Source organism: Methylococcus mesophilus, from assembly GCF_026247885.1.
GTDB classification, from domain to species: domain Bacteria; phylum Pseudomonadota; class Gammaproteobacteria; order Methylococcales; family Methylococcaceae; genus Methylococcus; species Methylococcus mesophilus.
The window spans coordinates 2050850-2108520 of the sequence record NZ_CP110921.1; the positions used below are offsets into that span (position 1 = coordinate 2050850).

The window sequence follows — 57671 nt, forward strand, 5'->3', positions numbered from 1 at the left end:
GGACGCCTCGCCCGGTGGCTACCGATGCGCGCCGCCATTTCGGCATCGCCCGCCACGGCGGTCGCGACATACACGACCTCCAGCCCCGACAGCAGGGCGCGCTGCTCGGCGTGGCGGCTTTTTCCCGAGCGCGCGCCCCCCAGTATCAATTCCTTCATCCCAAATGCGGCCCCCAAAGCGATCAAACCCTCATCCCGGCCCTTTCATGCCGGGCTATCCTGCCCGGCACCCTTCGGGTCAATGCAAATCTGCTCCCGGCAGATTTGTCCCAGAGGGAGAAGGGAGGAAATCCCCTTGATTGTAAGCGCTCCGCCAGACCGGGACCGCGGAAAACAACTCAGCCGTATCCGGAATCTTCGAACCAGTGCGCGAAATCCTCCGCAGTAAGCGGCTCCGACAGCCGGAAGCCCTGGTATTCGCTGCAGCCGCAGCGCTTGATGCACTCCAGTTCCTCCGAGGTTTCCACGCCTTCGGCGATGACGTCCAGGCCCAGGCTCCCGCCCAACGCGACGATCGCCTTGACGATGAGTTCGTTGGCGGGAATCCGGTCGATCCCGCTGACGAAGGAACGGTCGATCTTAAGGCGATCCAGCGGAAACGTCCTGAGATAGCTCAGGCTCGAATAGCCGGTGCCGAAATCGTCGATGGCGAGGCGAATGCCGAAATCGCGCAACTCCCGGAGGATGCCGACCGAGTTTTCCGCGTCCGCCATCACCGCGCTCTCGGTCAGCTCCAGTTCCAGGTGCTCCGGGCGGATGCCGGTCTTTTGCACGATGGCCCGGACCTGGTCGCAGAAATCCCGGTTCCTGAACTGCAACGCCGAGATGTTGACGGCTACACGCAAGGGCGGCAATCCCTGAGAAAGCCACCGGACCTGCTGCGCACAGGCGGTCTCGAGCGCCCACAGGCCGAGGGGGAGAATCAGACCGGTCTCCTCCGCCACCGGAATGAATTTCAGCGGTGGCACCCTCCCCAGCGCGGGATTGATCCAGCGCAGCAGCGCCTCGACCCCGACGATACGGTTGTCCTCCGTCGCTATCTGGGGCTGGAAATGGCAGTGGAACTCCCCCTTTTCCAGCGCCGCATTCAGGGCTGACTCGAGCGTGACGCGCTCGACCACGGTCGAATTCATTTCCTCCGTGAACAGCGCAAGCCGGTTACGCCCTTCGCGCTTGGCGTGGTACATGGCTGCGTCGGCCTTGCGCATCAAGCCTTCGACCGTCGTATCGTGTTCGGGGAACAGGACGACGCCGATGCTGGCGGAGGTCGTAAGCTTCTGGTTCTGGATAGAGAACGGCCGGTCCAGGCTCTGCACCAGCCTGGATGCCGCCGCCAGCGCTTCGTCCCTCCCCTGCACCGGCTCCAGCAACACCGTGAATTCGTCTCCGCCGAGGCGCGCCACGGTATCCACTTTGCGCACGCAGGCGGCGAAACGGCCGGCCACGCCCTGCAGCAACTGGTCGCCCGCCGCATGCCCCAGCGTGTCGTTGACCAGCTTGAAACGGTCGAGGTCGATGAACAGCAGCGCGATCCGGTACCCCCCGCGCTGGCCCCGCAGACAGGCGCGCTTGAGCCGGTCGTTCAGCAACAGGCGGTTGGGCAGGCTGGTGAGCTGGTCGTAATGCGCCAGATAGTGCAGATGGTTCTGCTTGCGGTTGGCGACCTCCTCGAACAGGTCGTGCCCGCTGCCGATGCCCAGATAGACGCCGCCCTCGGTCACGATGAAACCGCTGACCATGTGCCGCATGCCGGCGTCGATGATGATGCGCGAAAGGTCGTCGATGCTGGAGTCGGCGTCGACGATGACCGGCCCGGGATCCATGAACGCGGCGATGGAACACTTGTGGTAGAGGTCCCGGCTGTACGGGTGGAGGAACTGCTCCACCAGCGAGTAGCGGTCGATCAGGCCCACGGGCCGCATGTCGTTGTCGACCACCGCGGCGGCGGCCAGCGAGGGATCGTGCAGAAAGCGGTCGAGGATGGCCAGGCAGGGAGAATCGCGATGATAGGGCGGGAAGCGCCGGGCAAGCACCCGGACCCGGGCGTCGACGGGGAACCGCCCGGCATCGAGATCGGGATGGCCGTGGCCCGTTCCCGCCTCGATGGCACTGGAATCCGACATGGCTGGGACGCTCCCTGCTTCGATTCACTCGGGAGTCCCAACATAGCGGCCGACCGTTACCGCAATGTGAAAGGCCGGGCCATGCCCGGCGAGATGGCTAGGCGCGTTCGGTATGGCCGGCGTTCAGTTCGACGAACTTCCGGTACAGGGTATCGTGGTCTTCCCGGTGATCGGGATCGGAGTGGATGCACTCCACCGGACACACCTCCACGCATTGGGGCCGCTCGAAGTGGCCCACGCATTCGGTGCAGCGGGCGGGGTCGATCACATAGATGTCTTCCCCTTGCGAGATGGCCCCGTTGGGGCATTCCGGCTCGCAGACGTCGCAGTTGATACATTCGTCGGTGATGATCAGCGCCATTTCGCTTCCAAAGTCGGTGACAGCGGTGCTCAGCCTTTTCGGTAGAGCGTACGGATTTCGGGTTTGCCGCACTCCGCGGCATGCCGGTTGAGGTGCTCGGCGATCTGTATGAGATGGGCGTTCAGGGCGATGATATCTTCCAGCAGCATGCGCGCGGTCTCGTGATCGAACAGCGTCAGGACGTCATGGTTCCGTTCCATGCTGTGGCTGAGCATCCGGCACAGATCGCCGGACAGGCGATGGCGCTTGGACGAGAGTTCGTTGAACGTCTCCAGGCTCGCGTAATAGCGGCCAAGCGCTTCATAATCCGGTTCCATCAACATACCCTCCACGCTTCGGGTAAGGTGATTTTATGGCCGGAGGCACGGCGGATGTCAACGTACGCCGCACTTGCCGACGCGGGAAACCGGGTGCATAGTGCGGTTTCCGGGCGTTGCGTACTGTTACGGCATGAGACGGTCACATCCGGATTGTAACGTCGTTCCAGAGCTTCGCCCGACAGGCATCCCATTACCGCAATCAGGAACCCCTCCTGACGATCATGGCGACCAGCCGCCCTGGATGATGCAAGCGACTGTCCGCGATGATCGTTACCCTCCCCCGGCCCGGCTATGGCGGGGCTATCCTGCCCGGCGCCCTTCGGGCCGCTCCGGGTCGATGCAAATCCGCTCCTGGCGGATTTGTCACACAGGGAGAGGGGGAGCAAGGTTGCTGCGACTTTCACGTTAAGAAGAAGGAATACCATGCGCACGATCGCAAGCAATACCGGCATCGGCCGGCTGAAGCACATCGCGTTGTTCACCTTTCTCGCAATTGCCTCGGCCGGCAACGCGGCGCCGCGCCCTCTGCCCTGCTCGGATGAAATCGCCAGGTACTGCAAGAATCTCGGCCTCGGCGGCGGCCGCATACAGAACTGTCTCAAAGAGCACGACGCACAGCTCTCGCCGGCATGCCGCTCCGGCTTGGAATCCGCTCTCGCCCGGCACCGGGAGATACAGGCCGCCTGCGGGGCCGACGTCGAGCGCCTGTGCAAGGAGGTCCGGCCGGGCAAGGGCCGGGTGGCCAACTGCCTGAGAGAGCATCACCGCCAGGTTTCCTCCGCCTGCAAGGAGACCCTGGCTGCCGCCCGCAAAGCCGGAAACCGGACGAAACCCAACCCCTGAATTTAAGGAATCCACGCATGAACGCGGAGTTTTCGACACAATCGCACCTTGCCGGCATCGCAAGGTTTCTGTTTCGCCTGAGCCTGGCATCCCTGCTCGCGCTGAGCGCCGCGTCCACCGCTCAGGCCTGGGAAGAATGGGAAGACGAAGCGGACAACCCCATCCAGGCGCAGTGCTACCGGGTGGAGCGCTGGGGCGACGGCTACAACCTCGAGCAGGTCGGGAACGTCACCGTGCACAGCAATCAGCAGGCTGCGCTCATCTGCAACAATATGGAATACGCCTGCCGGGGACGCTGCATCGCCTGCGCTCACGATTACGACTACTACGAAGACATCTGTGTAGACTTGTCCGGGCAGCAGTTCGTCAAGCCGTGATTCCTTACGGCATCGACATGAAACCCGTCGTGGCCGCCTTCTCCGAATCGAACGGATGCGGAACGGCTGATCAGTCCCCCATCGCAACGCGCCGCGTTCCTGCTCGCCGGCACGGAGGCTGAAACCGTGCTGGCCGACTGTTTCGCCCGTCCGCGGTTCGTATCGGCGTTCGCCATCGCCATCTTCCTGCTGCTTGCAACGTTCGGCGAGTATGTCGTCAGGATCGAGGCGGAACGGCTGCGGGTCATCGCTCAAAGTCAGGTGCTCGCCGAGGCTTCGGCGATACGCGCGCGGCTGGAAGGAGAACTGTACTCAACGCTCTACCTCGCCAACGGCCTGAGCGGCTACGTGTCGGCCCACAAGACCCTCGATCCTGCGTCGGTCAAGGTCATCCTGAGCACCGTCTTCGGCTACGGGCGGCATTTGCGAAACATCGTGCTGGCGCCTGGAAACGAGGTGCGTTTTACCTATCCGCTCAAGGGTAACGAAAAAGTGATCGGCTTCCGCTACCAGGACAACGCCGAGCAATGGGCAGCGGTCAAGCGGGCCATGGAAACCCGCACCACCGTGCTCAGCGGCCCCGTGGACCTGATCCAGGGGGGACGCGGCCTCATCAGCCGAACCCCGGTTTATCTGCTGAACGGCGATTATTGGGGAATCGTCGCCCTGGTGATCAATTTCGACTCGCTGTTCGCCACGATCAACAAGGACCGCCAGCCGGCCAAGATCGCCTGGGCCTTGCGCAGCAAGGACGAGGTCGGGGAGAAGGGCCGGATCATCTTCGGCAACGCCTGGCTTTTCGACCACGACCATGTGGATTTGTCGATCGCCGTCCCCGGTGGATCCTGGGAGCTCGCCGCGACTCCCGCCGAGGGCTGGCAGACCAAAGGGAAACGCCTGATCATTCTGCGCATCGCCACTTTGCTGCTGTCGGGCCTGATCGCCGCGCTGGTGTTCCTGGTGCTTTTCGAGCGCATCCGCATCCAGCACCTGGCGCTGCACGACTCCCTCACCGACCTGCCGAACCGGCGCCTGCTCGACGACCGGCTCGAACGTGCCATCGCCCAGGCCCGGCGCCACCGTGACGGCTTCTCGCTGCTTTATATCGATCTCGACGACTTCAAGCCCATCAACGACCGCCTCGGCCACCGGGCCGGCGATCAAGTGCTCGTGGAAATCGCCAGGCGGCTGCGCGGTGCGCTGCGTAGCAACGATACCGTCGCCCGTGTCGGCGGCGATGAATTCATGCTGATTCTTCCCGGCGCCCGTGGCAGCCATGGAGCGATCACCGTCGCGGAAAAGCTCGCCGGCATCGTCTGCCAACCGATCGGCTATAAAGGGCAGCGCCTCAACGTCAGCGCATCGATCGGCGTCTCCACCTACCCCGAAAACGGCGTGACAGCGGACGCATTGATCAGCCATGCCGACAACTCGATGTACAGGTTCAAGCAAAACCGGAAATCGCCGGCCGAAGCGAACGGCGTTCAGCAATCCGGCACGGCCTAGTCCGGAGCTTTTTGAAATCAGCCTCTGATAACCATACTAACGCCATTATTTTTTACAGGACTGAAACTTTCCGGTCATTTTTCCGGACGACAATCCGTAGAGGTATTTCCTCCCGGAATCGCATTCTCTATGGCAAGACTCAAAATTCACAAGTCCCGCCGCCTGGCCGCCGGCATGGGACTTGGAATCCTCATGTCCGCGGGACAAGCGCACGCGGACCCGGAAAATCCCTACGAAAGTTTCGAGGACTTCCTGGCGCAGACCCGCTTCCACGGCAATCTCCGCAGCTATTTTTTCGCCCGGGACTATTCGCACGACGAGGTCGTGGACCAGCACTCGTTTTCCCTGGGTGGCTATGCCGGCCTCCTGACCGCACCGGTCTACAACGTTCAGGCCGGCCTGACCCTGGGGGCGGCCAACAGCCTAGGACTCAACCCCGTAAATACCAGCCAGGTCGACACCACCCTGCCGGGCAACACCGTCTATGTGCTGACCGAAGCCTTCGTCCAATACAAGCACAAATACTTTACCGTCCGCGGCCCGGACCAGATTCTCGACACTCCCTGGATAAGCCCGTCCGATTCGCGCATGAAACCGTCCGGATACCGCGCTGTCTATGGAGAACTCACCCCGTTCGCCGATTACGCCCCGCTGAAGGATTTGACATTCGTCGGGCTCCGGCTGTTCGAGTTCAACGGCCGGGCGGAAGGAACGTTCAACACGACCAACCTTTATTTTCCCGACCACGCCGGAGGCAGCCCGGTTTCGGAGTTGGCCAACAAAAGCGCACCGGGCGCTCTGGCGTTCGCGCTGAAATACGGCGGCACGCCCGGCAATCCTTTGACCGCACAATTGTGGTACAACAAATTCTATAATTTCTCCCAGCTTTTATGGTTTGACAGCAACTATATCCATAAAACCGGCACCGGCTTCGACCCCCTCATCGGATTCCAATTCGGAGGCCAGTGGAGCGACGGCGACAATCTGCTGGAGCAGGTGGGGAAAGGCGCGGCCGGAAACACTCAGGCCTACGGCGTCATAGCGGGCATCGACACCCCCTATGTACGCCTGACCGCCGCATACAACGGCATCACCAAGCAAAACGGCGCCTTCGCCAACGGCGACCTGCTCTCGCCCTACAGCACCGGCTACTCGACCGATCCGCTTTACACGACGCAGATGATCGGCGGCATGATCGAAAAGCAGTCGCCGGGCAGCGCATTCAGGGTCGCGGCGACCTCGTACTTCATGGATAAACAGGTCAAGGCACTGGTGTCTTACGGCAGCTATCACATCACGCCCACCAGCGCCTATACCTCCAATCCGTACGAAACCAATATCGACCTAACCTACAGTTTCCCCAAATCATCGAACTTCGACGGCCTGTCCATCCGAAATCGATTCGGCTGGATGGCAGGCAATATCAAGGATGGCGATTTCTACTATGAGCGCTTTCAGGTCCAATACCAGTTCTAGCCAATATGGTCGCGACCTTTCTTTCAGGGCCTTTGTTGTGAAACACCACATTCTCCGAACCATTCTTCTGATCGGCAGCGTGGCCCTCGCCGGCTGTGCCGAGTCCCCACGAAAAGCGGCCCCGGACGCACGCCCGGCGCCTCTGCCCGCCGAAGCGCAGACCGGCAACGGCACCGCCGGGGCGCATCCCGCCGGCCCCGAGACAACGGCCACTCAGCCGGTCCAGACCCAGATGAGCGCCTTCGAGGGAACGGTCAAGGCGATTCACCACAGCAGCCGCAGGGTCACCTTCCTCCTCGCCGACGGGAAGCGGGCCACCGTCAAGGTTGCGGCCCAGGCCGGCAATCTCGGCGATCTGCATGTCGGCGACCTCGCCAGATTCGAGCTCGCCGAGACGGTGGAAATCGTGAGAAACCATTTCCATCCGGAAAGCGGAATGATCGTCATGGAACATATTGCGGGAAGCACCAAGGAACGGGAGGGATACAACGCCTACTATGACCGGGATGTGCACGCCAGCGGCAAACATAACGAACTTTCCTGGAGCGAAACCATCGAAATCCCGGCTCGCGTGGTGTCTTTTGACCCGGGGTCGCGCACGATAACCCTCAAGAGCCTCGAAGGCAGGGTATTCAGCGTACATATGGCCGAGGAAGCCCGCAACCTGGGCGAATACAAGCCCGGAGAAACCGTCATGGCTCGCTTCAAGGAAGTCGACGACATTACCGTGATCAATCCACACTGATATCGGGCTCGTCGCCCCCATCAGAACATGAACCCATACAGGCCCGCCATGAAACCGCTACAAATTCTCTTTTTCCTGCTCGGTTTATCCGCTTGTGCGAGGGATACCTTCACGACGACGGTGCCGGCTGAAGAACTGGAAAAAGTCAGCGAAGAAAAGCCCGCAAGCCACGCCGAAAATATCGATGGCATCGACATATGGACGACGGGTGTACCCGGCAGGAAATACAAGATATTGGGGATGATCCACGATGTCCGCCGGAACATCCCCTGGCGAACCCAAACCTATCTCAGCGACGTAGCCCAGGCCACGAAAAAAGCCGGCGGGAATGCCGCCATCGTCATCATCGCCGACAGCAAGCCGGTCTACAAAATGGGGATGGGGTGCGACACGTCGGTGGAAGCCACCGAAAAATGCAAACACGCCCAGGGAGCATCGCTCAGCGGTGCAGCTCCCGGCGAGGAGGCCACCATCTACAGCGAGAATATCGAATCGACGTCGGTCCCCCTCGAGTACAAGGACTCGAGAGTCCTGGTAATCAAATATCTCGACACAAAATAGGCTTGGGGAAAAGCCACCGCATCCTGAGACCTCACGAACCTTCGAGTTTTCCCCAAATGCCGGATGGCGGCTTCCGGCCCGTGCGCGAACGGCCGAATTTCGGCCGGTACGACTTCGGCCCGGCGGCGACCTCCGCAACGACGAAACCCTGCTTCTCCAGCGCATCCAGTTGGCTTCCCGCCTCCTCCTCCGGCACTTCGAACCGCTCGGCGGCTTCGCGGACGGAACCCGAGCCGCGGCGCATCAGCCATTGGAGAAGGCGGCGCTCGGGGGGCGACAGCGCGAGCAGGTCGCTGGCCCTGAAACCGGCGGATGAAGGACCCTCCGACACCATCTCGGATACCTCTCTGCGAAACCGGCAGCGGCTGATCAGGCGGCGTCGATCTGCTGCGCCGCCGCCTCCAACACGGAAGTCACGGGGTGTTCGGGATTCGCCAGGGCGAAGATGCCACCGCTGCCCAGAATGGCGACGTCGCCCGAGAGGGGCAGGACCCCGAGCACGGGCACATGGTAAGTCGACTCGACCCGCTGCTTCAACGCGCCGAAATCCTGTGGATTGATCGCCTTGTTGACCAGCATGAACATCTGCTCCACCTCGAGCTGGCGCGCCAGTTCGACCGTGATCGCCGTGCCCTGGTAGTCCTGCTGGTCGGGACGCAGGATCAGCAGCAGGATGTCGGAAATGGCGATCGACAGCAGGGTTTCCTCGTTGACGCCGGGATGGGTGTCGATCAGCAGATGGGTGAGTTCCAGCCGCTCCATCAGCTCCTGGAATCCGCTGTTGAGGAGGCCGACGTCGTAGCCGTCGCGCAGGATCCGGGTGATCTCCCCTGTGCGCATGCTGCCCGGTATCAGGTGCAGGGAACCGGCATCCTTCAGCCGATGTCCTTCCAGCACACCGCTGACGTCATAGGCGGCGTCTTCGATCCGGCATTTTCCCCACAGGTAGTCGTTCAGCGCGTAGCGGAACCGCTCCGGCGAGAGGTTGAACAGGACATGGATGCCCGGTGACTGGATGTCCGTGTCGACGATGCCGACCCGTTTGCCGCGGCGGGCCAGCAGGGCGGCGAGGTTCGCCGTCACGTTGGACTTGCCGGTGCCGCCGCGAAAGGAATGTACGGATATGATTTTTCCCACGACTCGAGTCCTCGAAGGTACAAACTGTTTGCGGCGGCCCGTTGCCGCCACCGTCAAATGTCAAGGTTCATGCTCGGCGAAAGCCCGCGCCGAAGGTTCCGCGGCGCGCTTCCGCTCGTCCCGGATGCGCCTGGCCTTGGCTTTCAGATCGGCAAAGAATTCGCTGTCGGCGATCTGCCTGATCTTGGCCTGCGTGTCGGTCTCGTCGATGTTGACCCGAAGCTGCTCCAACTGGGCCTCGAGCAAATCGTGACGAGCCCGCACTTCCTGGACCATGCGCAGGAAGATGCGGGCCAGTTCGCCGAATTCGTTGCGCCGGCAGGTGTCGCGCTCGAGCTGACGGATGTCGAGGTGCCGTGCGTCGAGTTCGTCTTTTTCCAGGGCGGCCGCCACCTTACCCAAGGTGAGGATGGGACGGATCATCCAGGCTCCGGTCCGCAGGCCCACGGCTATGGCCAGCACCAGCAGGCCCAGCGACAGCCAGGCGGCCGAGTGGATGCCGGTGATGAGATTTTCGATCAAGTCGCCTTCGGCGATCACCACCGCCAGTCGCCAGTCCAGGCCCAGGCCGGCGAACTGCCGGTCCGTCAGGAGATGGTCGGTATACACATAATTGTGCTGCTCGCCGCGCACGAATTTGAATGACTCGGCGTCTGGAACATCGAGAAAGCCATAGCGGTCGCCGATGTATCCGGCCGTGCTGCGAATGGCCGGATCCGTGCTTTCGGCCGCAAGCAGCAGCCGCCCTGGCGTCGGGCCCGAGGACGAGCCGCGCGAAGCTGCGATCAGGTGGCCTTCTGCGTCGAAGAGAAAAGCAATGGAGGAATTCGGCAGATGGAGGTTCTGCAGATAACGGCTGATGCCGGCCAGATAGATGTCGGACGAGACCACCGCCCTGGGCCTGCCGTCCGCCGCATAGACCGGCTCGGCCACCGTCACGACCGGCGCCGATCCCTGCAGAACCGGGCTGAAGTGGATCGGCGAGATCACCAGGCCGCCCTTGGCCAGCGCTTCCTGGTAGTACGCCTCGGTACGGGGATCGTAGGCAGCCTCCTGTACCTCCAGCGGCGTACCACCCTTCCCGTAATTCTCCAGCAAACGCCATTCGACCGTGCCGCCCCGCCGGATGTCGGACACCTTGACCACTTTCTTGCCGTACTCCCTGCGATCGAACCTGAGGTTCTGCCCGGCGGGATTGGCGATACTGAGATTCGCCCAGCGCGTCATCTGGGCCTGGGTCCAGACGCCGTTCGAGAGCCTCTTCACCAGCCTGGGCTCCAGCAGATCGTCGAGCCGAAGATCCGGCTGGCTTCTGAGGCCATCCGCGTAAACCTGGGTCAGATCAATGGGCTGGGACAGAAAACGGTAGAGCTGGTCGTCGATCGTATTCCCGATCAATTCGAGGATTTCCTTGGCGGTGTCCTGCGCCTCCCTCATGTGGCTGACGTAAGCGATGGCCCCCGTCAGTCCCACGGCGACGAATATCTGCAGAGCAAAAATAAAGGGGAATACGACCCTGATCGATATCATTCACGCTCTTCCTGCAGCCACCGACGGCTGGCGGGACATTGTGCCCTTGCCTGCCGCCGGCGGCTAGGCCGGCTCGGCGTGTCCCGAATGGCCGCCGAGAATGTCATCGACGCCGGCGCGGCCGCGCTTGCGCCAGGGGATACCCAGCAGGCCTTCATCGTCCCGAAGCGTGGTCCGCTCTATCTCCGGATCCCTGCGCTCGCCCGAATAAAGCGGCCGCATGCCGTTGAGGCAAGCCAGAAGCGCCGCCCCGTTGTTGACGACGACCGCGCTCACCGTCCCCAGGTTGAAGAAAACCCCGCCGGCCACTACGGCGATGTTCGCGGCCGTGACCGCCGCGACGTTCTGATGCACCAGCCGCATCGCCTCGCGGGCGGTCTCGATGCCATAGCACAGCCCCTGGAGGCCGTCGTCGAGCAGCACCACATCCGCAGTTTCCCGGGCGAGATCGGTCGCCTGCTGGAAGGAGACCGCTACGTCGGCGTGGCTCATGGCGGGTGCGTCGTTGATACCGTCGCCCACATAGGCAACCGCGTTGTGCTTCCGGCGCAATCTGCGCAGCACTTCCACCTTGTGCTCGGGAGACGCTTCCGCGAAAGTGCAGCCCGGCTTGATGCCGAGCTTGTATGCCACCGCGTTCGCGGACTTGCTGGTGTCCCCCGTCAGCAGGTAACACGTAATACCCATCCGCCTCAAAGTCTCGATGGTGACCGCGCTTTCCCGCCGAAGGGCGTTGCTGAAGAAAATCGCGCCCAGGACCTCGCGGTCGCGGACGACGTAGCGGATCGAGCGGTTGAGGATGACGCCGTCGTGCCGGCGGTGATACTCGGCGTCCACCGGAATGCCGTGCGACTCCAGAAACTGGAACGTCCCGACGATGATTTCGCGCCCATCCACGTAGGACACGACGCCGGAATCGGAGTAATCCAGCGGGTCGCTGACCGTCAGCGCCACGCCTCTGGCTTCGGCATACGCGACCAGGGCGGCGCTGAACGGCCGCAGCACGTAGCGGTTCGCCGATCCCGCCCAGTACAGCAGTTCGTCTTCGGACGCCGAAGACAGTGAGGTCTCCACCGAACCGACCTCCACACCACGCTCGGTCAGTGTTCCTGTCTTGTCGAACACCACGGCGTCCACCTTCGCCAACTGCTCCAGCGCATGTCCACTGCGGACGAGAATCCGGTTCTGCGCGGCATGATGGAGCGAAGCCAGCACCGGGACCGGCGCGCTGACGCCGATGCCCTGGGCGAAATCCAACTGCAGCGGCGCGACGGCCCTGGGGAGGCTGGCGGTGACTGCGAATACCAGCGCGCTGGCCCCGATCGCCGGCATCACCGCCTGGTTGCCGATCTCTTCCATGTAGTTGCTGATCCGGGTTTCCTTCCAGGGCCGCTCCTTGACCGTTTCCGCCATCTGCGCCATCCGCGTTTCCGCCCCCAGCCCGCGCATCTCCACCACCAGGCGCCCCTGGGTCAGGAGAGACGCCGCATAGACTTCATCGAGGACCGTGCGCGGCACCAGCTTGGCCCCTCCCAGCAGATCGTGCTCGTCGATCAGCCCGTCACCGCCCACCACGACACCATCGCCCGGCACCCGGTCGCCGGGTCCCAGGAAGACGTGATCGTCCCTGAGCAGGTCCTTCGCCAGGACCAGCCGCCTTCTGCCCTTGCGCTCGATCCAGTACTGCCGGTTGGGAACCATGTCGGGCTTGCGCCGCTCGCCGGCAATGGCAGTCAGATCCCTGAGCACGCGGGCGGTCTCGGTGAGGCAGATGGCCAGGGCGGGTGCGAACATTTCGCCCGTCGCGCCGTGAACCAGGACCCAGAGCGAATCGAGAAGGTCGGCGTTGGGACGTCCGGTCTTCTTCAGGTTGGCGAGCGTGCGCCTCCACAACGGAAAAGCGGCGCGCGCGAGGACGATACCGACGACGGCAGGTGCGAACGGCAATTCCAGAGGCGCGGCGACCACCGAAGCGCCGAGCGCCAGGGCGGGATATTTGAACCGTTCGCCATAGTCGATCCTGTGCTGTGCCGTCGCCGTCCCGCCCCAAGCAGCGGACGTCCTGCCCTGGCGCCGAGGAAGCACGCTCAGTCGCCTGCCAGCAGATCCGCCTTGTCCGTCCGCTCCCAGGGCAGCGCCGTGAACGACGCCCCGAAATGGCCGTAGCCCGGCAACATGCGGTAGAAGCTGCCCCGGTACTCGGCGGGCAGCCGCCGCAGATTGAAGTCACGGACGATGGCGCCGAGCCGGAAATCGAAACGCTTCTCCAGCCTCTGCTTGATGATGTCCTCGCCGATGCTGCCGGTCCCGAAAGTCGACACCTGCACACTGACCGGGCGGGCCTGGCCGATGGTATAGCTGAGCTGGACCTCGCACTCCTCGGCCAGCCCCGCCGCGACCACGTTTTTCGCCGCATGGCGGGCGGCGTAGGCGGCCACCCGGTCGATCCGCAACGGCCCCTTGCCGCTCAGGGCCGACCCGGCATGGCGGGCATAGCCACCGTAGGTGTCGCTCGCGCTCTTGCGTCCGGTCATTCCGGAATGCGCCGCGGGTCCGCTGCGGTGCAGCATGCCGCGCGGGTTGACGAAGATTTCGGTCTTCTTGTCGGGCCGCACCGCCTCGCCTTCGAACGCCGGCGCAATTACCCATTTGTCGAGGTCGCCGCGCAGTTCCTCCAGACTCAGGTCCGGCACGCCGTGGGTGCCGGCGATCAGGGCGATGCTGTGGATGCGCGCCGGCTTGCCCTTGTCGAATTCGACACCGACCTGGGTCGTGCAATCCGGGGAAAGATAGGGTACCTCACCGCGACGCCGCGCCCCGGTCAACTGCCGGGCCAGACGGCGGGCCAGCACGATGGGCAGCGGCAGCAGCTCGGGCGTCTGGCTGCAGGCGAAGCCGAACTGGGTCACCTGGTTCTTGACCGTGAGCTTATCCAGCTCCTTGTCGGTCATTTCCGCTTCGTCGCGCTCGGCACGGCCTTCCAGCGACTGCACGATGAAGCTGGTCACCACGGTGGACTCGGGCGCGGAGAATTCTTCCGGATGGTAGCCGATGTCCTCGATGGTGCGCCGTGCCAGCTCGGGGATGTCCACCACCGCGGTCGAAGCGAAGCGCGCCGCCAGAAAAATGACGCTCTTCGACAAGGCGCACTCGGTCACCACCCGGGCGTAAGGGTCCTGCTGCAGGAACCGGTCGACCACCGCATCGCTGATGATGTCGCACACGCAATCGGGATGACCTTCGGTCACGGCCTCGGAAGTGAACAGGAATGTCTTTTTCATGCACGGTTCTCGCTTTCGGGTTCCTTGGAAGGGAGCAGTTTGATGGCTTCATTGGCCACGAACGGGAGTACCGAGCCGGCTGCGATCACCGCCCAGTCCGCCGGGCTGATCGGCGTCAACCGCAGCAAGCCCCGCAACGGCGGGAACACCGCCGCGAAGGCCTGCAGCGCCACGGTCGCGGCGACGCCGGACACCAGCACCGGGTTGCCGGCCCGCGCATCCAGCACCGTCGTCCGCTCGGAACGGCAACTGATCGCGTGGAACATCTGGCCTACGGTCAGCGTCATGAATGCGTTGGTGGAGGACGCAGGCCCCAACCCGTAGCGCGCCAGGCTGTAGCCGTAGACGCCGAGGGTACCGGCCGAGACCACCAGGGACTGGCGGAGCAGCCGGAGCAGGTCTTCGCGCCGGAAGATCTTTTCCTTCGGATCGCGCGGCTTCTCCTTGAGCACGTCGCTTTCCGGCGGCTCCAGGGACAGGCCGACGGCCGGCAGGATGTCGGTGACGAGATTGATCCACAAGAGCTGCATCGGATTCAGCGCTTCACCTGCTCCGATCGCGGTCGCGATCAGCATGATCTCGATCTCGGCGAGATTGCCGCTCAGCAGATACGCCAGGCTCTTGCGGATGTTGCGGTAGATCGTCCGGCCCTGCTGCACCGCCGTGATCATGGTGTGCAGGTTGTCATCCTCCAGCACCACGTCGGCCACGGAGCGCGCCACGTCGCTGCCGTTGCCGAGCGCGACGCCGACGTCCGACGCCTTCAGCGCCGGGCCGTCATTGATGCCGTCGCCGGTCATGGCGACCACCCGCCCGTTGGCCTGCAAGGCCTGGACGATGCGCAGCTTCTGCGCCGGCGCCACCCGCGCGAACACCGTGGTGTCGCGCACGATGCCCTTCAGCACATCCGGATCGAGTTCGTCCAGGTTGGTCGAATCGACGATTTCCAGCGGCTTCTTATCGTTGAGATTGAGCCGCGAGCCGAAGGCGAAGGCGGTGGCGCTCTGATCACCGGTGATCATCACGGTATCGATGCCGGCATCGTGGAACTGGGCCATCAGTTCGGCCATGCCCGGCCGCATGGTGTCCTCCATGCCCACCACACCCAGCCAGATGAGCTTGTCGGAAATCGCCGCAGTCGAGGTGTCCTTGGAGTACCCGTAGGCCATGCCCAGCACCCGGAGCGCCTGCCCGGCCATGAGTTCGTTCTGCTCCACGATGGCCGCCCGCTGGTCCTCGTCCAGGACCACCAGTTCGCTTCCTTCCATGCGCCGGTCGCACAGCGCCAAGACATGAGTGGGGCTGCCCTTGATGGCGATAAGATGTTCCTCGCCGCCGGTGTCGTGGACGGTCAGCATGTACGGCCGCCCCTCGGCCCGATGCACGGTCTTGACCAGCGGCAGGCTTTGACGCAGCACCGCGACGTCCTCGCCGGCATGCATCGCCATTTCCACCAGCGCCATTTCGGTCGGCGAGCCGTCCAGACCCGGCCGGCCGCCATCGCCGTTCAGCTGCACCTCGCTGCACAGGGCCACGACCTGCATCAGGCGCCGTAAATCTTCCGCCTCGGCCGGCTGGACCGTCTGCCCGTTAGACCGGAATTCGCCCGAAGCGGACAGGGTGATGTCCTGCGCCAGTGTCTTGAGGCTGACGACCCGCATGCAGTTCTCGGTCAGCGTGCCGGTCTTGTCCAGACACAGCGTCTGTACCGAGCCCAAGCTCTCCACGGAAGGCAACTGGCGGATCAGTACGTGGCGCTTCTTCATCTCCCGGATGCCGAGCGCCAACGTGGAGGTCGCCACCGTGGGCAAGCCCTCGGGCACGGCGGCCACCGCCAGCGAAATCGCGGTCTTCAGCATCTGCAGGGCGGGCGCTCCCCGCAGCACGCCCAGCCCGAACACGAACACGCAGATGCCGCTGGAGGCCAGCGCCAGCTGCTTGCCCATTTCGTCGAGCTGGCGCTGCAAGGGTGTTTCCGGCGTTTTCACCTCGCCGACCAGGGACTGGATCAGACCGATCTCGGTGTGGCGGCCGGTTGCCACCACGATCGCCTGGCCGCTGCCGCCGGTCACGATGGTGCCCATGTGCAGCATGTTCTTGCGGTCGCCCAGGGGCGTGTCCTTGGTGCCGACGAAGGCGTGGCGTTTGCTCACCGGCAGACTCTCGCCGGTCAGCGCCGATTCGTCGACGGTGAGCTGGTTGCTGCTCAGCAGGCGCGCGTCCGCCGCGATGTAGGAGCCCGGAGAGAGCACCAGGATATCGCCCGGCACCACGTCTTCCAGGGCGACCGAAAGCTTGACGCCGTCGCGCATGACGAGGGCCTGGGTCGGTCCGATCTTGCCGAGGGCGTCGATCGTCTTCTGCGCCTGAGCTTCGGTGACATAGCCGATCACGGCATTGATCAATACCACGCCAACGATCACCACGGCGTCGGCCATGCCGCCGGTAGCAATGGAGACGGCCGCCGAAAGCCCCAGCAGGGCCACCGGAGGACTGGCGAACTGTTCCAGGAACATCGCCACCGACGAACGCTGCTTGATCTCGGTCAGCACGTTGTGCCCGTGCTGCGCCAGCCTGTCCACGGCGACGGTGGAGCTCAGGCCGTCCCGGTTCGCCGAGAGGCGGGACAGCACGTCTTCGGGGTCCAGGGTGTGCCAGCTCTCCTTGGCTCTCGCGGTGTCCGCGACGACGGGGGAAAGCTGCGGACGCGGGGCGGCCCCGGGGCGCTTGCCCCGCCCACGTTTAGGTTCCGCCGCGCCACGGCTCGATACCGGCCTGGAAGCGGGAACGGGAAAAGGCGCCCCATGAATCAAGGCGCATCGCTCCAGTTCCGAAAGCACTGCGGCCAACGGGCATTGCGGATCGAAGACGATCAGGGCATTGCCGGTGACCGGATTGGCGCTCACCATACGCAGCGCCTGCGCTTCGGCCGGCAAGGCTTCGAGCGCCCGCTGCAGGTCGTCGCAGCGGTACAGGCCCGCCACCTTGACGCGCAGCCGGCCGGGAGCGGGCATCCGCAGCACGCTGACCCGGGTCCCGCCGGAAGGCAGGGAGCTCACGATCGTATCGGCCGCATAGAGGTTCTTTTCCATTGTGTTCATTTCCACACCAAAGTCCTGGCGGTCATCGCTAATGCTGGCCGGGGGAAGCAGATTGTTCGACTAGCGGAAGGAGGGAGTCATCCGGAAGCATCCATCTGCTCGGAAGATTAAAGGGGGCTCATTACACTTTCGTGAATCGCCGGCGATCGCGACCGGCAAAGCGGAAGCGTCCATTGCCCGGACATACTTTGCCAAAGCACAATGCCGTTCCACAAGGTTTCGCCGCCCGGAGCATGCCGTGAATTCCCACATCATCGTACGGACATTGGCAGCCTCCGCCCTGTCCGGCCTCTCCGTCATTCATGCCGCCCGTCTCAACGCGGCGCCTGGTCCCGCGGTTGCATCAGGCGGCGAACAAACCATTGCAGTCAAGGTCATCGCGATCAACGACTTCCACGGCAATCTGCGGCCGCCCGGAAACCTGGTGCTGAACAATACCACCGTGGCCGCCGGCGGTGTCGCTCATCTCGCGGGGTACATCCGCAAACTCAGGGCCGCCAATCCGGACCACGTCCTGGTTTCCGCCGGCGATCTGATCGGCGCCAGCCCGCTGGTTTCCGCCAACTTCCAGGACGAGCCCACTATCGAGGCGATGAATCTGCTCGGCCTGGACTTCAACGCGGTGGGAAACCACGAATTCGACGAAGGCCGCGACGAGCTTCTGCGCATGCAGCGCGGCGGGTGCCATCCCGAACTGGAACGGGCGGACCGGTCCTGCCGGGAACAGGAACTCAGCCCGATGATCCGCTCGAAAGTCGGCCAGACTTTCAAGGGTGCCGAGTTCCGCTTCCTGGCCGCCAACGTCTTCGACCGAAAGAGCGGCGGAACGCTGTTCCCGGCGTACGGCATCAAGCAGTTCCACGGCCGGAAAATCGGCTTCATCGGCCTGACCCTGAAAGCCACGCCAAACCTGGTCAAGCCGAGCGGCGTCAAGGACCTCGAATTTCGCGACGAAGCGGAAACCGTCAATGCCCTGGTTCCCGTCCTGCGCTCCCAGGGGATCGAAGCCATCATCGTGCTGATCCATGAAGGCGGACATCCCGGCGGCGGCCCGGACGGCTGCAGCGGCATCTCCGGACCGATCCTTGACATCGTGCACCGGCTCGATCCGGAAGTCGACCTGGTCGTCAGTGGCCATACCCATGAGACCTACGCCTGCCGCCTGCCCAACGCCGCCGGCGAACCGGTGCTCGTCACCAGCGCCCACGACTACGGCCGCCTGGTCAGCGACATCGACCTGGTGCTGGATGCGAACACCGGCGAGGTCACTTCGGCGGCGGCACGCAATCTGGTGGTGAGCCGCGACGTCCAACCGGAGCCGCTGCTCGCCCGGCTGGTCGAGGATTACGGCCGGCTTTCCCGCCCGATCGAGGAGCGGATCGTCGGCCGCATCACCGCGACCTTCAGCCGGACGCCCAACGATGCCGGCGAGTCCACCCTGGGGGACCTCATCGCCGACGCCCAGTTGGAAGCGACGCGCAGCCGCAAACACGGTGCCGCCGCCATCGCCTTCATGAACAGCGGCGGCATGCGGGCGGATTTCTCCTATGCCCCCGCGAGGAAAGGACGGGTAAGCTACCGCGAGGCATTCGACGTCCAGCCGTTCGGTGGAACGCTGGTCACGATGACTCTGACGGGCGCTCAGATCGAGCAGCTCCTGGAGCAGCAGTTTCCGGGCTGCCCGAACGGCCAGCCGGCCAACCGGATTCTGCAGGTCTCCGCCGGCTTCGAATATGCGTGGAACGCCGGCGGGAAAGCCTGCGACAAGGTCGATCCGGCCTCCATCAGGCTCGGCGGCAAACCGGTCGCCGCCGGAACGACCTACCGGATCGCCACCAACAATTTCCTGGCCGACGGCGGCGACGGCTTCACGCTGTTCACCGAGGGCACGAAACGCATGGCCGCCGTGCCGGAGCTGTCGGCACTGGAGCGCTATTTCGTCCGGCACTCGCCGCTGACGCCGGGAGCGCCCCGCCGGATCACGCGCCTTCCCTGAGCTGGCGGCCGCGAATCATTCTATGCCGTATTTCTGAATACGGTAGTTGAGCTGGTCGCGGGTGAGGCCGAGCAGCTTGGCGGCGCGGGTCCGGTTGCCGCTGGTCCGCTGCAGCGCCTGACGGATGAAATCGATCTCCATCCGCTCCAGCTCGAATCCTTCGTCCGGAAGCATGAACAAGGGCATGGCCCGCGGCACGGAGCGGAGGGCTTCTTCCGGGAGGTCCCGCTCTTCGATCACCCGTCCGGGCATCAGGATGGCCAGGCGTTCGCAGAAATTCCGCAACTCCCGGATGTTTCCCGGCCAGGGGTAACCGTTCAGACGCCGCACCGCCTCCCGACCGAACACCGCCGGGGGGATAGCATAGGTCTGCGCGAAATGGCACATGAAGTGGTGCAGAAGCAGTCCGACATCGCCACCGCGCTCGCGCAAGGGAGGGATTTCGAGCGGAACCACGCTCAGCCGATAGTAGAGGTCGCGGCGGAAGTCGCCGGCCTCGATCTTGCCCGCCAGGTTCGCATTGGTCGCCGCGATGATGCGGACGTCCACCCGCTGCGGCGCACGCGCGCCGACCGGCTGGATTTCCCCGGAATCCAGGAACCTCAGGAGCTTGGCCTGCACCGGCAGAGGCAGCGAATTGATCTCGTCCAGGAACAGGGTACCGCCGTCCGCGGTCTCGAGCCGGCCGGGGAAATCCGACACCGCACCCGTGAAAGCCCCGCGGCGATGGCCGAACAGCTCCGACTCGGCGACCGATGCCGGAATCGCGGCGCAGTTGAGCGTAACGAATGGTCTTTCGGCGCGCAGGCTTTGGCTTTGCAGCGCCTGGGCCAAGAGCTCCTTGCCAGTACCGGTTTCGCCCACGATGAGGACGGTCACGTCGGTCGCCGCCACCAGCCGGGCGCTACGGACGAGCGCCTCGAAACCGGGGGACTGGCCGATGAGCACTTCGAACATGGACACTTTTCCTTTTTCTTTTCCCGCCAGCGATCAAGCCCGTCTCGACCGCGCGCGCCGCGCACTCCGAAGCATCAGTTGTGCCATAAGGGGAAATCCGTGCTTCCGTCTTCGATGTCTCGTAGTCTCGCCCCCTCCGCCCCGGCCCGGCGGTCGTGCCCTCCGGTGCCCGGACTGAACTGAGTGATTCGCCGCACTGATTGAGTTATTTCACACAGGATTAAGCAGCCCTGCCCGCAGAAGTCCGGAATTCCGACACCCGGCCCTTGGCCTGCATATTGCGTACGTCAGAACTGGATAATATTTTCCCGATCACTCTCGTCATGAGGACACGATGACCTACCGCAAGCTGCTGACTTCGATGACGGTCGCCGCCGGCATCGCCGGCAATGCCCTGGCCGGCGACATCTACCCGAGCTATGGCATCCAATACGCCGCCAAGCTGGTTTTCGACAAAAAGGACACCAAGACCGGCGCGGCCGCCGCCTCCCTTCATTCCGGGCAGACCTTCAACACGCCGAATGACGACGGCAACGCGACGATGATTCCGCAAACCAAGTCGATGGCATACTGCGATCCGGCCGTGACGCCCGCCGGCTACGAAACCAACGGCTGCTACGGCTGGGGCATGAACGCCAACTGGTATCTGATCGACCTGAGCAAACTCAAGGGCCAAGGCCTGGGCGCCGTGTGGGTCACCGTCAGCGTTGCACGCTATGCGGGCAGCGATCCGGCAAACAACGACATCATCCCGGCCCTAACGGTCTACCGCGGCAACCAGACGCTGGGACCGCACATGCATTGGTATCCGAGCGAACTCCAGGGGATGCCGGAATTCTGGGGCTGGCTGCTGCAGCGCGACACCTTCATCAAGGGCGATCTGTTCAGCTACGACAGCGCCTACGCAACGACCTCGCAAGACCTCGCTTCAGTCATGGGGAAATTCAAGCTCAAGGGTGCTACCCAGGACTACCTGACGGTCGCAGTGGGTGGCGACGCCAAGGATCCCAACACCAAACATAGCGTCAATTACCAGCTGACCGTCGACGTAAAACAGAAGCAGCCGGCGCAGTAACACCGCTCGCGCCGCGAACCCGGCCGTTCGATACCTTTCAAGTCCGACCCGTTTAGGATTCACGATGAAAAGAATTTTCACCGCCCTGGCCCTGGGGCTCGTCTACGCCGCGACCCCGGCGGGAGCCGTCGATATCGTCCCCGCCGAAGGCATCACCTACGCCGCAAAGTTCGTCTTTCAGAAAAGTGACACCAAGAAAGGCTCACCCGCGCTCTCGGTTTATTCCGGCCAGACCATCAGCACCCCTGGCGACGGCGGCTCGCCCGCGAGCATCCCGACCACCAAGTCCATGGCCTGGTGCGACCCTAACGTTGGCCCGCCGCCCGGGGCGATCGACGGCACCTGCTACGGCTGGGCCATGCATTCGCAGTGGTTCCTCATCGATCTCAGTGGCCTGAAGGCACAGGGCTTGACCAAGCTCAACGTCACCATCAACGCCAAGCGCTACATCGGCGCGGATGCGGCAAAAAGCGACCTGATCCCTGCGATCACCGTCTGGCGCGGCAACCAGACCCAGGGCCCGCTCATGCACTGGTATCCGAGCCAGTTCCAGGCGACCCCGCCGTTCTGGGGCTGGCTGCTCACCCCGTGGACCAGCAAAACGAACCCTGGCTACATGTCGGCTTACAAGGTCGGACCGCAGACCGTGGCCAGCGTCAGCGGCCCTCTGACACTCAAGGGCAGGAAGGAAGACTGGCTGACCGTGGCCGTGGGTGGCGATGCCAAGCACGACGATGCCAGCCAGAAACACGACGTCTATTTCCAGCTCGAGGTGGACGTCAAGCAGGCCAGCAGTAGCGGCGGCGGCGGCCAAGTGATCGATCCCAACGGCTGCATCGTCGGCAAGACCTGCTGGCATCCGCCGATGAACCATTGCATGTCGGAGGATCTGTGCAACCTGCCGCAGTATCAAGGCCAGTGCCAGTGCTACTGAGACCGTAGGTTTTCGGGATACACGGACGTATCCCGCCTTGAGATGCGGCCCGCCGCGTCCTCCAGACAGGCAGGAATAAGCCTGAACCCCACCACCCGGACCAACCGGCCCGATCCGGGCCATTCCCGGCCGCCTGCGCGCATCGAGCCCGCCGGACGGTCTGTCCGCTACCGACGGTACAACGCCATGCTTTCATCCTCTCGACACCTTGCCTCGCTCGCCGCCGCCCTGGTGCTGGCAGCGGCGCTGAACACCGCCTTTTTCGACGAACCCGTGCCGGATTCTCCGATGCTCGGCAACGGGGACGTTGCCGCCCTCCGTTCCGTCATGGACCGATGGACAACCCGGCACGAGCAGCGGGGCGACGCGGAGACACTGAAGGTTTCTCTGGTCCATTCCCCCGCGCTCTCGGCCGGCAGGACGCAGGGCCGCGGCGAACTGCGCCTCAACTTGCTGACGGGCGCCCTGGAGGTGAAGGCGCGCGGCTTGCCGACGGAGGGAAATTACGAGGTCTGGCTGGCGGACAACCGCGGCGGCACCAGCCGGGCGGTGAAGCCCGAGGAAGGCGATCGCCTGATCGGGCTCGGCACGCTGACGCGGACGGATGACGGATTGGCGGTGCTGCGCACCACTCTCGAACGGGAATCGCTCGCCGGCTTCGAGCTGGACCAGGCCATCATCGCCCGCAGCGGGGAAACGCCGGAACGCGGCGGCATCCTGTTCGGCGCGCCGAATCTCATGCAGCGCACCTATTTTTCCTCCCAGCCATGGAGCTTGACGGCGAGGGGAGAGGAGCCGGGTCGAGACTCCGGCTCCGCCCTGCCGTTCGCCTTCGTGCTGCCGAAGGCCGCGGTCGCGGAAACTTCGGCGACGGACGCGGCCGGCCTGGAACAACTCATCGCCCGCGGCCGGCAAATCTTCGTCGAGGAAACCTTCGACGGCAACGGCCGCACCTGCGCAACCTGCCACCGCCCGGAAAACAACCACACCATCGATCCGCGCTACATCGCCAAGCTGCCCCCCTCCGACCCGCTGTTCGTCGCCGAGTACAACCCGGATCTCAAGGAACTGGAGAAACCCGCCCTGCTGCGGCAGATGGGCCTGATCCTGGCCAACGTCGACGGCTTCGACAAACCGGGGGTCATGCGCAGCGTCCCCTATCTGCTGGGGCTTGCCACGTCCATGGAGGTCGAGGTCTGCGCCGAGCACGGCGGCAAGGGCGAATTCTGCGAAGACGAGGCCTACGCCCATGCCCTGGGCTGGTCCGGCGACGGCTCGCCGGGCACCGGTTCGCTGCGGGAATTCGCCCTGGGCGCCATCACCCAGCACATGCCGAAGACCCTCAACCGGGTTCCGCAGGTCGATTTCCGGCTTCCCACGGACGAGGAATTGACGGCACTCGAAGCCTACATGCTGTCCTTGGGCCGCAGCGAAGACATCGACCTTTCCAGGCTCAGCTTCAATTCCCCGCTGGTCCAGCAAGGCAAGCTGCTGTTCGACGTCAAGGAGAACCCCGTGCGGAACGGAGAAGTGATCCTGGGAGAAACCGCGAACTGCAACGGCTGCCACCAGAACGCCGGAGCCAACAGCTCTACCACCAAGGCCAACCCGACCCGGAACACGGGGGTGGAAAACATGCGCAACCCGCCCTCATTCCTGCTCGATCCGAAGCTGGCCGTCGATGGGGGCTTCGGCAAGGAAGAGCAGGTCAGTTGCGGCTTCAGCCAGGACGATACCTGTTACGGCACCGGCCGCTTCAACGTCCCGCCGCTGATCGAGGCCGCCGACACCGCACCGTTCTTCCACAACAACGGCGTGAACACGCTGGAAGAAGCGATCGCCTCCTACAACGGGGATTCCTTCAACCTCTCGCCGGGCGCGAAGACCTCGTCCGGCAAAGACCGGCGGGTCAAGCTCGAATCGTCGCAGGTGACCGCCATCGCGCTGTTCCTGCGAACCTTGAACGCCATTGAAAACATCCGCAGTTCCAACAGCCTGTCCAGGAAATCCATGGATTTGCACGGCAAGAACGCCAAGGAAACGCTGAAACTCGCCATGGCCGACACGGAGGATGCCATCGAAGTGCTCCAGGGCGGGATGCTGCTCCCCTACCCCGAAGCCCTGGCCCGGCTGGAGGAGGCGCTGGCCCTGGAAAAAAAGGCGCTCCACACCGACCTCGGCCCCATGCGGAACCTGCGCCTGCACAAGGCGATCGCCCTCAAGCTGCAGGCCAAGGCGTTGATGGTGACGGAGCAGCCTTGAGGATTAGCCCAGAGGATGAAAGTGCGGTTGGGGCACGGTCGGCATACCCTTGCATTTCAAGGGGAGCGTAGGGTGGATAAGCGAAGCGCATCCACCCTATCCCAACAACGCATAGAATCCGGCGATGCTCCCTCGTCCCCGTCATTCCAACTCCAAACCCGCAATGTGTGTCGGCTCGTCGCTGCCCCACGCCGGTTCATACCAGCCTTTTGCCACCGCCTTCTTGAAACTGGACCAGGGCCAATCGATCGGCCGTCGAACCAGACCATGTTTGACCGGGTTGTAATGGACGTAATCCATGTGCCGGCGCCAATCTTCTTCGTCACGGATGACATGTTCCCAGAATCGGCGCTGCTATACCGGGCGTTCGTTTCGGGGATTGGTGACCGGGTCTAACTGCCGCGATGCGGCTTTCTTGATCTCCCGCCAGCGTCCTGAATAGTCGTCATCTCCTGTCGGCAAGCGTCAGATGCAATGGAGGTGATCCGGCACGACGACGATGGCTTCGATCTCGAAGGGGCGGCCGGTTTTCACCTTCGAAAATGCGGCCCTCAGGATTTGGATGGCAGACTCATCGGCGAAATACGGCGTTCTGTCGTGCGTGACCACCGTGAAGAAGAAGTTTCCTCCGGTGATTTTGGCTCTTCGGTAGTTGCTCATCGGTGTTTGTTTGGTGGATGCGCTTCGCTTATCCACCCTACCTGCTGACCGGCGAGTAGTTGCAGCGGCGCTTATTCCTGAACCGTCGCCAGGGACAGCCGGTTGACTCCGGCCTTGTGGGCGGTGGCCAGCACCTTGGCCACGACGGCATAGGACACCGCCTGGTCGGCATGGACGATGTACAGGCCTTCCGGATTCTGCTGCACCGCTTCCCGGAGCTTGGCCTCCAACTGCGCCAGGTCGGCGATCTCGGTCTTGTCCAGCACGATGCGTCCCTGGGCGTCGATGCCGATCGGGGTGGACTTGTTGTCGTCCGAGGCGGCCACCGCCCCGGTCTTGGGCAGGTTGACGTTCATGCTCTGGGTCAGCAGCGGCGCCGTCACCAGGAACACGATCACCAGCACCAGCATGACGTCGACCAGCGGAGTGACGTTGATCTCGCTCATCACTTCGTCGTTGTCGCCCCCGGTTTTCATGGCCATGGCGGTCTCCTTCAGCGGTTGGCGGTTTCGGCGCTGACCAGGTGCAGGAAGTCTTCGGCGAAGATTTCCAGCGCCTGCTGCCGGCGGCGCGATTGCCGCATCAGAAAGTTGTAGGCCAGCACGGCGGGCACCGCGACGGCGATGCCGATGGCGGTGGCGATCAGCGCCTCGCCGATCGGGCCGGCCACCACTTCCAGGCTGGCCTTGCCGCTTTTGCTGATGTCCTGCAGGGCATGCATGATGCCCCAGACGGTCCCGAACAGCCCCACGAAAGGCGCCGTCGACCCGATGCTCGCCAGTACCGTGAGCCCCAGATCCGACAGGCGGGACTCGCGCTCCAGTTGCCGCTTGAGCTTCCGCTCCAGGGTCGCCACCAGATCCCCGCGGTGCTTCAGGCTGGGGGCGCCGTTCCCGTTGCCGCTGTCGAACACCTGGAAACCCGCCGTCGCCAGCCTGTGCAAGGGACAGATGCCGGCCTCCCCCATCCTCAGCCGCGCCTCATCGAGCGTGGCCGCACTCCAGAATTTCTCCTCGAACAGGCGGTTGCCTACGGCATGCCGCCAATATTGCCCCCCTTTCAGCAGGATGACGGTCCAGGTCAGGACGGAAAACGAGATCAGCACCCAAAGGGTGACGTTGATGATGAGGGTGGAAGTATCGGTGACCATGATTCCTGCCAGTGCTGTCAATGAGTCAGAGAGAATTCGAGCGGCACCACGACCCAGCTGGCCACGGCCTTGCCGCCCTTGGTCGCCGGGACGAAGCGCCAGCGGCGGACCGTTTCCATCGCGGACTCGTCGAGGATATCGTGGCCGCTGCCGGCTTGAAGTTCGACCTCCGCCGGAAGTCCCGTGGGCATGACGTGAACCTTCATCGTCACCTTCCCCTGCCAGCGCTGTTTCCTGGCGAATGCCGGGTATTCGGGCACAGGATTGTGCAGATAATTGGCGTTGAAATTCGCGGGAGTCGATGCGGGTACGGACGTACCGCTCCCGCTTGCCACGCCTTCGCCGCGCGCGGCCGACGAGGTTTCGGGAGGCGGCGAGGCCGGCTCGCTCCGTGGCGCGGCGTCCCCTAGCGTCCGCTCGGGCTGGACCGGGAGCGGCTTGGGCAGGGTTTTCGTCAACGGTTTGGGCTTGGCGACGGGCTTGGGTTTGGGCGGGGTGACCGGCTTGGGCGGCGCGGTCGGCGCCGGGGCAGGCTGGGCGGCAGGCTCCGCCGGCTTCGGCGCCGGGGCGATCATTTCCAGCGACACCTCGATGGGCTGCGACGGCCGAATCTCCGGTTCCAGCAGCTTCAACTGCCGGTAAGACCACCAGACGCCGAAATGCAGCAGGCACACGATCAGCAGAATCGCGCTGCCGGGGCGATACAGGGACTCAGCTCCGCTGCTCTTCGAGTCCGACTGGGCAAGGGGAACTGCGCCCATGGCTGCTAAAGCAAGACCCTCAATCAGAACTCCACATTCAGCGAGATGTACACCGACCTGCCGATGGCAGGGAGTCTGACCACGGCTTTCGCCTTATCGCTTTCGACGATGTCCACGCCGCCCAGCGGATGGTAGTAAAGCTTGTTCAGCAGATTGTCGGCGCCCACGTCCACCCGCAGGTGCTCGCGCTGGTAGCTGGTACGCAGGTTGAGCAGGACGTAGCCCGGCGTGGTCGGCTCCGCATAGCTCTGGGCCACTGCCGTCTTGCTGTCCACCAGGTTCACCGAAATCGCGCTGTCGACCACGGCCGAACCGGCGGGGATACTGTGCTCCAGCGACACGGTCGCGTTCAGCGGCATCATGTGATAGAGGTTGACTGAAGTCGGCGCCAGATAGCCGTTGACCGGCCAGAATTGCTGAGCGTTATTGCACAAGCTCGCCAGTGAGGTCCCCACGTAGGGGCAGCCCATCGTGCGCTGGCCGTCGTTGCCCACGCCACGCACGTAGGCCGCGACCACCTTGGCTGCGAAGCTGCCGGCCGTCGATTCCGGCAGGAAGGCGTAGCGGGCCGAAAAATCGCCTCCGTAAAGATCGGCATGGTCCAGGTTGACGAACTGCATGCCGTGGAAACCGTTGGCCTGCTGCGTGATCTGTTGGCCGTAGATGTAGTCGTTCACCCGCGTGTAATAAGGCGTCAGACTCACGTTCCAGATCTGCTGCTGTTCGTCGTGCCAGTTGGCGGTGAAAGTCGCCGTGTAGGCCGCCTCGGGATTGAGGTTCAGATTCCCCAAGTAGCCGTTGCCGTCGCCGAACCAGGTGATCATCGAGTTGGTGCCCCACCAGGCGTAGCGCTCGTACAGGTTTGGGGAGCGCTGCTTGCGCGATAGGCCCAGTTCGTAGCGGCTGTTGGCATCCGGCGTGAAGGCGGTCGTGGCGGTGGCGTCGAAGTTGTGGTCCACCCGCGAGCGGTTGGCGGCGTTGAAGGGCGTAGCCCAGATAGTGTAAGTGGGGTCGTCGCTGTAGCCCTGGACACGGCCTGTGTTCATCCACACCATGTCGTTGCGCACGCCGAGCTGGGTCAGCCATTCCTTGTTCCAGTTCGCCTCCCACTCGGCGAAAGTGCCGAGGCGGTCGCGCTGCCCGTTGTTGATGCTCAGGAAATCCTGCGGCTGAAAGACCGGCTTGCCGGGCCACCAGTCCTGCAGTCCCTGCTGGAAGTATTCGCTGCCGACCCGCACGGTATGGACGTCGTCCACCGGCAGATGCGCCCGCACCCGGTAGCCCAGGTCGGACCCGTCGGCCTTCATTGGCATGAAACCGCCGCGTTCCGGCAGCATGTCCATCAGATGCCAGGTGGAATGGTAGTAGACCCGCGCATCCAGCTTGCCCCAGTCAAACCCGTTCTCGTAGCTGAATCCGCCGAGCAGCCCGGTGTTTTCGGCCACGTCCATGCGCTGGTTCGGGAAACCCTGGTAGGGGATGTACTGACCGGTCACGTCCGCCGAGAAGAAGCCATTGTCGAGCTTGGTCGAGGCCCGCAGGTTCATGTTGGTGCTCAGGTACCGGGTCGGCAGCACCGTCGGACCGCCGTTGCCCGCCATGTAGTTGTTGCCCTTCGCCCAGGACCCGCCGTAGTCGAAAGCGAAGTCATCGCTGGAAATGGAGCCGCTGAAGTTGTTGCCGAAGGTGTCGCTGTTGCTGCGGAACATGCCGCCCAGTTTGCCGGTGTAGGCCATCTGCCCGGCCTTGGCGAAACCCGGCGCCGCCGGATCGACCGAGATGGTCCCGCCGATGGAGTCGCCGCCCTGGCTGACCGGCGTGACGCCGGCCATGATCGAGGCCTTGCCCACCGAAGCCGGCGACACATAAGACAGCGCCGGGTTCATGTGGTTGCTGCAGGCGGAGGTGATGTTCATGCCGTTGACCAGGATCTTGACCCGGTCGTCCGCCATGCCGTGGATCGCCGGCAGGCTGGAGACGCCGCCGCCGGTGTACAGGCTCACCCCCGGCACGTCCTTGAACATGCTGGCGGTGTCCATGGTCTGCGCCTTCTTTTCCTCCAGCTCTTCCTCGGGAAGATCCGTCGTTTCCGGAGAAATCTCGTCCTCTTCGCCGTAGACGGTGATCTTGTCGAGCTCCACGACGTCCTCCGCCGCCTCGACCAAACCGACCCGAAGAGCAGCGGAGCCGAACGCGAGCAGGAGCGGCGCCAGCACCCACGCATCGCGACGATGCCGGGAACGGCGAACGCCGGCTGCCGGCAAACCTGAACCTGAATGCGTATTCATGTATTTCCTGGACCTGATGACGAATCGGCTCCAATGCTTTACAAGTTCTGCGCCACCCATCCCCCAAGGCTCCCCGCGTCACCAGCGCTCGCCCGCGTACCGTCACCGATCCGCCGAGCACCCCGGTCTTCGGGACGACGAGGACGAAAGCAAATCAGCGGCTTGCGTTCCCGCCAGCCGTCGCCCCACCCTGCCGCTTGGCCTGGGCAAAACGGCGGGCGACGGCTTGCCTCGCCGCGGGCCCCGCGAAAGTGCGTGAAATAACACACGACACTGAGCCATCTCACACACTCCGCTTTCGAAAAACAGCACACCCTGACCCTAAGGGCAGCGAAGCTGAATTCGCTACGGTTTCGCCGGGGAGGGAGAGGCGGGGCGCGGGCTGGCCGACGGCACGGCCGGCATGTCGATCTTCGCCGCTGCCTTCAACGTATCGACGTGCTGCTGGAACTTTTTCACCTGCAAGCCCCGAACGATCTGGTCCTTCACCTGCTCGAACGCGGGAGGCTGTTTCTCCCGGAAATCCTCGCGCTCGACGACCTCCCAGCCGGCCGCGGTCTGCACCGGGACGGACGCCAATTCGCCGTTCTTCAGCCCGGCGAGCGCGGCGGAAACCGGAGCGGCGAGCCTGTCCTGCGTCTGCCAGCCCAGTTCCCCACCCTGCGCCTTGCTGGCGGTGTCGGTGGAAAGCTTCTTCGCCAGGTCCTCGAACTTCTCGCCTTTCTGCAGTCTGGCGATGGCATCCCTGGCCGCCGCCTCGCTGGCGAGAACGATGTGGCGTAGCCGGAACTCGGTTTTTCTCAACGGCGCCGATTTTTCCTCGTACGCCAGCCGGATCTCCTCGTCGGTCGGCGCCTGATGCTCGATGAAATACTCCGCGGCGGCCTGGGAAACCGCCATCCGCAGCGCATTGTCGACCTTCTCGGCGACGGCCGGATCGGCCAGCAGAGCCTGTTTCTCCGCCTCCTGCCGCAGCAACTCGCGCTGCACCAGCTCGTCCCGCATCTTGTCCGAGGCTCCCGGCGGCCCCGGCCGGTGCTGCTGGGGAATCGCACTGCGGGGAATCGGCCGGCCGTTCACCGTCGCCAGCGGATCGGCCGGTTTCACATCGAGCCGCGCGGAGGCTTGGGTTGTTCCCGGCGAGGTGCCGGAACCGCTGTTCGAGGCGTTATCCGCAGGGTTGCAACCCTGGAGAAAAACGGCACCGGCGCAGATCGCCGCGGTCAAAGTCGCTGTGTGTCGCATCATTCCTGATTCCTGAAAATACACCCGTTGAAAGGTAAGAATTATGAGCCGGCCAGGAAGCCAACCTGCCTCAGCCTTGTGGCGCCCCAGACCACTTCGGAATTTTGATCCTGGCCACCGCCGACGCCAGGTCCGCCGCCAGCGCCGAAATCAGGGCAAACAGCAAACCACCGAGAAACGTCCGCCAAAACGGATGCATCTCCTGGACTGGGTAAAGAAAATTCATGGCTCCTCCGGATTCTTGTTATATGCGGCCGCCGCCGCGGGTAAAAAACACGAGCGAAACGAGGCGCGGCAACATTCGCGCCAAGAAGAAAACCAACATAAAACCAGAGACATATTTGAAGACAAACTTTCAGATGCGTCGTGATTTCACGCATCCCGTGCGTGTCTTCACTCACCACCCCATTCCGGACGGGAGGTGCGGGTGGGCAGCTTGCCTTTGCGAAGCGCAATGGTGCATTGCAGACTCGGCAGGCGGATAAGTGCAATCACAGTGTACCCCGCATCATTGCTGCTCCCCTGCTCACTTCAGGCTGCTGTCCAAACCCGCTGGCCGTGGAAACTTGCAGGTTAGGGTGTCCGAGAAGGACGTTGGACGTTGGACGCCGAAACACAACCATACCCTGTAAAAAAAGGGCGCCGAAGCGCCCCATGAGAGGGTCTCCTGTCTCCGTTTACATGCACATGCCGTGGTCGCTGTGCCAGGTCTGCGGCGCCACGCACACATTGACCGTCACGCTCTGGCCGGCATGGCCGCCCTGGCCGTCGGTCACCAGCACCTGGAAAGTCACGCCGCCGGATGCCGCGGCGGTGGCCTGCCAGGTGATGAGGCCCTTGGCGTCGATGCTCATCCCGGCCGGCTGCCCTTCCAGGGCATAGCTCAGCGGCAGGCCTTTGTCGCTGGTAGCGGTGACTTGGTAGCTGAATGTCTCGCCGCTATTAAGCCCCTTAATCCCCGGTTGGGATGTGATGGCGATACCAACCGAATCCGGCACGCATTTACCATCCCAACCCGGATTTACCCACGATTGCCCCTGGGGACACCGGAAGACCAAACCGACGGTTTGTGTGGCGTAGCCACCCTTGCCATCGGTTACCCTGACGGCGTACGAAAAGAATGGCTGGCCGAAGTTCTGGGACGCGAAGTTGCTCATAGGCCAGTCGTAGCTCAACACTCCGTTCTGATCAATGGTCATCGTATCCGGCCCCCATGGGCGGGTGGCCAAGCTAAAGGTCAAAGGATCACCATCCGGATCAGTTGCCGTTACCTGGTAGCTGTATGCCTCGCCCATGACCGCCTCCGTCACGCCCGGCGTCGAGGTAATGACCGGGTCGTGGTTGACCGTGACCGGCACGTAGCTGGACGCCACGCCGCACTGACTGCCGGCGGGCGAGCCGATGCAGGAAGTCTCGATGCTGTGGCAGGTATCGCAGCCGATCTCAGTGCCGGCGGGCACTTTGATGACCTTGGACTTGAAGCCCGCTTTCTTCAGCTTCTTGGCGTTGAATCCGCGGAAGTCGAACACCCGATCCACCGGCGTCTTCGACAGCCGGGCGCCCTTGTGGTCATTGCCGTGGCAGGCCGCACACTGGTCTTCGCCGTTCGCACCGGGCTGCTTGGCGTAGTTGTTGTGCCAGCCGCCGTAGGTGGTGCCGTCGGCGTTGGCGCTGTCGCCTTCGGTCGACTTCCACCAGTAGGGATCGCTGATCGGGTGCAGGTTGTGCGGGCCGCCCAGGATGCCGGGTTTGGCGTCGCCGCTGTACTGGCCGCCGTCGAGGTCGGCCTCGAGCCTGAACGAATCCGCGGTATGGCAGACGTTGCATTCCAGGATATTGCCAGTGTGGCCCTGCAACTGCATCGCCGTGACGTTGTCGTTGGCCTTGGGGTCGCGGTTGGGCCAGTTTTCGTGGGCGCCGCCGTGGCAGGCCGCGCAAGGCACGTTGCCGTGGGTGTCCTTGCTGTTGCGGTATAGGGGTAGCGAAATGTTTAGCCAGTAGTCGGTGGCGGCAAACTGATGCTCAGGCGATATCTCGTAATCCACAACTTCCGCATCAAAGGGGTTACCGGGATGTACGGCAAAACGCGGGGTTTTCGGCGTACGGGAGGTCGCCGAACGATCCGCTCCACTTCCGCCGTCGTCGAATGCCCTTCTCATCACACCAGCGCTGAAGAAACCATTTTTGCCATCTGCACCCTGATTGGCATTGCCGGTATGACAGGAACCGCAATCCGGCTGCTCATACCAACCCAGACGTTTGATGTTCCCGTCGTAGCCCGGCTTAGGCTTGTCGTGGACTGCACCGACCGCCGACATGTCGCCATGGCAGTCGTAGCAGGTCACGCCCGCCGTGTACATGCGATCACGGTAAAGCTGATCCCGATGACCCGCGTGGCAACGCAGGCAGTTCTGCTCCATGGGCAGTGCATTGCCGTTGGCATCTACCGTGGGGAACAGCGTATTCGGATTGGGGCCGTCGGCCGGATTCCAGAGTTTGGGCCGCCCGGAGGGATTTCGCAGGACCTTCGTCGCGTCGGCAGGATCAAGTTGCAATTGGGCATGCCAGTTATGCATAACTTCAGACAAGTTGGAGTTGCTGGGCGTGGGTGCCTCCCTCCCCTGGTAGTGGGGGAAGTTGACGAATGTCTGCCCCATTTGCGCCCCGATGCGGCTCCGGTGGCACCAGTTACAGGAATTCGGATGGTCCTCCGTGAAACCCTCCTCACCCGACCAGACCACGCCGAACCAGCCGTTTGCCATCCCAACTTCCCCAGTGTTGTCATAAAAGCTGTGGAGGCTGGCGATGTTGCGGTTGGCGGCGTGTTCCTGGTCGAAGAGGCTGTCGCTCGCTGCGTCGGCGAAGACAGGGGGAGCGAAAGACAAGGAACAATAGGGTTCTGGGAACCAGCAATTTCTGTTTCCGTAATTGTCGCCGGAATGAAAGGCCGATTGCAGGGCGGACCAATCGATCTGATCATTGGCGCCGATCTTGCCTTTGGCGTGGCATTCCCGGCAGTGGACATCCCGCCCGGCCGCGAGCACCGCATCGGCAGCAGCCAGCGGCGCTCCGCTGGTTTTATCGACGGCTTCGATGCGAAGCAGCGGAACCGGATTGACCCGACCGGCGTCGTCGACATCGGTCAAGGGAATCGCGCGAGCCAAGTGTTTCCGCTCGCTGGGGTCATAGGAGGTGAACTCCTGGAACGCGTTGTCCGTATATGGATTGGCCCGCCCCGGCATATACCTTCCTTTGGTCTCTGGCGTAACGCTCCCATCGGCGGGGACAGGACCGAGCACCAAACCCTCGTCCGGGCCGACGATACGGTCGTTGTACTGCGGATTGATCGAAACCCAGTTACGGCTCTTATAACTAGGCGCCAGGACATCCGTATCCGGCCGCACGAAAACCTCCCACAGGTCGGTCTTCTGAATGGCCGCGCTCAATAGCGCTGCCGCTTGGCCGGACCCGGCGGGATTGAGCGGCCAGTTCTGGCTGGTGGAGTTGATCGAGTCAGGACCGACCGGGTCGGACGGATTCGAGGCGGCGGCAAATTTCATGACCACCTGAGTTGCATCGAGTACGACCGGCAAGCGGTCTTTGCGGTAAACCACAGCATTTAGGTTACTGAAAGCGCCATCGGCTAGAAACTGCTCGATGTTGGGGGTATAGCGGTAATCGCCAGTTCCCGGCATGGTCAGATCGGCAAATGGCAAAACCACTACATCGCCCTTGTTCCCCGCCAACTGGCTGCCGGGCCTGGGCGCGCTGTCCTGGGCCTGCTTCACCATCGCCGAGACGTCGGGCAGGTTGGTCGGCGGGTTGCCGACGTGCACCATCACGCTGTCTTCGCAGTAGCGGTTCTTTTTGTCCCAGGCGGTGAAGCGCACTTTGTAGCTGGCGTTGTCGCGCACGAACTGGACGGTCGTATTTTGGCCGTCGGGGCGCTTGTAGGCGGTGGGATGAGTGTTGGGCATGGCTTCGCCCATGCTGCCGCCGGCGAAGTCCCATTCGAGCTTGAGGGGTTGGGCTTCGGGGTCGTTGAGGCTGGCGCTGCCGGCGAAGCTGACGTCGGTGTTGGCGCTGACGTGGATTTCCTGGGTCGGGGTGAGGATCTGGCAGGCCGGGGCTTTCTTGCAGTCGGCGGGGCTGCCTTTGACGGCCTTGACGGCTTCGCTGTCGCCGGCCTGGACCCGGATGCCGCAGGGCACGGCGGCGAGGCTGCCGCGATCGAGCTTCAGCACGAAGGCGGGACCTTGGCTCGAGCCCAGTAGGCGGCCTGAGAGGTCGTAGATTTCGATGGAACCGCTAGCGTTCTTGGCGCTGCCTTTCACTACCAGCATCCCGGTGGTCTCCGACCAGGTCGCCTTGGCGATCTTGAGCTTGGCGGCGGCGAGGACCGTCGCGGGGGCGAGAGCCGCGACGAGTATGAACAGCAGACTGAGATGCAGACGACGCGCCGCTGCGGCACGGATGGTGGCCATGGTTCCTCCGGTTCTTATTGTTGTCGCGCACCGCCGGGATGGCGGACGGTCCAACGCATCGAAGCGCAGCAATCATGCCAATAAACACGCGCACATAATTCCGCCGATATTACAGTTCTTAATAAAAGGAGATCGTGTGATATCACAAGAGACCCCGGTGATATAACGCAAAATCCCACCGAGCGGCCGCGCCAAACGCACGGTGCAAAACCCAATAAAAAAGGGGCGCCGAAGCGCCCCATGAGAGGGTCTCCTGTCTCCGTTTACATGCACATGCCGTGGTCGCTGTGCCAGGTCTGCGGCGCCACGCACACATTGACCGTCACGCTCTGGCTGGCATGGCCGCCCTGGCCGTCGGTCACCAGTACCTGGAACGTCACGCCGCCGGATGCCTCCGCGGCGGCCTGCCAGGTGATGAGCCCATTGGCGTCGACGCTCATGCCGGCCGGCTGCCCTTCCAGGGCATAGCTCAGCGGCAGGCCTTTGTCGCTGGTGGCGGTCACCTGGTAGCCGTAGCTTTCACCGGCATTGAGCCCGCCGATGCCGGGCTTGGAGGTAATGGTGATACCCACGCCTTGAACCACGCATGACCCGCTCCAGGCATTTTCATCAAATACCCAGGCCTGGCCGTCGGGGCAACGCAGGGTCATGTTGATGGTCTGCGTCGCATAGCCTCCCTTGCCGTCCTTGACCGTGACGGTGTAGGGGAAGGTGAACGGACCGCTCTGGTACTTGGAAAAAGTCTCCATGAGCCAAGTGGTGGTCACGAGCCCTTGCTCGCTGATGCTCATGGAACCGGCTTTAAGACCCAGGCTGTAAGTCAACGAGTCGCCATCCGGATCGGTCGCCGTAACCTGGTAGTTGTACGCCTCGCCCATGACGGCCTCGGTCACGCCCGGCGTCGAAGTGATGACCGGATCGTGGTTGACCGTGACCGGCACGTAGCCGGACGCCACGCCGCACTGACTGCCAGCGGGCGAGCCGATGCAGGAGGTCTCGATGCTGTGGCAGGTGTCGCAGCCGATCTCGGTGCCGGCGGGCACTTTGACGACCTTGGACTTGAACCCGGCCTTCTTCAGCTTCTTGGCGTCGAAGCCGCGGAAGTCGAATACCCGATCCACCGGCGTCTTCGACAACCGGGTTCCCTTATGGTCGTTGCCGTGGCAGGCCGCGCACTGGTCTTCGCCCTCCTTGCCGGGCTTCTTAGCGTAGTTGTTGTGCCAGCCGCCGTAGTTGCTGCCGTCGCGGTTGGCGACGTCGCCATCGGCCTGTTTCCACCAGTACGGGTCGTCAATCGGGTGGGTGTTGTGCGGACCGCCCAGGATGCCCGGCTTGGCGTCGCCGCTGTACTGGCCACCGTCGAGGTCGGCCTCGAGCTTGAACGAATCCGCCGTATGGCAGACGTTGCATTCCAGGATGGTGCCGGTATGCCCCTGCAACTGCATCGCCGTGACGTTGTCGTTGGCCTTGGGATCGCGGTTGGGCCAGACTTCGTGGGCACCGCCGTGGCAGGCGCCGCAGGCCACGTCGCCGTGAGTGTCGCGGCTCCAGCGGTAGAGGGGATTGGTCACTGCCAGGATGCTGTCGCGCGTGCTCCAGTTCTCGTCGACCGGCTTGGAGTAGAAAATCTCCGCCGGCTTTCCGGGCTGCACGGCGAAACGTTGCGACTTGGGGGTACGTGACGTTGCCGAGCGGTCCGTGCTGTCGAAGGCCCGCTTCATCACGCCGGCGCGGAAGAACCCATTCTGGCCATCCGTGCCTTCATTGGCATTGCCGGTGTGGCAGGAGCCGCAATCGGGTTCTTCGTAATACTCCAGGCGGGCGGCGAAGCCTTCCGCTCCCGGTCTCGGCTTGCTGTAGGCTTGGCCGACCGCGAACATGTCGCCGTGGCAGTCGTAGCAGGTGACGCCCGCCGTGTACATGCGGTCGCGATAGAGCTGGTCGCGATGGCCGGCATGGCAGCGCAAGCAGCTCTGCTCTTGCGGAAGGGAATTGCCCTGAGAGTCGACTGCTGGGAACAGGCTGTTGGGATTGGCGCCCTGGGCAGGATCCCAGCGCTGGGGCCGGCCATCACTCCCACGGAGTAATTTGTCCGGATCGTTGGGATCGCGCTGCATCTGGGCGTGATATCTGTGCATGGTGAGGGAGTAGCGGGGGAAGTACCCGTCGTCCCCATGCTTCTCACCCCTCGAACCATTGGTATTGAAGCCCATCTCGTACTGCATCATCGTCTGATGGCAGGAAGTGCAGGTGCCGGGCCAGTCGTAATGGAAGCCGGCGTCATCCTTCCAGCCCAGACCCATGCTGCCGATGATGCCAACGTTGTCGTAGAAATCATGCAGGGCGGAGGCGTTTTTCACCGCCGCGTATTCCTGATCGAACGGGTTTTCGCTGGGCTGCCCATTCCTGTCGATGGCGTCAAAAAAGGCCGGAGGTGCGAAGGTGTCCGAGCAGGGATTCTGCCAGCTGCATGCCTTGTATTCCGAACTCGAATGGAAAGCCTGCTGGTACTGCGACCAGTCCAGCTGGTCGTTGGCTGCGATTTTGCCCTTGGCGTGGCATTCGCGGCAGTGGAAGTCCTTACCGGCGCTGACCACTGCATCGGCCTTGGCCAGTGTCTGCTGGCTCTGCTTATCGACCGCCTGCACCCGCATCAGGGGAAACGGATTCACCCGCCCGCTGTCGTCGACGTCGGTAACCGGTACATTGCGTGCGGTGTGCTGGCGTTGCTCCTCGAAGTAGGTGGTGAAATCCTGCGGAGAGTTGGCCGCATAAGGCTGGTCGCGTCCCGGCATGTAGCGTCCGTGGTCGTCGGAGTAAGGCCCAGGCGGAGGGTCCCCGCCGGCAAGCTTCCAATACGGGTTGGGCGGCGTCCATATCCGGAAACCTTCGTCCGGGCTGATGAAATTGTCCGGGTTGATGGGCCCTGAATAGCCGGTCCACCAGATGACCTGGGCGAGCCAGTTGTTGCTGCCGTAATCGGGTACAAGCGGGTCGGACGCGGGCCGGACCAGGGTATCCCAAACGTCGGTTTTTTGAATCGATGCTCCTTCCAGGGGCGCCGCTTTCCGGATGTCGGAATTGAGCGGCCAGTTCTGGCTGGTGGTATTGATCGAGTCCGCGCCCGCCGGGTCCGCCGGATTGCTGGCCGACGAATATTTCATCTGCACGTCCTGCCCGGTCAATTGCACCGGCAGGCGGTCCTTCCGATAGACCTGGGCGTTGATCGCATTGAACGGCCCCCAAGCCGATGCGACTTCCAGGTTGGGCGTGTACCTGGCATCGACGGCGGTCTGTAGGGTCCAGTCAGGAAACGGCAACACCACCACCTCGCCCTTGTTCCCCGCCAACTGGCTGCCGGGCCTGGGCGCGCTGTCCTGGGCCTGCTTCACCATCGCCGAGACGTCGGGCAGGTTGGTCGGCGGGTTGCCGACGTGCACCATCACGCTGTCTTCGCAGTAGCGGTTCTTTTTGTCCCAGGCGGTGAAGCGCACTTTGTAGCTGGCGTTGTCGCGCACGAACTGGACGGTCGTATTTTGGCCGTCGGGGCGCTTGTAGGCGGTGGGATGAGTGTTGGGCATGGCTTCGCCCATGCTGCCGCCGGCGAAGTCCCATTCGAGCTTGAGGGGTTGGGCTTCGGGGTCGTTGAGGCTGGCGCTGCCGGCGAAGCTGACGTCGGTGTTGGCGCTGACGTGGATTTCCTGGGTCGGGGTGAGGATCTGGCAGGCCGGGGCTTTCTTGCAGTCGGCGGGGCTGCCTTTGACGGCCTTGACGGCTTCGCTGTCGCCGGCCTGGACCCGGATGCCGCAGGGCACGGCGGCGAGGCTGCCGCGATCGAGCTTCAGCACGAAGGCGGGACCTTGGCTCGAGCCCAGTAGGCGGCCTGAGAGGTCGTAGATTTCGATGGAACCGCTAGCGTTCTTGGCGCTGCCTTTCACTACCAGCATCCCGGTGGTCTCCGACCAGGTCGCCTTGGCGATCTTGAGCTTGGCGGCGGCGAGGACCGTCGCGGGGGCGAGAGCCGCGACGAGTATGAACAGCAGACTGAGATGCAGACGACGCGCCGCTGCGGCACGGATGGTGGCCATGGTTCCTCCGGTTCTTATTGTTGTCGCGCACCGCCGGGATGGCGGACGGTCCAACACACCGAAGGGCAGCAAACATGCCAAGAAGAAGACCCTTATAAAACAAGGACATTACAATTCGAAAAGCAGGCTCAATGCGTGGTTTGACTACATGTCGCGTGCTATCACGCAGAGAAACGAGCAAGGAAGGGACGGACTAACCCGCAGAGCGGAACCGGTGGAAGTGGTGAGACCTCGGCTAAGCCTCATCCTCGACGCCCATACCGTGATTCGAAGCCCTATCGTGGGGTGGGCTTCGGCCAAGGATTCGCAGAAGCCGGCGCCTGATCGTCATCCCACCGCCTCGTGACCATTCGGCATCCCGGCGCTAACGGCTACTGGACCTCGTGCGGCGCCCCCGGACCGGCAAGAGCAGCACGCATCGCGGTCCAGACCTCCCAGGTCAGCGCGCCGACGTGGCGGTACCTGACGATGTTGTCGCCGTCCACCGCATAGGTCTCGGGCGCACCTATGACCCGGAATTCCGAACCGAGACTGCCGCGCTCGTCGAACAGAACCGCGGCATAGGGGTCGCCGAGACGATCCAACCAGCCCAGCGCCGTTTCCCGCTGGTCCAAATAGTCGACGCCGTAGATCGTGATGCCGGCATTGCGGGCGAGGTCCAGCAGCAGCGCATGTTCTTCGCGGCATGCGGCGCACCAGCTCGCCCAGAAGTTGACCAGCGCGGGCCCCTTGATGTCCTTGTCCCGGATCATCCCAAACGGTTCGCGCAGAGCAGGCAGTTCGAACGCCGGCAAAGGCTTGCCCAGCAGCGGCGAGGGGAGCGTATTGGGATCGAGCTTCATGCCCTGGAAAAACAGGAACCCCAGGATGGAAAAGATCAGCAGCGGAAGAAGGAGAAAGAGGCGGGGCATGTCCGGGTTCCCGGGCGACTACGAGGAAATTTGGAATCGGAACAGTTGCAAACCGCAGGCGAAAGCCGGGTCCCACAGGCTCGGAGGTCCGTTCATTCCAGGTAGTCAACTCCCCCGTTACGGGCCCGCTTGGCATCGTGGTAGTACTTGTACTTCACCAGGGTTCCGAGCCCGTGGCAGTCGACGCAGAACACCTTGTCGGCATCCTTCGCCCGGAGGAACGCGTCGCGGTTGCTGCCTTCCAGGTTTTCCCGGTTGGCGGACAGTGCGATCGTCCCGTCCTTGCCCGGCGGCGGGATCTTGTCGGCATCCCAGACGTGCGGTTCATGGCAGGTGATGCAGGCGATGCCGCCGAAGTCCTCCGGCTCTTCCTTGGCACCCAGCAGCGGCAGGATCTTCTGGTCGGAGCGCAGCACCAGATCCTTTTGCGGGTGGCTGAAATGGTGGACCACCTTCTTCTCGCCGATCCCGCCCTTCTGGTGGCAGTTCAGGCACAGTCCATCCCGCTTGAAAGGCGTCTCGTCCATCACCGGGCCGGGCTGCGGCTCCACCTTCCTCGCCGCGAACAGGAAGCGGCGGTCGCCCTTGCCGCGGTGCAGGGTATGGCAGCTTCCGCAGACGCCGGTTTCGGACGGCAGCTTGCCCAGGGCGTTCTTCTTGTCCTTGGCGGTGAGGCGCAGATCGTGGTCGGTACCCACGACGGTCTGCTTCTGTTTGTGGCAATGACTGCACAGCTCGCCGTCGCGGTCCGTCTCCACCAGGGCGGCGGTATGGGGTTTTCCGCCGTGCACGGAGTGGCAGGTGAGGCAGCCCACCGTCTTGATTTCCCTGCCGCCGATCCGCACCGGCTCGTCCAACTCGGCGTTGACGGGATGCACGCCCTTCTTCCTGGCGTCCTTCTCGTCTTCGGCGTGCTGACGTTCGTGGCAGTTCTTGCACAAACTTTCCGCGTTCGCCACGCCTTCCGGCAGCAGCGAGGTCTCCGCGCTGCCGTCGTGGACGCGGTGGCAGGTCTGGCAGCCGACTTCGGTGATTTCCGGCTTGCCTTTCCACAACACGGGCCTCGCGCCGGACTCGTCCGGTTCGCGCTTGACGTTGACGGGGTGTACGCCCTTTTCGTGGGCTTCCTCCTTGCTCTTGGTGAACTGCCGCAGGTGGCAGGCGGCGCACAGTTCGCCCTCGGCGGTTTCCAGCACCGTGGTCTTGCCGTCGCCGTGGCCGCCGTGGACCTGATGGCAGGTCTGGCAGATCAGCTCCTTGTGATCACCGAACGCCGCGCCGCCGGCAGTCAGGCGCTCCGGCAGTCCTTTGCGCAATTCGTTCTCTGTGGGATAGCCCTTGGCCTCCGGATGCGGCGGCGGCATGAAGCGTATCCCTAAGGGATGGTTGACGCCCTTACGGCCCTTGGTCCCTTCGGCGGACCCGGTAGGCACTGGCGCGTCGAGGCGAGCGCCCTTGACCTTGGATTCGTGGCAACGCTCGCACAGGTCCCCGCCACGGTTCGGCACGCGCAGCCAGGCATTGCCGTGGGCGGGATACAGGGTCTGCGCCTTGTCCGCGTCGGTATGCGGGGTGTGACAGGAAGTGCAGAGCAGCTGTTTGTTCTTGGTGACCGGGAACTTGTCGGGCAGCTTGTCCTTGCGCGGCTTGAGCCCCGCATGGCGCTTCTTCTCCTTGGGGCTTTCGTAGACGGTGGGATGCTGTGCACCCCGGTGGATGGTCAGGCGCGAGTCCATGACCGCGCCATTGTGGCAGCTGTAGCACATGCGGTAGGAAGCTTCCGGCAATGCGCCCTCGGCGTCGGCGGCGCGGACCTCGGGCGGCGCATCGCCGGCCCAGGACAGATGGCAGAGCAGGCAATCCTTCTGCGACAGCTCGGTGCGCACGCCGCTTTCCTTGCCGGCGGCGGCGTGGTCAGGATAGCTCACCCGGTAGCGCCACACCCGGCTGGCGCCGGTTTCGGCGACGTAAAGCCGGCCGTCGCGGAAATGCAGACCGGTGGGCGAATCCAGCTTCACCGGCTGGCCGTCCGCCTGCCGCAGCAGCCCCAGGAATTCGCCCTTGCGGAACACCGAGATGGTGCCGAAATAGCTGTCGCTGACGAAAAACGCGTCCTGCTCCCGGTCGACGGCGAGGCCGTTGGGCCGGAACAACTCGCCCTCGTCGATGCCGAACCGGCCGATCTGGGAAAACGCGCGTCCGCTCTTGTCGAACACCTGAACGCGGGCGTTGACGATGTCCACGACGTTGAAATAACCGTCGCGGTCCTGCGCGATCTGAAACGGGTACTGGAACTGCCCCGCCTCCCCGCCGCGCCCGCCGAAGCAGCCGAGCCCCCGGCCGTCGGCCAGCCGGGTCCGGCACACGCGGTGGCTGCGCCGGTCGGCCCAGAAGGCGATGCCATCCTGCACGCTGACGGCCACCGGCTCCGGCGGCAGGCTCGGCGGGGGGCTGGCTGATGGTGATCCGTCCGGCTTCGGGGACGGCTCCGGCATGGGTTCGATGGGCAGGTCCAGCGCCTTCAGCAGCCCGCCGCCGGGACGCAGCAATACCAGCCGGTGATGGCCGGTGTCGGCGACCACCAGCCCTTCCTCGGACAGGGCGAAGTCCATCGGCAGCTTCAGCAGGTCGGCGCCGCCCAGGATTCGAAGGATTTCACCGTCCGGCGACAGCGCCACGATCCGGTGATGGGCGCCATCGAGCACGTAGACCCGGCCCGCGCCATCCGCGGCCACGGCCGAAGGCTGCTCGAAGCCGGCTTCGTACCTGACCGGATCGGACGCCACCACCGCCTGGAGCGCGCCGGCCGCCACCGGCCACAGCCCGATCAGGCCGGCAGCGATCGCGGCAAAGCGCAGCACGAGTGCTCCCGCTGGACTCATCGCCATGATCGCTTCAGCGCAGGATGTCGATGATCTTCAGCCGTTCGTCATCGGACTTGTAACGGTCGAAGAACTGCGGGATGACGTGCTTGCGGACGGCCGCGGCCTGGCGGGAATCCGCGCCGAGGGCCGCGAGATCCAGCATGGGGGCATCTTCGGTATGGCACTTCGCACAGGCGGGCCCTTCCTTGCTCAACGGCGTGTGCAGACGGGCCTTGAGCTGCGCTCTGGCGGATAGATCACCCTCCTTCCACTCGCGGCCGACCCGTTCGGCGAACGCCGTTCCGGGCAAGGCGAACGCCGGCTCGCCTTGGTAAAACGGCGCGATCTTGAATTTACCCTCGATCAGCACCGAATTGTCGAGGTTCCGTCCGGTCCGGAACCGGCTGCCATCGGGAGCGGCCGGCCGGCGGGCGGCATAGTCGAACCAGCGGTAATCCAGCCGCACGTCCTCGGGCCGGAAATGGCAGGTCTCGCAGGCTACGTAACGGCTGTGCATGTTGAGGAAACTGCGGGTACGGAGTTTCTTGCTGTGCGGCTGGGGGCGGTGACAGCCCTGGCAGTAGGTTTCGCCTTCGTGCAGTGGCGGCTCGATCCGTTTGTGGAACGCCGGTACCGCCATCTTTTCCCGGAGCTTAACGTCCTTGTGCTCGCGCACCTGCTCCTCCGCCTTACCGATGGCTTCCTGCGTCGGCACGGCCGACTCGACCCGCTGGACGAACAGCGGCTCGCCGGCGAAGGACGAGCCGCCGTTCGCCCAGCACAAGAGGGACAGCACCAGACCCGCGGGTCCCAACTTCACCTTATCCTTCAACTTCATCTCCAAGCACCGTTCAGCGAAGCCGGCTCAATACACGTCGCGCAGATAGCGCCGGGAGGCGGCCATGGCCTCGAGGTATTCCTCGGCCTGCTCCTGCGTCCTTCCGCCCTCCTGCATCACGATCGTCAGCAGCGCCTGGTGGACGTCCTGGGCCATGCGCGAAGCGTCGCCGCAAACGTAGAAACAGGCGCCCTCCTCGAGCCAGGCGTACATCTCCCCGGCGCTTTCCAGCATCCGGGTCTGGACGTAAACCTTCCGCTCCTGGTCGCGCGAGAAAGCGAGGTCCAGCCGGGTCAGCACGCCGCGCGCAAGCTTATCCTCCCATTCCTCCCGGTAGAGGTAATCGGTGGCGCAGCGCTGGTCGCCGAAGTACAGCCAGTTCCGGCCGCCGGCGCCGGTGGCCTCGCGCTCTTCCACGAAACTACGGAACGGCGCGATGCCGGTACCTGGCCCGACCATGATGAGCGGCGTCGCGGGGTCTTCGGGCAAGCGGAAATGCTTGTTCGGCTGCACGAAGATGGAAAGCCGCTCGTCCGCGCCGACACGGCCGGCAAGGTAGGTGGAGCAGACCCCTTCCCGGTCCCGACCGTGGGCGTGGTAGCGCACCGCGCCGACGGTGAGATGCACCTGGCCGGGATGGGACTTCATGCTCGAGGCGATCGAATACAGCCGTGGCGGCATGCGCCGCAGGACGTTGACGAAAGCCTGGAGCGGAACGTCCTGGAGCGGGAAATCCTCGACCAGGTCGATGATCTGCCGGCCCCACATGTAACCATCGAGAGGTGCAGGGTCGGCATCCGCCAGCAGCCCGGCGAGAACCCGGCTGTCGCTCAGTTCAGCGTATTTCTCGACCAATACCCGGCTCAGGCCGGTGATGTCGAGATGCTTGTAGAACGCCTCCCGCAGCGTGAGGGTCTCCTTGCCCAGGGTGACTTCGGCGTAGCCGTCGGCCTGCAAGGCTACCAGCAGGGCTTCGACGTAAACGGGGTTGTTCTTCGGATAGACTCCCAGGGCATCTCCCGGCTCGTAGCTCAGGCTGGAATCGCCGAGATCGATCTCGATATGGCGGGTTTCCTTGGCCGAGCCCTCCCCGTTGAGATTGACATTGCGCCGGACCTCCGCCGGATAGGGATTGGTCTTCCCATAGCCGGCCTTGGCCGCGGCCTGATCCGCCGGTTCGGCCTCAAGCGGCTGCTCGATGCCGGTATCGCCAATGATGGCGCGGCAGCAGCCGAGCACCGCCTCGATCCAGGCGGCCGCCGGTTCCTCGAAATCGGCATCGGCATCGACGCGATCGAGCACCCGGTTCGCCCCCAGGCGCTGCAGGAAGGCGTCGAAGTCCTTGCCGGCCTTGCAGAAATGCTTGTAGCTGCTGTCGCCGAGGGCGAATACGGCGAACTTGAGATGCTCCAGCCTCGGGGCGGTTTCGGCATAGAGATAGCCGTGCAGCTTCTCCGCCGGGATCGGCGGCTGACCCTCGCCGTGGGTGCTGACGATGACGAACAGCAGCCTTTCGTTGACGATTTCGCGCGGATCGTAATCGGCCATGTCGGCCAGCTTGACGCTGTAGCCCCAGGCCCTTAGCCGGGCTTCGAGATCGGCGGCGACGCCCTCGCCGTTGCCGGTCTGTGAGCCGAACAGGATGGTCAGCGAAGTGATGGGTGCGTCGGGTTCGACCACCGGGGCCGCGACGGCCGGAGCGGCGGCGGGCGCCCGTCCGGCCAGCCGCAGCAGGATGCGCTGCCACAGACCGGCCTTGGCGGAGGTGCTGCCGATCATCACGCGCTGGAAGTGTTCGTACCCCACGATCTCGGTTATCGGCAATTTCCGGGAACGGGACAGCGGCGAGAGGAAACTGGATACCAGGAAGATCAGTCCCAGCGGCCCCAGCACCCAACCCGCCGCGTACCAGGCGGAATCCAGGCGGGAGAAATCCATGGCGAAAGATGAGCCTTCCATGCGCAGGAAGTCCAGGTCGTGCAGATCGGTGTTGAGGAATCCGAGATTGAGCGGGCTCTTCGCGTAGCCGTGGCATCCCGCCTGGGAACAGGTCTCGCCCAGCCGGTCCGGGTGGGTCGAAGCCGCCTTCGATTCGTCCCGCAGGACGCCGTGGCGGAAACCTTCGGGCGCATGGCAGTCGATGCAGCTCGCGCCGGATTCGTCGTTGACCGCGAGGAATCTGCCATGCAGCGTCTTCGCGTAGCTGTCGGTCGCGTGGGCGAAGCGGAAACTGGCCTTTTTCCTTTCCTTGGTTTCCGGGTCCTGTATTTCCACTTTCGCCATGGCTTCATGATCGCCGTGGCAGTCCACGCACAGGGCGTTGGCTTCCATCTTGTTGTAGTTCCTGCCGACCAAGCGGCGCAGGATGTGGCCGCTGAACTGGTTGCGCCAGGTTTCGCCCTGGTGGCAGGTGCCGCACTCGGTCTCGGTGTGGTGCAGTTCCTGCTTGAACCGCTCCAGATTGGCATCCTTGATGTACGGGGTGTTGGAATGGCAGCGTCGGCAGGAGGGATTCTGCTGGCCGGTCTCCTCCTCGAGGCGGTTGCCGCCGTGGAAATCCTTGGTCGCTCCCGGCGCGTGGCCGGCGCCGTGGACCGATTTCTTGAACTCATCGACCACCGGCTTGTGCGTGAAGGCCTTGTCCTTGGACGGCTCCTTGAGGTGGCAGGATTCGGAGCAGTCCACATAGCCTTCCTCCGGCTTGTGCGGATAGCGCTCGATCTTGCGGTGGCAGTCCTTGCAGGGCACGCTGCCGTGCAGCGAGCCGTAATAATCGCTCTTGAGGACCGTGGCGACCCGCAGCACGCCGTGGTCGTCCAGGTATTCGAGCCCCGGCAGGCCATGGCAGGAAAAGCAGCCGTCGGGATCGCTGTGCCGCTCCGCGGCCAGGACGGAACCGCACGCTACCAGCATCAGCCACAGGGAAAAGGCGTACCGCATCATCGTCGAATTCAAAAATCGCTGCCGCATCGGTGCGGATTCAAGTTCCTTGAGCTCAGTGCAGCCACACCGCGGTCGTGAACAGAAACACGGAAAAACCCGCGACGATCACGCCGTTGACCACCCGTCCCCAGTGGATCTCGCGCGCAGTCGGCGCCGGTTTCGGCTGCATCCTCACCACCGCCTGCCATTGCGGCTCCGGATGGATCTGGATGCCGCGCTTGACCCGCTTGGGCGTCTTGTTCCTGGGCGCCGTGGTCCACTCGATGGCATTCCAGTCGCAGGCGTCGACGCAGTCGTGGCAGGACATGCAGGAGAACTGATCGACTACGGCAACCTTGTCCACCATCTTGATGGCGCCGCACATGCACTTCTTCGCACAATCGGTGCAGCCGGTGCAGCGCTGCTTGTCGACCCGGATGTGGTGGGTGAAACGGAATTTCGCGCCCAGGCGGTTGACCAGTCCGTCGATGGCGCCGATCGGACAGAGGAACTGGCAGTAGGCCCGCCCCTTGCTGGCGAAGAAGCCGAGCAGGAACAGGAGGGACAGGTTGACCAGGCCGACGGTGGAGAAGATGAAGGCCAGGCCGACGAAGCCCCCGCTGAGGGCCTCGACGAAGCGGGGCACGGTGATGAAGTTGCACAGGGTGCAGGCGCTGATGCCGAGCAGCGGAAGCAACCCCATGTAGACCGCGAGGTAACCGTAACGGATCTGGACCTGAGGCAGCCCGCGATACTCGATCTTCCAGCGGTCGTTCAGCATCCGGCTGACCAGCTCCGAGAACCCGCCGACCGGACAGATGAAGGAACACCAGATGCGCCCGAAAAAGAAGGTGAAGGTGATGATGACGAAGAAGGCCACCACGCCGATCAGCGCCACCGAGACGTGCATGAACAGGTCGTCCCAGTTCATGCCGGGAAAATACAAATAGAAGCGACGCATGCACAGCTTTCCGCACAGATCGGTGTTGCCGGCCAAGCCCGGCAGCACCGCCAGCGGCCCCAGGAACATCGCGCAGGATACGGCGATCCAGAAATAGCGGTAGCGCTGGATCTTCGGGACGGATCGGACTTTTTCGGCTAGTGTCGCGGTCAGGGCATTCATGGTCTTGCTCCTCGCGGTTGAGTTGGTGTCATTCGTCGAACTGATGGCAGGCCAAGCACAGCTCTCCATTCTTGGCCGGCAGCCTCAGCAATACTTCCTTGTCGATCCGCCGGTATCCCAGCTCGAATCGTTGTCCGTTTTGTTCGCTCAAGGTTTCCAGTCGCGCCTTCTTATCTTCCCGCACCACCGCATCCCAGGGGTGTTCGCGGTAGCTGACGCCGGTCTCCAGATCGGCGTTGTCCACCTGCCCGACGGCCGGGTTGAGCGCATCGATGACGCCTGGCTGATGCGGGGCGTGGCAGGTCGGGCACATGACCTTGCCCTCCCGGCTCAGGGGCAGGATGATCCCGTAGCGCTCCTTCGAGTCCTTCATGTGGAGCTTCATCTGGGCGTCGGGCTTCGAATCCTGGTGTTCCAGCGCATTGAAATGCGGCGTCTTCAAGTGGCAGCCGTAGCAAAGATTTTCCGGCGGCAGCCGCAGTTTGTAGTCCGGCGCGCGCAGTGGCCGGTCCCGCTCCCGGTGCACCTCCTCGTGGCAGTAGGTGCAGTGCTCCTCCTGGAGCTTGCCGTTCTTGTCCAGCAGGATGTGTATGTTTGGGCGCTTGAACTTGTCTTCCTCGTGGCATTCGTAACAGAAGGTCTCCAACTCGTCGTAAGGCCCGCCCCGCAGGAAATCCGGTAGGCTGCGGTCGATCCGGCGGTACGGCACCTTGTCGATGTCCTCGATGCCATGACAGGTCGGACAACGCAGCTCGCGGTCTTCGCGCAACGGCAGGCGTTTCGGCGTCTTCATCTCCTCGGGCAGCACGACGCCGATTACGTGGTGCAGGGGGGGCAGCTTCTTCGTCGTCGCATAGCTGTCCTCGGCACCCGCAGCCGCGATGCCGGTGCCGAGCAGCCACAGCAGCATTCCCGCCAACCACCTGCCCGGTCCCGGCCACGCGCTCCCCGCTCCCCTCACAATCCCCCCTTCACCGGCTCCCCATGGGTGTGGCACTCGGTACAATCGGAGGTCACGTCGTGCACGCCGGACAGACCGTTGCCCGCGTCGTACGCGCCTTCCTCGACCGAAGGGTCCTCCATCCGGTGGCACAACACGCAGAATTCGGCGTAGTTGCCGTCGTGGACCCGGGCCTTGTAAGGCTTGGGCAGCGTCTTCAGCAGCCGGTTCGAGCCCTTGCGGGTGTCGTCCAGGATGAGCTTGGGGTTGCGGGTTCCATGCATGACGTGGCAGTCGGTGCAGGCGACCTCGTCCGCGTAGTGGAACTTCTTGCCGCGCAATCCGGGGTACGGCCCCGTACCGCCGTTGACCCAGCCGTGGCGGTCGATCTGGGTGTAGTCGTCCTCGATGGCCACCAGCGGATCGTTGAGCCCGTAGCTCGGCCTCGACTTGATGCGGACGCCGGCCGGCTGATGATCGCGGTTGTGACAGCGCAGGCAGAAGTCGGTATTGCTGGTATACGGCGCGAAGCTGCCGGCGGCGTCGCGGATCGCGGTCAGATCCACGTCGCGCTCGAACTGGCCGTCCATGTCCGGCTTGACGTGGCAGGTCAGACAGTCGCCGTCGCCGAGCGGCCGGTCTTTCTTGACCGAAAAATCGTGCTTGTGAGCGCCGCCTTGCCGGGGCGAGGTGGCCAGGTCGGTGGAGTTGTGGCAGATGATGCAGCGCCGTGGCGCGTTGGTCCCATTGGTGCCGTGGCAGCCGGTGCAGGTGGCCGTGCCTTTGTAGAGCACCCAGTTGCGGATGTTGGGGGCCTTCTTGTGGATGTTCTGCAGAAAATGGCAGCTGACGCAGTTGGTCCGGCCCCAGGCGGTGCCGTCGCCGCCGTGTTTCGGCGTCAGCAGCAGGTTGCCGGTCGCCGTCGACACCGTGTAGGCGCCGGCCATCACGGAATAGAACACCGCAAATCCGACCATGCACAGCCATATCGCCAGACGCTTGGTGTTCGTTTTCATTGGTATCGGGTCCTCGCGTGGCAGGTCTCGCAATAGACCTGGTTGTGGCAGCGTCCGCAGTCCAGCGTGTCGACCTTCACCGACAGGCCGTGCAGGGTACGGTAGCCCAGCGGGTGATAGCCGGTGCCCATGGTGTCCCTGCGGAAATGGCAGTTGGTGCAGAAAGCCAGATCGAGGTGGCATTCCTTGCAGGCGGCTTCGTCCCGGCGCGCGGCTTCGCCATGGTGGTCGATATAGCCGAAGCGATGGTCTTCCGGCCAGATCTTGGTCTTATCGTCATGGCACAGGTTGCAGCGCCAGGGGCCGCGCTGCTCGGTCACGTGGCAGTCGTGGCAGACCGCCTTGAGGGGCTCGTTGGAGATCGTGGTGAGCGGCTTGAGCTTGCTCTCGTCGGCCATCGCGTTGGGGGCGAAGGAATGGCACAGCATGCAGCTGTCGCCCTCCTCGTCCATCACCTCCATGTGGGCGTTGTGCGGATAGCGGATGTCCGTGCGTTTCTCCCGCTTCTCCCACCATTTGGGGTCCTTGACCGCGTCGGGCAGATCGCCGGCACCGACGAGGGGGGCGAGGACCACGGCCCAGAGCAGAACCAGTATCAGCCGCGCCATCACATCCCCTTCGGTTTGAAGTTGTCGAAGTAATAGATCACCTGGACCGCCCCCAGGTACTCGTCGAGGATGCGGGTATACCAGACGTAGCTCCCTGCGACGTTGAGCACGAGATTGTTGCGCAGCATGTAGAAAGCCTCGATTTCCGCACCCACCGCCCGGTTGAACCCGTACAGGATCTTGTCCTCGAACCGCAGCGCGGTATTCACCCGCATCTGCAGCCGGGAATTCACGGTGTGCGTGCTGCTGAGGTAGAAACTGCTGGCAGTTTCGGGCCCCAGGGACATGTAGTCGAACTCGCCGATCAGACCGAAGTTGGGATTGAACACGTAGTTCGCCCCGAGCTCGCCGCCGTAGCCGTCGTAACCCTGGCGGCTCGAAGCGAGGCCGCCGACGTAGTAGTTGAAATCCTTCACCGGCTCGTGCTGGATGCGGGTCCGCGCCAGGGTCTGCTCGCCCAGCGCATAGGCGCTGTAGAACTTTTCCCGGAAGGTCAGGATGGGATCGCGCGGCTGGAAGTATTCGTAGGAACTGCGGACGCGCACGTCGTTGGTCAGGTCGAGCTGGCCGTTGAGGCGGATGTTCTCGAACGCCTCCCGGTCGGCCCGGTAGGTTCCCAGCACCCCCAGTTCATAGTCGCTGTTCCGCCAAAGCCCCAGCCTGCCCGCGCCGGTGGTGGCGAAATACAGCCGCTGCAAAGAGCTGCCCCAGGGCTTGGAACCGCCATAGGCCGAATAGCTGCCGGCGCCCGCCCCTAGCAGGCCGGTATCGCCGATCAGCGCCCCGGAATTCACGTTGCCGCTGGCGTATCCCCCAGACCCTGTATATGGCGAATAGTCGAACGCGCTCTGGGACAAGTCGCGCCAGAAATACTGGTAGCCGCCGCGCACGTCGATCCGGCTCAGGGAAGGCCCATCGCTCCCCCAGCCCCAGTCCGGCGTCCATTGCGCGCGCCCCTCCAGCCCGCCGACGAACTTCCCTTCCACGCTGATCACGTGGTCGTATCGGCTGGGATGGCCGGCATAGGCGTCGAAGCCCCATCCGTTGTCGTCGGAGGCATAGGCGACGGCCCCGCCGTCGACCAGATACAGGCCCAGGTTGTCGGTGCGTTGGAAACGCCCCAGTTTGACGCGGGTGTTCAACGAATCGAAACCCTTTTCGACGAAAGCCTGGTACAACCCCGCCACGCCGCCTCCGTCGGGCTGATAACCGGTGCGCGTCACGAACTCCACGGCTCCGTGCAGATCCTCCTGGGTATTGTCATAAAACCCCTGGCCCCACAGCTCGCCGAACACGTGCGCATTCTGCAGGGTATACCGGTTGTCGACCTGGACCTTGCTGCGCACCGAACCGTGCCAGTTGTCGCAGCGGCCGGGGGAGGAACCCAGCCCGCAAAACAGCAGGCAAACCATCGGCAGGACGGCGCTTCCCCGAGGCAAGGCCCAGGCGTACCGCAGGCGCACCTCGTTCCCAAAACAGCAACGCCTCCGGATCATCAGGACTTGCTTCCCGCCTTGCCGGTAAACGCCAGAGATGCGACGGGGCGCTTCAGGCGCAACAAGACGTAGCCCGCCGCGCCGCCGGAGCCGGCCTTGAAGGCGACGATCCGTTCGCGCGGCAGCATGCGCCAGCTCCGTCCATCCTCGGAATACGCGACCTTGACGCCTTTGATCCGGGTCGCGGCGCCCGAATACGGCAGTTTGACCCAGCCGTTGCCGCTGCCGAAATTTTTCACCGCGCTGCCGCCGCCCCGGGTCAAACTCAGGCTGTAGACGTCCGACGCGAGGGCGCCCCCGCCCAGCTTGCCGATCTTGCGGCGCTCGGCGGCAGTGGCCTCCTTGCTGCTCAGTTCCGCCCGGACGCCGTCCAGCAGCAGCTGGTTCAGCGACGCACCGGGAATGAACAACGCCGCCCCCTGGACGGAGGCATGTCCGACCTTGGCGGAAAAAGTCAGCGACAGGTTGCTGTCCCACTGCGCCGTGAGCTTGCCGGCGGCGTCCTCGTCCAGCGAAGCCAGCGTCACGGCCTCGGCGGCCGGCAGTTTTCTCAGCGGACCGCCGACGGCGCGGCTCGTGGCGGCCTTGAGGACCGACATATCCGGCGCCTTGTCGGTGGCCTCGAGCACCTCCGCGACGGTTTCGGTGATCCTGCCGTCGGACTGCACCTTGTGATAGCCGGATGCCAGCTCCACCACGCCTTCGTCGACGAGGCGGGAATCCGGGATCCTCGCGACCTCAATGACCCGATTGGCGCCCATCAGGCCGTTGGCCGCGACCGCGCCGTTGATCGAGCCGTCCGCCCGGCGGGTATGGCACTCCTCGCAGGCGACCGCCTGTTCCGCCGGCCGGGTCTGGTGGGTGAAGAGGTACTCGTTGCTCTCGGCATAGACGAAGCGCACGTCGGCGCTTGCGTAGCCTTTACCCTTGAGCAGGCCGTCGTAGGCCTGTTTGAGCGCCTTGAAGTCGTTGTAGGTGGACGGCAGATCGAACTGGCCGCCGGTGATGGTGACCGATCCGGTTTCCTGCCCGCCGGCCGGGTCGACGATGGCCGCCTGTCCATCGTTCTTCTGGCGGAACACGGACTGCCTTTCGTAGCGGTACAGCACCCGCCCGCTGCTGCGGTCCTGGACGAAGAACCTGGCGTTCGGTACGTAGGGAATGACCCGCAGCGCCCCGTCCGCACGCGCCCGGTAGCGGTAGTGCATGGGCAGGGTCTTGCCGTTGTAAACCGCCTTGTGGTTGTGGCAGGCCTGACAGGCAAGGTCGTCGAAATGCACCTGCACCACCCGGTTGTACGAGTTCGTGGCATATCCGCGCATGAAACCCGAGGACTTCCAGCGCTCACGGTGGGCGTCCAGCAGCGTGGGCTGGCCCGACGGCAGGGCCGGCGCCTTGGCAGTGCTGTGGCAATACTCGCAGTCGGCCGGACCGGGCTGAAAATCGAGGTCGTTGCGGATATCGGCGTCGCCGTTGCCCTTGGGGAAATCGTGGTCGGCGTCGAGGTCGATGTTGGCGTAGGCCGGCTTGTAGTACTGCTTGGCATGGCAGGCGTTGCAGTTGTCGATGATCCGGGTCTCGCCGGTGTCGTCGGTCCAGCTCTTGCCCTTGTGGACGTCGTCCTTGTAGTCGTCGACGGGCTTGCCGTCCTCGCCGAGGGTCTCCTTCGCCTCATCGCCGAAGCCGTAGAAGCCGCGCCGGCTGCTCTTCGCCTTGGCATTGATGCGGTTGATGCCGGCTCCCGCCAGATGGCACAGCATGCAGTTGTCGCTGCTGGGAAAGCGGCGCATGGGGATCTGAACCTTGCTGCTATCGTCGAAGGCGTCCCGGTTCCAGTGCAATACGGGTTCGCCCGAGTCGCCCAGCACCAGGTCGTAATCCGGTTTGGCGGTTCCCGGCTTGACCGTCCGCTCCACGGTCAGCAGCTGAGCCCCTCCGGCCAGATCGGGGCGGACGTCGAGAAACTCCAACATCGCCGAGTTCGCATGGCGGAAAAAGCCTTGGGCCACGAACTTGCCGTCCTGCAGCAGGCCCCAGTGATCCTGGGCGCCGGCCGTCCCGTCGCCGTTGCCGCCGAGCCCGCTGGCGGGAAACTTTTTCAACAGCGAGAAATCGGCATGACAGGTCATGCAGTCGGCCTCGCGCACGCCGCTCTTCTTCCAGTCCCACGGGACCACTTGGCCGTCGCCGTTGCGGTCGTAGTAATCGCCGTCCCAGGCCGGGATCGAACCATCGACGCCCCGGTCGTAACGCGTGCCGGTGCGGTCCGACTCCTCCCAGCCGCCGCCCAGATGGCAGGTGCTGCAAGCCTTGATGTAGCCCGCCGCGCCGTAATCGCCGAATTCCGCCTCGGCGGGATTCGCTTTCCTGGCGAGCGCGGCGGCGGCATTGCCCTGCATGCAGTTGAAGCCGCCGAAATAGCCGGGGCCGACCAGATGGGACAGACCTCGCTTGGCGCCGTAGTCATCGCGGGTTTCGTCACGCCCCTGGTCGAAATGGTAGGCGTGGTTCATAGCGTCGTAGTCGTGGCAGCCGCCGCCGCTGCCGTTGCCGCAGCTCATCCGGACGCTGTAGGACTTGCCGCTCTCCAGCACGTGCCGGCCGTCCTCGTCCACCAGCGGGATGGCCGGGTGCATGAGAGTGCGGTCGAAAGCGTTGGCGGCCTCTCCCGCCACCGCGCTGGACGTGAACCCCACCAGCAGCAATAAGCACCCTGCGGCAGCCCGCTGCACCCGGCCAGTCGGCTCCGTCATGCGCGATCTCCCAGGTACGCCCGGATTTTGCGAGCGCTCGTCACCGCCCATGCTCCTCGTAGAACGCGCCCTGTCCCTTTTTCCTGGCCAACGCCCAGACGGCCAGCGAGCCGACCACCACGATGCAACTGCCGCAACTGCTGCAGCGTCCCTGCTGGGGGACGGTACAGTTGGAAGCCACCGCAGCATGCCCCAGACCCATTCCCGCCCCGGCGAGCCAGGGCAGGACCTTCCGCACCAGCGGATGGCCGAGCATTCCCGATGCCTGCGGCGATTCGGCCGCATCCTCGACGACCAGCGAAATCCGGCGAGACTTGGTATGCATGTCACGACTCCTCTTGCAATCTTTGAACTCCGGGACCCTATGCCTCGGCTGCGGCTCAGCCGGCCTTGTCGGCGATGGTCAGATAGACGGCCGGCTGCTTGATCCGGACCACGACGTAACCGTCCACCTCGCCGCGCGGGCGGAACACCAGCAGGTTTTTCCCCCCGACCCTTTGCCAGCTCTTGCCATCCCTGGAAATCAGCACGTTCACCCGGCCGCGCGCCTTCGCCTTGCCCCGGTAGGGCAGCTTGACCAGTGCGGTACCTTCGATGAGCCCCTGCAGCGCCTTGCCGCTGGCGTCCATGACGGCCACCGAATAGATGTCCGCGACCGGATTGCCGAAACCTAGGCCGACGATCCTCGCGCGGTCCTTTGCCTTCGCCTGGCGGCTCTCTACCTGCCCCTTGAGGATTCCGCCGTAGGCCACGGTGCGCGTGCCCCGCGCCTGGATCAGGGCGAATTCCCGCAGGGAGCCGTGTCCGACCTTCGAACTGAACAACAGCGCCTCCCCCGAAGCGAGATCCGCCGCGAGCTTTTGTCCCGCCGCCTCGTCCAGATCGGCATAGGACAGCGCCTCGGCATTGGACAAAGTCTTGAACTCGTTCTCGACCGTCCGGGCCGTTTCCGACTTGAGAATCGACATGGACGGGTCGAGGCGGCTGACGTAAAGCACGTCGGCCACGCTCTCGACGATGCGTCCGTCGTCCTGGACCTGGAAATACGGCATGCCGAGCTCGACGATGCCGGCGTCCACCAGCCTGCGGTCCGGCAGCTTCGCGACTTCGGCCACATTGGCCTCGCCCAGCAGCCCCTCGGCGGATATCAGCGCGCTGAAGGCGCCGCTCTGCTTGCGCGCGTGGCAGTCCTCGCACTGCACCGCTTGGGGCGATGGCCGCGTCGCGTGGCTCAGCGCGTACTCGTTGGACTCGACGTAGACGAAGCGGACGTTGGGCGCTGCATAGCCCTTCATTCCCAGCACGATGTCGTAGGCCTGTTTCAGCGCCTTGTAGTCGGCGAAACTCGATGGCTCACCGAACCCGTCCCCGTTCATCGCGACCCGCCCCACCTCCTTGCCGCTGGCGGGATCGAGGATCGCCCCATACTTTCCGCCGTCCGAACCGCTCCGCTCCTCGATCACGGAGAAGCGCTCGTAGCGGTTCAGCACCCGTCCGCTGGTCCGGTCTTGGACGAAATAGCGGTAAGCCGGCTTGTAGGGGAAAATCTTCAACCGCCCGCCATAGCCGACCCGGTAGCGGTAGCGCATGGGGAAGGCCGTGCCGTTGTCGGCCAGCTTGGAAATGTGGCAGGTCTGGCAGGCGACGACGTTGAGGTGGGTCTGGGCGATCCGGTCCAACGTGTTTTCCGGATAGCCCCGCATGTCGCCATTGGCCTTCCAGATTTCGCGGTGGGCATCCAGCACGTTCTTGTGCCCGGACGGCAATGCCGGCTTCACCGCCTTGTCATGGCAATGCTCGCAGGCCGTCGCCGATGGCATGTTGTCGAGATCGTTGCGGATATCGTTGTCGCCGTTGCCCTTCGGGAAATTGTGGTCGGCATCCAGGTCGACGTTGGCCGAAGGCTGCTTGTAGTACTGCTTGGCATGGCAGGCGTTGCAGTTTTCGATCGACCGCACCTGGCCGTTGTCCTCGCTCCAGACCGAGCCTTTGTGCACGTCGGTGCGGAAATCGGTGACCGTGGCGCCGTCGGGCCCGATCCGCAGCCTGACTTCCGGCCCGAAGCCGTAGAAGCCGCGCCGCGAGTTACCGGTCTTGTGGCAATACATGCAATTGTCGCTGGCGGGAAACCGCAGCATGGGAACCTGGATCTTGCCGGACTCGTCGAAAGCCTCCCGGTTCCAGTGCAGTTTGGGGTTGCCCTGATCGTCCAGGACGAGCCGGTAATCCGGCGCCGCCGTACCTGCGGTCGGACTGCGCTCCACCGCCAGCAGCGCAGCGCCTCCTTCCGAATCGGGCCGTACGTCGAGGAACTCCCAGATTGCCGATGCGGCATAGCGGAAAAAACCGCCCCCGATGAATTTTTCGTCGCGCAGACGGGCGTAATGTGTGGCCGCAGAATCCGAACCGTCCGCCCCGTCGGCGGCCCCCAGTTGGCTGGCGGAAAATTTCTTCAGCCGGGAAAAGTCGGCGTGACAAAGCATGCAGTCGGCTTCCCTGACCCCGCTTTTCTTCCAGTCCCATGCCACCACTTCGGAAGGCCCGGAACCGCCGTAGTGCCCCCCCTTGCCGGACTCCTGGAACTGGCGGCTGAAATAATCCCCGTCGAAAGCCTTGACCGCCTCGGCGGATTGCTCGTCGTAGCGCACGCCGTTGCGGTCGAGTTCGCCCCAGCCGCCGCCGGCATGGCAGGAGCCGCAGTACCTGACGAGATCGGGCGCACCGAAATCGGCGAACTCCGCCGCACCGCCGTTGCTCTTCCTGGCCAGCCAGCCCGGCGCATTGCCGGACATGCAGTTGTAACCGCCGAAATAGCCGGGGCCGGCCAACTGCGGCAGTCCCAGCTTCTTGCCGAAGCCGTCGCGGGCTTCGTCGCGGCCCTGCTCGAAGTGGTAGCCGCGGGTGATCTTGGCGTAGTCGTGGCAGCCGCTGCCCGAACCG

The 57671-nt window shown here is 63.9% G+C and carries 43 protein-coding genes (2 of these 43 running past the window's edge); 10 read left to right on the forward strand and 33 right to left on the reverse strand.

Annotated features, from left to right (window positions below; all coding sequences use genetic code 11):
• The 4 genes from cobU to OOT43_RS09690 all read right to left on the reverse strand — a co-directional run.
• Positions 1-158 carry the beginning of a bifunctional adenosylcobinamide kinase/adenosylcobinamide-phosphate guanylyltransferase gene (gene cobU, locus OOT43_RS09675; RefSeq protein WP_266024708.1) on the reverse strand. The gene continues 358 nt to the left of window position 1, outside the view, so 158 of the gene's 516 nt are visible here — the first part of the coding sequence; it begins with the start codon at positions 156-158; its stop codon lies off the left edge, out of view.
• 179 nt (positions 159-337) lie between these two features.
• Positions 338-2122 carry a putative bifunctional diguanylate cyclase/phosphodiesterase gene (locus OOT43_RS09680; RefSeq protein WP_266024709.1) on the reverse strand — a complete coding sequence of 595 codons (1785 nt, stop codon included), beginning with the start codon at positions 2120-2122 and terminating at the stop codon, positions 338-340.
• Positions 2123-2219: 97 nt separating this feature from the next.
• Positions 2220-2483: a YfhL family 4Fe-4S dicluster ferredoxin gene (locus OOT43_RS09685; RefSeq protein ID WP_266024710.1), complete on the reverse strand. Its 264-nt coding sequence runs from the start codon at positions 2481-2483 to the stop codon at positions 2220-2222.
• A gap of 29 nt (positions 2484-2512) precedes the next feature.
• Complete coding sequence (locus OOT43_RS09690; protein ID WP_266024711.1) at positions 2513-2800, reverse strand: hypothetical protein; 288 nt, start codon at positions 2798-2800, stop codon at positions 2513-2515.
• Positions 2801-3226: 426 nt separating this feature from the next.
• Between OOT43_RS09690 and OOT43_RS09695 the strand changes: the two genes are divergently transcribed.
• The 6 genes from OOT43_RS09695 (at position 3227) to OOT43_RS09720 (ending at position 8311) form a co-directional block, all read left to right on the forward strand.
• Complete coding sequence (locus tag OOT43_RS09695; protein ID WP_266024712.1) at positions 3227-3646, forward strand: cysteine rich repeat-containing protein; 420 nt, start codon at positions 3227-3229, stop codon at positions 3644-3646.
• 17 nt (positions 3647-3663) lie between these two features.
• Positions 3664-4023, forward strand: coding sequence for a hypothetical protein (locus OOT43_RS09700; RefSeq protein ID WP_266024713.1), 360 nt, complete (start codon positions 3664-3666; stop codon positions 4021-4023).
• A gap of 126 nt (positions 4024-4149) precedes the next feature.
• Positions 4150-5529: a diguanylate cyclase gene (locus OOT43_RS09705; protein WP_266024714.1), complete on the forward strand. Its 1380-nt coding sequence runs from the start codon at positions 4150-4152 to the stop codon at positions 5527-5529.
• Positions 5530-5658: 129 nt separating this feature from the next.
• On the forward strand, positions 5659-7005 hold the full coding sequence (locus OOT43_RS09710) for a hypothetical protein (protein WP_266024715.1): 1347 nt from the start codon (positions 5659-5661) through the stop codon (positions 7003-7005).
• Between the two features lie 37 nt (positions 7006-7042).
• Positions 7043-7750 carry a hypothetical protein gene (locus OOT43_RS09715; RefSeq protein WP_266024716.1) on the forward strand — a complete coding sequence of 236 codons (708 nt, stop codon included), beginning with the start codon at positions 7043-7045 and terminating at the stop codon, positions 7748-7750.
• A gap of 48 nt (positions 7751-7798) precedes the next feature.
• Entirely contained in the window at positions 7799-8311 is a 513-nt protein-coding gene (locus OOT43_RS09720) for a hypothetical protein (RefSeq protein WP_266024717.1), read from the forward strand.
• Positions 8312-8342: 31 nt separating this feature from the next.
• Here OOT43_RS09720 and OOT43_RS09725 read toward each other — a convergent pair whose 3' ends face one another.
• From OOT43_RS09725 to OOT43_RS09750, 6 genes are all read right to left on the reverse strand, one after another.
• On the reverse strand, positions 8343-8645 hold the full coding sequence (locus OOT43_RS09725) for a DeoR/GlpR family DNA-binding transcription regulator (protein WP_266024719.1): 303 nt from the start codon (positions 8643-8645) through the stop codon (positions 8343-8345).
• Positions 8646-8680: 35 nt separating this feature from the next.
• Positions 8681-9448, reverse strand: coding sequence for a MinD/ParA family ATP-binding protein (locus OOT43_RS09730; protein WP_266024720.1), 768 nt, complete (start codon positions 9446-9448; stop codon positions 8681-8683).
• A 60-nt stretch (positions 9449-9508) separates the two neighbouring features.
• A complete protein-coding gene (locus OOT43_RS09735; RefSeq protein ID WP_266024721.1) occupies positions 9509-10978 on the reverse strand; it encodes a cache domain-containing protein in 1470 nt (489 codons plus the stop codon).
• A 63-nt stretch (positions 10979-11041) separates the two neighbouring features.
• Positions 11042-13063, reverse strand: a complete 2022-nt coding sequence (locus OOT43_RS09740) for a heavy metal translocating P-type ATPase (RefSeq protein ID WP_266024722.1) — start codon at positions 13061-13063, stop codon at positions 11042-11044.
• A gap of 2 nt (positions 13064-13065) precedes the next feature.
• Positions 13066-14259, reverse strand: coding sequence for a methionine adenosyltransferase (gene metK, locus OOT43_RS09745; protein WP_266024723.1), 1194 nt, complete (start codon positions 14257-14259; stop codon positions 13066-13068).
• Positions 14256-17351: a cation-translocating P-type ATPase gene (locus OOT43_RS09750; RefSeq protein WP_266024724.1), complete on the reverse strand. Its 3096-nt coding sequence runs from the start codon at positions 17349-17351 to the stop codon at positions 14256-14258. The genes metK and OOT43_RS09750 overlap by 4 nt, the downstream gene beginning before the upstream one ends.
• 247 nt (positions 17352-17598) lie before the next feature.
• On the opposite strand from OOT43_RS09750, the gene OOT43_RS09755 reads away from it, so the two are divergent.
• Positions 17599-19356, forward strand: coding sequence for a bifunctional metallophosphatase/5'-nucleotidase (locus OOT43_RS09755; RefSeq protein ID WP_266024725.1), 1758 nt, complete (start codon positions 17599-17601; stop codon positions 19354-19356).
• 15 nt (positions 19357-19371) lie between these two features.
• Here OOT43_RS09755 and OOT43_RS09760 read toward each other — a convergent pair whose 3' ends face one another.
• Positions 19372-20313, reverse strand: a complete 942-nt coding sequence (locus tag OOT43_RS09760; RefSeq protein ID WP_266024726.1) for a sigma-54 interaction domain-containing protein — start codon at positions 20311-20313, stop codon at positions 19372-19374.
• A gap of 334 nt (positions 20314-20647) precedes the next feature.
• On the opposite strand from OOT43_RS09760, the gene OOT43_RS09765 reads away from it, so the two are divergent.
• From OOT43_RS09765 to OOT43_RS09775, 3 genes are all read left to right on the forward strand, one after another.
• A complete protein-coding gene (locus OOT43_RS09765) occupies positions 20648-21388 on the forward strand; it encodes a hypothetical protein (RefSeq protein WP_266024727.1) in 741 nt (246 codons plus the stop codon).
• 64 nt (positions 21389-21452) lie between these two features.
• Positions 21453-22322 (forward strand): hypothetical protein, encoded by an 870-nt coding sequence (locus OOT43_RS09770; RefSeq protein ID WP_266024728.1) that lies wholly within the window; start codon positions 21453-21455, stop codon positions 22320-22322.
• A 186-nt stretch (positions 22323-22508) separates the two neighbouring features.
• On the forward strand, positions 22509-24584 hold the full coding sequence (locus OOT43_RS09775; RefSeq protein ID WP_266024729.1) for a hypothetical protein: 2076 nt from the start codon (positions 22509-22511) through the stop codon (positions 24582-24584).
• 141 nt (positions 24585-24725) lie between these two features.
• On the opposite strand, the gene OOT43_RS20450 is transcribed toward OOT43_RS09775, so the two are convergent.
• From OOT43_RS20450 to OOT43_RS09880, 22 genes are all read right to left on the reverse strand, one after another.
• Positions 24726-24884 (reverse strand): hypothetical protein, encoded by a 159-nt coding sequence (locus tag OOT43_RS20450; protein WP_317134067.1) that lies wholly within the window; start codon positions 24882-24884, stop codon positions 24726-24728.
• A 165-nt stretch (positions 24885-25049) separates the two neighbouring features.
• Entirely contained in the window at positions 25050-25244 is a 195-nt protein-coding gene (locus OOT43_RS20455) for a transposase (RefSeq protein ID WP_317134068.1), read from the reverse strand.
• Between the two features lie 71 nt (positions 25245-25315).
• Positions 25316-25726, reverse strand: coding sequence for an ExbD/TolR family protein (locus tag OOT43_RS09785; RefSeq protein ID WP_266024730.1), 411 nt, complete (start codon positions 25724-25726; stop codon positions 25316-25318).
• An 11-nt stretch (positions 25727-25737) separates the two neighbouring features.
• Positions 25738-26394, reverse strand: a complete 657-nt coding sequence (locus OOT43_RS09790; protein WP_266024731.1) for a MotA/TolQ/ExbB proton channel family protein — start codon at positions 26392-26394, stop codon at positions 25738-25740.
• Between the two features lie 17 nt (positions 26395-26411).
• On the reverse strand, positions 26412-27155 hold the full coding sequence (locus OOT43_RS09795; RefSeq protein WP_266024732.1) for an energy transducer TonB: 744 nt from the start codon (positions 27153-27155) through the stop codon (positions 26412-26414).
• A gap of 23 nt (positions 27156-27178) precedes the next feature.
• Positions 27179-29443, reverse strand: coding sequence for a TonB-dependent receptor (locus OOT43_RS09800; RefSeq protein WP_266024733.1), 2265 nt, complete (start codon positions 29441-29443; stop codon positions 27179-27181).
• Positions 29444-29788: 345 nt separating this feature from the next.
• Positions 29789-30691: a peptidylprolyl isomerase gene (locus tag OOT43_RS09805; RefSeq protein WP_266024734.1), complete on the reverse strand. Its 903-nt coding sequence runs from the start codon at positions 30689-30691 to the stop codon at positions 29789-29791.
• A gap of 67 nt (positions 30692-30758) precedes the next feature.
• Positions 30759-30914 carry a hypothetical protein gene (locus OOT43_RS09810; RefSeq protein ID WP_266024736.1) on the reverse strand — a complete coding sequence of 52 codons (156 nt, stop codon included), beginning with the start codon at positions 30912-30914 and terminating at the stop codon, positions 30759-30761.
• A 451-nt stretch (positions 30915-31365) separates the two neighbouring features.
• On the reverse strand, positions 31366-35172 hold the full coding sequence (locus OOT43_RS09815) for an Ig-like domain-containing protein (RefSeq protein WP_266024737.1): 3807 nt from the start codon (positions 35170-35172) through the stop codon (positions 31366-31368).
• Between the two features lie 263 nt (positions 35173-35435).
• Complete coding sequence (locus tag OOT43_RS09820; RefSeq protein WP_266024739.1) at positions 35436-39260, reverse strand: Ig-like domain-containing protein; 3825 nt, start codon at positions 39258-39260, stop codon at positions 35436-35438.
• Between the two features lie 371 nt (positions 39261-39631).
• Complete coding sequence (locus tag OOT43_RS09825) at positions 39632-40171, reverse strand: DsbE family thiol:disulfide interchange protein (protein WP_266024740.1); 540 nt, start codon at positions 40169-40171, stop codon at positions 39632-39634.
• A 92-nt stretch (positions 40172-40263) separates the two neighbouring features.
• Positions 40264-43059 (reverse strand): cytochrome c3 family protein, encoded by a 2796-nt coding sequence (locus OOT43_RS09830; protein WP_266024742.1) that lies wholly within the window; start codon positions 43057-43059, stop codon positions 40264-40266.
• 7 nt (positions 43060-43066) lie between these two features.
• The gene (locus tag OOT43_RS09835) at positions 43067-43873 is read right to left on the reverse strand and encodes a hypothetical protein (RefSeq protein WP_266024743.1); all 807 of its coding nucleotides are present in this window, start codon (positions 43871-43873) and stop codon (positions 43067-43069) included.
• 27 nt (positions 43874-43900) lie between these two features.
• Complete coding sequence (locus OOT43_RS09840; RefSeq protein WP_266024744.1) at positions 43901-46816, reverse strand: assimilatory sulfite reductase (NADPH) flavoprotein subunit; 2916 nt, start codon at positions 46814-46816, stop codon at positions 43901-43903.
• A gap of 52 nt (positions 46817-46868) precedes the next feature.
• On the reverse strand, positions 46869-47918 hold the full coding sequence (locus tag OOT43_RS09845) for a 4Fe-4S binding protein (RefSeq protein ID WP_266024746.1): 1050 nt from the start codon (positions 47916-47918) through the stop codon (positions 46869-46871).
• 28 nt (positions 47919-47946) lie between these two features.
• Positions 47947-48828 carry a hypothetical protein gene (locus OOT43_RS09850; RefSeq protein WP_266024747.1) on the reverse strand — a complete coding sequence of 294 codons (882 nt, stop codon included), beginning with the start codon at positions 48826-48828 and terminating at the stop codon, positions 47947-47949.
• Between the two features lie 47 nt (positions 48829-48875).
• Positions 48876-49874: a hypothetical protein gene (locus OOT43_RS09855; protein ID WP_266024749.1), complete on the reverse strand. Its 999-nt coding sequence runs from the start codon at positions 49872-49874 to the stop codon at positions 48876-48878.
• A complete protein-coding gene (locus OOT43_RS09860) occupies positions 49871-50482 on the reverse strand; it encodes a hypothetical protein (RefSeq protein WP_266024750.1) in 612 nt (203 codons plus the stop codon). Before OOT43_RS09860 ends, OOT43_RS09855 begins: the two co-directional genes overlap by 4 nt.
• Complete coding sequence (locus OOT43_RS09865; protein ID WP_266024751.1) at positions 50482-51978, reverse strand: hypothetical protein; 1497 nt, start codon at positions 51976-51978, stop codon at positions 50482-50484. Before OOT43_RS09865 ends, OOT43_RS09860 begins: the two co-directional genes overlap by 1 nt.
• A complete protein-coding gene (locus OOT43_RS09870; protein WP_266024752.1) occupies positions 51978-54731 on the reverse strand; it encodes a cytochrome C in 2754 nt (917 codons plus the stop codon). The genes OOT43_RS09865 and OOT43_RS09870 overlap by 1 nt, the downstream gene beginning before the upstream one ends.
• Positions 54732-54771: 40 nt before the next feature.
• Positions 54772-55056 (reverse strand): hypothetical protein, encoded by a 285-nt coding sequence (locus OOT43_RS09875; protein ID WP_266024753.1) that lies wholly within the window; start codon positions 55054-55056, stop codon positions 54772-54774.
• 55 nt (positions 55057-55111) lie between these two features.
• Positions 55112-57671, reverse strand: the 3' portion of a protein-coding gene (locus OOT43_RS09880) for a cytochrome C (RefSeq protein ID WP_266024754.1). 224 nt of this gene lie beyond the right edge of the window; the window shows 2560 of its 2784 coding nt (coding positions 225-2784); its start codon lies beyond the right edge, outside the window; its stop codon occupies positions 55112-55114.

Bases quoted from the DNA above. Each gene is read 5' to 3' on its own strand.
- OOT43_RS09680 (WP_266024709.1), bottom strand. From the start codon at position 2,122: ATGTCGGATTCCAGTGCCATCGAGGCGGGAACGGGCCACGGCCATCCC.
- OOT43_RS09685 (WP_266024710.1), bottom strand. From the start codon at position 2,483: ATGGCGCTGATCATCACCGACGAATGTATCAACTGCGACGTCTGCGAG.
- OOT43_RS09690 (WP_266024711.1), bottom strand. From the start codon at position 2,800: ATGGAACCGGATTATGAAGCGCTTGGCCGCTATTACGCGAGCCTGGAG.
- OOT43_RS09695 (WP_266024712.1), top strand. From the start codon at position 3,227: ATGCGCACGATCGCAAGCAATACCGGCATCGGCCGGCTGAAGCACATC.
- OOT43_RS09700 (WP_266024713.1), top strand. From the start codon at position 3,664: ATGAACGCGGAGTTTTCGACACAATCGCACCTTGCCGGCATCGCAAGG.
- OOT43_RS09710 (WP_266024715.1), top strand. From the start codon at position 5,659: ATGGCAAGACTCAAAATTCACAAGTCCCGCCGCCTGGCCGCCGGCATG.
- OOT43_RS09720 (WP_266024717.1), top strand. From the start codon at position 7,799: ATGAAACCGCTACAAATTCTCTTTTTCCTGCTCGGTTTATCCGCTTGT.
- OOT43_RS09725 (WP_266024719.1), bottom strand. From the start codon at position 8,645: ATGGTGTCGGAGGGTCCTTCATCCGCCGGTTTCAGGGCCAGCGACCTG.
- OOT43_RS09735 (WP_266024721.1), bottom strand. From the start codon at position 10,978: ATGATATCGATCAGGGTCGTATTCCCCTTTATTTTTGCTCTGCAGATA.
- metK (WP_266024723.1), bottom strand. From the start codon at position 14,259: ATGAAAAAGACATTCCTGTTCACTTCCGAGGCCGTGACCGAAGGTCAT.
- OOT43_RS09750 (WP_266024724.1), bottom strand. From the start codon at position 17,351: ATGGAAAAGAACCTCTATGCGGCCGATACGATCGTGAGCTCCCTGCCT.
- OOT43_RS09760 (WP_266024726.1), bottom strand. From the start codon at position 20,313: ATGTTCGAAGTGCTCATCGGCCAGTCCCCCGGTTTCGAGGCGCTCGTC.
- OOT43_RS09765 (WP_266024727.1), top strand. From the start codon at position 20,648: ATGACCTACCGCAAGCTGCTGACTTCGATGACGGTCGCCGCCGGCATC.
- OOT43_RS09770 (WP_266024728.1), top strand. From the start codon at position 21,453: ATGAAAAGAATTTTCACCGCCCTGGCCCTGGGGCTCGTCTACGCCGCG.
- OOT43_RS09775 (WP_266024729.1), top strand. From the start codon at position 22,509: ATGCTTTCATCCTCTCGACACCTTGCCTCGCTCGCCGCCGCCCTGGTG.
- OOT43_RS20450 (WP_317134067.1), bottom strand. From the start codon at position 24,884: ATGGATTACGTCCATTACAACCCGGTCAAACATGGTCTGGTTCGACGG.
- OOT43_RS20455 (WP_317134068.1), bottom strand. From the start codon at position 25,244: ATGAGCAACTACCGAAGAGCCAAAATCACCGGAGGAAACTTCTTCTTC.
- OOT43_RS09785 (WP_266024730.1), bottom strand. From the start codon at position 25,726: ATGGCCATGAAAACCGGGGGCGACAACGACGAAGTGATGAGCGAGATC.
- OOT43_RS09790 (WP_266024731.1), bottom strand. From the start codon at position 26,394: ATGGTCACCGATACTTCCACCCTCATCATCAACGTCACCCTTTGGGTG.
- OOT43_RS09795 (WP_266024732.1), bottom strand. From the start codon at position 27,155: ATGGGCGCAGTTCCCCTTGCCCAGTCGGACTCGAAGAGCAGCGGAGCT.
- OOT43_RS09800 (WP_266024733.1), bottom strand. From the start codon at position 29,443: ATGAATACGCATTCAGGTTCAGGTTTGCCGGCAGCCGGCGTTCGCCGT.
- OOT43_RS09805 (WP_266024734.1), bottom strand. From the start codon at position 30,691: ATGATGCGACACACAGCGACTTTGACCGCGGCGATCTGCGCCGGTGCC.
- OOT43_RS09810 (WP_266024736.1), bottom strand. From the start codon at position 30,914: ATGAATTTTCTTTACCCAGTCCAGGAGATGCATCCGTTTTGGCGGACG.
- OOT43_RS09815 (WP_266024737.1), bottom strand. From the start codon at position 35,172: ATGGCCACCATCCGTGCCGCAGCGGCGCGTCGTCTGCATCTCAGTCTG.
- OOT43_RS09820 (WP_266024739.1), bottom strand. From the start codon at position 39,260: ATGGCCACCATCCGTGCCGCAGCGGCGCGTCGTCTGCATCTCAGTCTG.
- OOT43_RS09825 (WP_266024740.1), bottom strand. From the start codon at position 40,171: ATGCCCCGCCTCTTTCTCCTTCTTCCGCTGCTGATCTTTTCCATCCTG.
- OOT43_RS09830 (WP_266024742.1), bottom strand. From the start codon at position 43,059: ATGGCGATGAGTCCAGCGGGAGCACTCGTGCTGCGCTTTGCCGCGATC.
- OOT43_RS09835 (WP_266024743.1), bottom strand. From the start codon at position 43,873: ATGAAGTTGAAGGATAAGGTGAAGTTGGGACCCGCGGGTCTGGTGCTG.
- OOT43_RS09840 (WP_266024744.1), bottom strand. From the start codon at position 46,816: ATGATGCGGTACGCCTTTTCCCTGTGGCTGATGCTGGTAGCGTGCGGT.
- OOT43_RS09845 (WP_266024746.1), bottom strand. From the start codon at position 47,918: ATGAATGCCCTGACCGCGACACTAGCCGAAAAAGTCCGATCCGTCCCG.
- OOT43_RS09850 (WP_266024747.1), bottom strand. From the start codon at position 48,828: ATGCTGCTGTGGCTGCTCGGCACCGGCATCGCGGCTGCGGGTGCCGAG.
- OOT43_RS09855 (WP_266024749.1), bottom strand. From the start codon at position 49,874: ATGAAAACGAACACCAAGCGTCTGGCGATATGGCTGTGCATGGTCGGA.
- OOT43_RS09860 (WP_266024750.1), bottom strand. From the start codon at position 50,482: ATGGCGCGGCTGATACTGGTTCTGCTCTGGGCCGTGGTCCTCGCCCCC.
- OOT43_RS09865 (WP_266024751.1), bottom strand. From the start codon at position 51,978: ATGATCCGGAGGCGTTGCTGTTTTGGGAACGAGGTGCGCCTGCGGTAC.
- OOT43_RS09870 (WP_266024752.1), bottom strand. From the start codon at position 54,731: ATGACGGAGCCGACTGGCCGGGTGCAGCGGGCTGCCGCAGGGTGCTTA.
- OOT43_RS09875 (WP_266024753.1), bottom strand. From the start codon at position 55,056: ATGCATACCAAGTCTCGCCGGATTTCGCTGGTCGTCGAGGATGCGGCC.